At 74.6% G+C, this 52726-nt stretch carries 59 protein-coding genes, 1 tRNA gene and 4 pseudogenes (1 of these 64 only partly in view); 33 read left to right on the forward strand and 31 right to left on the reverse strand.

The window, feature by feature from the left end:
- The 3 genes in view from ACZ47G_RS25300 to ACZ47G_RS25310 are tightly spaced (at most 19 nt apart) and all read left to right on the forward strand, a layout consistent with a single transcriptional unit that may run on beyond the window.
- Positions 1-12 carry the 3' end of a helix-turn-helix domain-containing protein gene (locus ACZ47G_RS25300; RefSeq protein WP_465746254.1) on the forward strand. Its footprint begins 837 nt before the window's first position, so 12 of the gene's 849 nt are visible here — the last part of the coding sequence; its start codon lies beyond the left edge, outside the window; the stop codon is at positions 10-12.
- On the forward strand, positions 5-205 hold the full coding sequence (locus ACZ47G_RS25305; RefSeq protein ID WP_465746256.1) for a DUF397 domain-containing protein: 201 nt from the start codon (positions 5-7) through the stop codon (positions 203-205). The genes ACZ47G_RS25300 and ACZ47G_RS25305 overlap by 8 nt, the downstream gene beginning before the upstream one ends.
- Positions 206-224: 19 nt before the next feature.
- Positions 225-416, forward strand: coding sequence for a DUF397 domain-containing protein (locus ACZ47G_RS25310; RefSeq protein ID WP_465746258.1), 192 nt, complete (start codon positions 225-227; stop codon positions 414-416).
- A gap of 68 nt (positions 417-484) precedes the next feature.
- On the opposite strand, the gene ACZ47G_RS25315 is transcribed toward ACZ47G_RS25310, so the two are convergent.
- A complete protein-coding gene (locus tag ACZ47G_RS25315) occupies positions 485-895 on the reverse strand; it encodes a winged helix-turn-helix transcriptional regulator (protein ID WP_465746260.1) in 411 nt (136 codons plus the stop codon).
- A gap of 100 nt (positions 896-995) precedes the next feature.
- Between ACZ47G_RS25315 and ACZ47G_RS25320 the strand changes: the two genes are divergently transcribed.
- Positions 996-1853, forward strand: a complete 858-nt coding sequence (locus ACZ47G_RS25320) for an alpha/beta fold hydrolase (protein ID WP_465746262.1) — start codon at positions 996-998, stop codon at positions 1851-1853.
- A gap of 70 nt (positions 1854-1923) precedes the next feature.
- Here ACZ47G_RS25320 and ypfJ read toward each other — a convergent pair whose 3' ends face one another.
- Both ypfJ and ACZ47G_RS25330 read right to left on the reverse strand, forming a co-directional pair.
- Positions 1924-2823 (reverse strand): KPN_02809 family neutral zinc metallopeptidase, encoded by a 900-nt coding sequence (gene ypfJ / locus ACZ47G_RS25325; protein ID WP_465746264.1) that lies wholly within the window; start codon positions 2821-2823, stop codon positions 1924-1926.
- 190 nt (positions 2824-3013) lie between these two features.
- Positions 3014-3859, reverse strand: coding sequence for a helix-turn-helix transcriptional regulator (locus ACZ47G_RS25330; RefSeq protein ID WP_465746368.1), 846 nt, complete (start codon positions 3857-3859; stop codon positions 3014-3016).
- A gap of 464 nt (positions 3860-4323) precedes the next feature.
- Here ACZ47G_RS25330 and ACZ47G_RS25335 point away from each other — a divergent pair, with 464 nt between their 5' ends.
- Positions 4324-4962 carry a class I SAM-dependent methyltransferase gene (locus ACZ47G_RS25335; protein WP_465746266.1) on the forward strand — a complete coding sequence of 213 codons (639 nt, stop codon included), beginning with the start codon at positions 4324-4326 and terminating at the stop codon, positions 4960-4962.
- A 467-nt stretch (positions 4963-5429) separates the two neighbouring features.
- Here ACZ47G_RS25335 and ACZ47G_RS25340 read toward each other — a convergent pair whose 3' ends face one another.
- Complete coding sequence (locus ACZ47G_RS25340) at positions 5430-6359, reverse strand: phosphotransferase family protein (RefSeq protein WP_465746268.1); 930 nt, start codon at positions 6357-6359, stop codon at positions 5430-5432.
- A gap of 197 nt (positions 6360-6556) precedes the next feature.
- Here ACZ47G_RS25340 and ACZ47G_RS25345 point away from each other — a divergent pair, with 197 nt between their 5' ends.
- From ACZ47G_RS25345 to ACZ47G_RS25355, 3 genes are all read left to right on the forward strand, one after another.
- The gene (locus ACZ47G_RS25345) at positions 6557-7138 is read left to right on the forward strand and encodes a hypothetical protein (protein ID WP_465746270.1); all 582 of its coding nucleotides are present in this window, start codon (positions 6557-6559) and stop codon (positions 7136-7138) included.
- A gap of 63 nt (positions 7139-7201) precedes the next feature.
- On the forward strand, positions 7202-7705 hold the full coding sequence (locus ACZ47G_RS25350) for a P-loop nucleotide/nucleoside kinase family protein (protein ID WP_465746272.1): 504 nt from the start codon (positions 7202-7204) through the stop codon (positions 7703-7705).
- A gap of 121 nt (positions 7706-7826) precedes the next feature.
- Complete coding sequence (locus tag ACZ47G_RS25355) at positions 7827-8690, forward strand: NAD-dependent epimerase/dehydratase family protein (RefSeq protein WP_465746274.1); 864 nt, start codon at positions 7827-7829, stop codon at positions 8688-8690.
- Between the two features lie 70 nt (positions 8691-8760).
- Here the strand turns inward: ACZ47G_RS25355 and fusA are convergent, their stop codons facing one another.
- The 3 genes from fusA to ACZ47G_RS25370 form a co-directional block, all read right to left on the reverse strand.
- Positions 8761-10869, reverse strand: a complete 2109-nt coding sequence (fusA, locus tag ACZ47G_RS25360) for an elongation factor G (protein ID WP_465746276.1) — start codon at positions 10867-10869, stop codon at positions 8761-8763.
- Positions 10870-11220: 351 nt separating this feature from the next.
- Entirely contained in the window at positions 11221-11826 is a 606-nt protein-coding gene (locus tag ACZ47G_RS25365) for a hemerythrin domain-containing protein (RefSeq protein WP_465746278.1), read from the reverse strand.
- A gap of 79 nt (positions 11827-11905) precedes the next feature.
- Entirely contained in the window at positions 11906-12820 is a 915-nt protein-coding gene (locus tag ACZ47G_RS25370) for a DMT family transporter (protein ID WP_465746280.1), read from the reverse strand.
- 47 nt (positions 12821-12867) lie between these two features.
- Between ACZ47G_RS25370 and ACZ47G_RS25375 the strand changes: the two genes are divergently transcribed.
- The 3 genes from ACZ47G_RS25375 (at position 12868) to ACZ47G_RS25385 (ending at position 14732) form a co-directional block, all read left to right on the forward strand.
- On the forward strand, positions 12868-13398 hold the full coding sequence (locus ACZ47G_RS25375; RefSeq protein WP_465746282.1) for a MarR family winged helix-turn-helix transcriptional regulator: 531 nt from the start codon (positions 12868-12870) through the stop codon (positions 13396-13398).
- Complete coding sequence (locus ACZ47G_RS25380; RefSeq protein WP_465746284.1) at positions 13395-13931, forward strand: DUF6328 family protein; 537 nt, start codon at positions 13395-13397, stop codon at positions 13929-13931. The genes ACZ47G_RS25375 and ACZ47G_RS25380 overlap by 4 nt, the downstream gene beginning before the upstream one ends.
- 195 nt (positions 13932-14126) lie before the next feature.
- Entirely contained in the window at positions 14127-14732 is a 606-nt protein-coding gene (locus ACZ47G_RS25385) for an AAA family ATPase (RefSeq protein WP_465746286.1), read from the forward strand.
- Between the two features lie 33 nt (positions 14733-14765).
- Here the strand turns inward: ACZ47G_RS25385 and ACZ47G_RS25390 are convergent, their stop codons facing one another.
- Positions 14766-15152: a hypothetical protein gene (locus tag ACZ47G_RS25390; protein WP_465746288.1), complete on the reverse strand. Its 387-nt coding sequence runs from the start codon at positions 15150-15152 to the stop codon at positions 14766-14768.
- Positions 15153-15308: 156 nt separating this feature from the next.
- Between ACZ47G_RS25390 and ACZ47G_RS25395 the strand changes: the two genes are divergently transcribed.
- Positions 15309-15830 (forward strand): P-loop nucleotide/nucleoside kinase family protein, encoded by a 522-nt coding sequence (locus tag ACZ47G_RS25395; RefSeq protein ID WP_465746290.1) that lies wholly within the window; start codon positions 15309-15311, stop codon positions 15828-15830.
- Positions 15831-16458: 628 nt separating this feature from the next.
- Here the strand turns inward: ACZ47G_RS25395 and ACZ47G_RS25400 are convergent.
- From ACZ47G_RS25400 to ACZ47G_RS25410, 3 genes are all read right to left on the reverse strand, one after another.
- Complete coding sequence (locus ACZ47G_RS25400) at positions 16459-17220, reverse strand: 2-phosphosulfolactate phosphatase (protein WP_465746292.1); 762 nt, start codon at positions 17218-17220, stop codon at positions 16459-16461.
- Positions 17221-17767: 547 nt separating this feature from the next.
- Positions 17768-18418 (reverse strand): hypothetical protein, encoded by a 651-nt coding sequence (locus ACZ47G_RS25405; RefSeq protein ID WP_465746294.1) that lies wholly within the window; start codon positions 18416-18418, stop codon positions 17768-17770.
- Between the two features lie 86 nt (positions 18419-18504).
- A complete protein-coding gene (locus tag ACZ47G_RS25410; RefSeq protein ID WP_465746296.1) occupies positions 18505-20085 on the reverse strand; it encodes an AMP-binding protein in 1581 nt (526 codons plus the stop codon).
- Positions 20086-20211: 126 nt separating this feature from the next.
- On the opposite strand from ACZ47G_RS25410, the gene ACZ47G_RS25415 reads away from it, so the two are divergent.
- Complete coding sequence (locus tag ACZ47G_RS25415) at positions 20212-20874, forward strand: GNAT family N-acetyltransferase (protein WP_465746298.1); 663 nt, start codon at positions 20212-20214, stop codon at positions 20872-20874.
- 630 nt (positions 20875-21504) lie between these two features.
- Here ACZ47G_RS25415 and ACZ47G_RS25420 read toward each other — a convergent pair.
- From ACZ47G_RS25420 to ACZ47G_RS25430, 3 genes are all read right to left on the reverse strand, one after another.
- A complete protein-coding gene (locus ACZ47G_RS25420; protein WP_465746300.1) occupies positions 21505-21798 on the reverse strand; it encodes an HAD hydrolase-like protein in 294 nt (97 codons plus the stop codon).
- 74 nt (positions 21799-21872) lie between these two features.
- Positions 21873-22613 (reverse strand): HAD family hydrolase, encoded by a 741-nt coding sequence (locus ACZ47G_RS25425; RefSeq protein WP_465746302.1) that lies wholly within the window; start codon positions 22611-22613, stop codon positions 21873-21875.
- A gap of 45 nt (positions 22614-22658) precedes the next feature.
- Positions 22659-23729, reverse strand: coding sequence for a helix-turn-helix transcriptional regulator (locus tag ACZ47G_RS25430; RefSeq protein ID WP_465746304.1), 1071 nt, complete (start codon positions 23727-23729; stop codon positions 22659-22661).
- Positions 23730-23898: 169 nt separating this feature from the next.
- On the opposite strand from ACZ47G_RS25430, the gene ACZ47G_RS25435 reads away from it, so the two are divergent.
- Positions 23899-24297 carry a VOC family protein gene (locus ACZ47G_RS25435; protein ID WP_465746306.1) on the forward strand — a complete coding sequence of 133 codons (399 nt, stop codon included), beginning with the start codon at positions 23899-23901 and terminating at the stop codon, positions 24295-24297.
- Between the two features lie 13 nt (positions 24298-24310).
- Here ACZ47G_RS25435 and ACZ47G_RS25440 read toward each other — a convergent pair whose 3' ends face one another.
- Positions 24311-24652 (reverse strand): ArsR/SmtB family transcription factor, encoded by a 342-nt coding sequence (locus tag ACZ47G_RS25440; RefSeq protein ID WP_465746308.1) that lies wholly within the window; start codon positions 24650-24652, stop codon positions 24311-24313.
- A gap of 140 nt (positions 24653-24792) precedes the next feature.
- Between ACZ47G_RS25440 and ACZ47G_RS25445 the strand changes: the two genes are divergently transcribed.
- On the forward strand, positions 24793-25971 hold the full coding sequence (locus tag ACZ47G_RS25445) for an MFS transporter (protein ID WP_465746310.1): 1179 nt from the start codon (positions 24793-24795) through the stop codon (positions 25969-25971).
- Between the two features lie 234 nt (positions 25972-26205).
- On the opposite strand, the gene pgm is transcribed toward ACZ47G_RS25445, so the two are convergent.
- The 4 genes from pgm to ACZ47G_RS25465 form a co-directional block, all read right to left on the reverse strand.
- Entirely contained in the window at positions 26206-27846 is a 1641-nt protein-coding gene (gene pgm / locus ACZ47G_RS25450) for a phosphoglucomutase (alpha-D-glucose-1,6-bisphosphate-dependent) (RefSeq protein WP_465746312.1), read from the reverse strand.
- A gap of 225 nt (positions 27847-28071) precedes the next feature.
- Complete coding sequence (locus ACZ47G_RS25455; RefSeq protein ID WP_380463353.1) at positions 28072-28371, reverse strand: YciI family protein; 300 nt, start codon at positions 28369-28371, stop codon at positions 28072-28074.
- Positions 28372-28467: 96 nt separating this feature from the next.
- Complete coding sequence (locus tag ACZ47G_RS25460; RefSeq protein WP_465746315.1) at positions 28468-29250, reverse strand: GNAT family N-acetyltransferase; 783 nt, start codon at positions 29248-29250, stop codon at positions 28468-28470.
- Between the two features lie 126 nt (positions 29251-29376).
- A tRNA-Tyr gene (locus ACZ47G_RS25465) sits at positions 29377-29456 on the reverse strand.
- A gap of 494 nt (positions 29457-29950) precedes the next feature.
- Here ACZ47G_RS25465 and ACZ47G_RS25470 point away from each other — a divergent pair.
- The 4 genes from ACZ47G_RS25470 (at position 29951) to ACZ47G_RS25485 (ending at position 32527) form a co-directional block, all read left to right on the forward strand.
- The gene (locus tag ACZ47G_RS25470) at positions 29951-30292 is read left to right on the forward strand and encodes a hypothetical protein (RefSeq protein WP_465746317.1); all 342 of its coding nucleotides are present in this window, start codon (positions 29951-29953) and stop codon (positions 30290-30292) included.
- Entirely contained in the window at positions 30289-30660 is a 372-nt protein-coding gene (locus tag ACZ47G_RS25475) for a hypothetical protein (protein ID WP_465746319.1), read from the forward strand. Before ACZ47G_RS25470 ends, ACZ47G_RS25475 begins: the two co-directional genes overlap by 4 nt.
- 64 nt (positions 30661-30724) lie before the next feature.
- Entirely contained in the window at positions 30725-32221 is a 1497-nt protein-coding gene (locus ACZ47G_RS25480) for an FAD-binding protein (protein ID WP_465746321.1), read from the forward strand.
- 84 nt (positions 32222-32305) lie between these two features.
- On the forward strand, positions 32306-32527 hold the full coding sequence (locus ACZ47G_RS25485; RefSeq protein WP_465746370.1) for a hypothetical protein: 222 nt from the start codon (positions 32306-32308) through the stop codon (positions 32525-32527).
- Positions 32528-32763: 236 nt separating this feature from the next.
- Here ACZ47G_RS25485 and ACZ47G_RS25490 read toward each other — a convergent pair whose 3' ends face one another.
- From ACZ47G_RS25490 to ACZ47G_RS25515, 6 genes and pseudogenes are all read right to left on the reverse strand, one after another.
- Positions 32764-33045: a hypothetical protein gene (locus ACZ47G_RS25490; protein ID WP_465746323.1), complete on the reverse strand. Its 282-nt coding sequence runs from the start codon at positions 33043-33045 to the stop codon at positions 32764-32766.
- Positions 33029-34546, reverse strand: a complete 1518-nt coding sequence (locus ACZ47G_RS25495; protein WP_465746325.1) for a WXG100-like domain-containing protein — start codon at positions 34544-34546, stop codon at positions 33029-33031. Before ACZ47G_RS25495 ends, ACZ47G_RS25490 begins: the two co-directional genes overlap by 17 nt.
- A gap of 30 nt (positions 34547-34576) precedes the next feature.
- Positions 34577-34906, reverse strand: a complete 330-nt coding sequence (locus ACZ47G_RS25500) for a WXG100 family type VII secretion target (RefSeq protein WP_465746327.1) — start codon at positions 34904-34906, stop codon at positions 34577-34579.
- A 128-nt stretch (positions 34907-35034) separates the two neighbouring features.
- Positions 35035-35913, reverse strand: a pseudogene (locus ACZ47G_RS25505) (ABC transporter permease); the annotation flags it as partial.
- 136 nt (positions 35914-36049) lie between these two features.
- The gene (locus ACZ47G_RS25510; protein ID WP_465746329.1) at positions 36050-36976 is read right to left on the reverse strand and encodes an ATP-binding cassette domain-containing protein; all 927 of its coding nucleotides are present in this window, start codon (positions 36974-36976) and stop codon (positions 36050-36052) included.
- On the reverse strand, positions 36973-37452 hold the full coding sequence (locus tag ACZ47G_RS25515; RefSeq protein ID WP_465746331.1) for a MarR family winged helix-turn-helix transcriptional regulator: 480 nt from the start codon (positions 37450-37452) through the stop codon (positions 36973-36975). The genes ACZ47G_RS25510 and ACZ47G_RS25515 overlap by 4 nt, the downstream gene beginning before the upstream one ends.
- 472 nt (positions 37453-37924) lie before the next feature.
- Between ACZ47G_RS25515 and ACZ47G_RS25520 the strand changes: the two genes are divergently transcribed.
- Positions 37925-39502: a glycosyl hydrolase family 18 protein gene (locus ACZ47G_RS25520; RefSeq protein ID WP_465746333.1), complete on the forward strand. Its 1578-nt coding sequence runs from the start codon at positions 37925-37927 to the stop codon at positions 39500-39502.
- Positions 39503-39707: 205 nt separating this feature from the next.
- On the opposite strand, the gene ACZ47G_RS25525 is transcribed toward ACZ47G_RS25520, so the two are convergent.
- From ACZ47G_RS25525 to ACZ47G_RS25540, 4 genes are all read right to left on the reverse strand, one after another.
- Positions 39708-40076: a hypothetical protein gene (locus ACZ47G_RS25525; protein ID WP_465746335.1), complete on the reverse strand. Its 369-nt coding sequence runs from the start codon at positions 40074-40076 to the stop codon at positions 39708-39710.
- Between the two features lie 158 nt (positions 40077-40234).
- The gene (locus ACZ47G_RS25530; RefSeq protein ID WP_465746337.1) at positions 40235-40702 is read right to left on the reverse strand and encodes an NUDIX domain-containing protein; all 468 of its coding nucleotides are present in this window, start codon (positions 40700-40702) and stop codon (positions 40235-40237) included.
- 74 nt (positions 40703-40776) lie between these two features.
- Complete coding sequence (locus ACZ47G_RS25535) at positions 40777-41001, reverse strand: hypothetical protein (RefSeq protein ID WP_465746339.1); 225 nt, start codon at positions 40999-41001, stop codon at positions 40777-40779.
- Positions 41002-41012: 11 nt separating this feature from the next.
- Positions 41013-41213 carry a hypothetical protein gene (locus ACZ47G_RS25540; RefSeq protein ID WP_465746340.1) on the reverse strand — a complete coding sequence of 67 codons (201 nt, stop codon included), beginning with the start codon at positions 41211-41213 and terminating at the stop codon, positions 41013-41015.
- 196 nt (positions 41214-41409) lie between these two features.
- Between ACZ47G_RS25540 and ACZ47G_RS25545 the strand changes: the two genes are divergently transcribed.
- The 7 genes and pseudogenes from ACZ47G_RS25545 to ACZ47G_RS25575 all read left to right on the forward strand — a co-directional run.
- The gene (locus tag ACZ47G_RS25545; protein ID WP_465746372.1) at positions 41410-42177 is read left to right on the forward strand and encodes a helix-turn-helix domain-containing protein; all 768 of its coding nucleotides are present in this window, start codon (positions 41410-41412) and stop codon (positions 42175-42177) included.
- 113 nt (positions 42178-42290) lie between these two features.
- Complete coding sequence (locus ACZ47G_RS25550) at positions 42291-42941, forward strand: DUF5919 domain-containing protein (RefSeq protein ID WP_465746342.1); 651 nt, start codon at positions 42291-42293, stop codon at positions 42939-42941.
- Positions 42938-43144 (forward strand): DUF397 domain-containing protein, encoded by a 207-nt coding sequence (locus ACZ47G_RS25555; RefSeq protein ID WP_465746344.1) that lies wholly within the window; start codon positions 42938-42940, stop codon positions 43142-43144. Before ACZ47G_RS25550 ends, ACZ47G_RS25555 begins: the two co-directional genes overlap by 4 nt.
- Positions 43145-43242: 98 nt before the next feature.
- The gene (locus ACZ47G_RS25560; protein ID WP_465746346.1) at positions 43243-43443 is read left to right on the forward strand and encodes a DUF397 domain-containing protein; all 201 of its coding nucleotides are present in this window, start codon (positions 43243-43245) and stop codon (positions 43441-43443) included.
- 204 nt (positions 43444-43647) lie between these two features.
- Positions 43648-44037, forward strand: coding sequence for a hypothetical protein (locus ACZ47G_RS25565; RefSeq protein WP_465746348.1), 390 nt, complete (start codon positions 43648-43650; stop codon positions 44035-44037).
- A 425-nt stretch (positions 44038-44462) separates the two neighbouring features.
- Entirely contained in the window at positions 44463-45161 is a 699-nt protein-coding gene (locus ACZ47G_RS25570) for an SDR family oxidoreductase (RefSeq protein ID WP_465746350.1), read from the forward strand.
- Between the two features lie 893 nt (positions 45162-46054).
- Positions 46055-46657 (forward strand): annotated as a pseudogene (locus ACZ47G_RS25575) (SDR family NAD(P)-dependent oxidoreductase); the annotation flags it as partial.
- A gap of 154 nt (positions 46658-46811) precedes the next feature.
- On the opposite strand, the gene ACZ47G_RS25580 reads toward ACZ47G_RS25575, so the two are convergent.
- Entirely contained in the window at positions 46812-47300 is a 489-nt protein-coding gene (locus ACZ47G_RS25580; RefSeq protein ID WP_465746352.1) for a GNAT family N-acetyltransferase, read from the reverse strand.
- A 501-nt stretch (positions 47301-47801) separates the two neighbouring features.
- On the opposite strand from ACZ47G_RS25580, the gene ACZ47G_RS25585 reads away from it, so the two are divergent.
- Complete coding sequence (locus ACZ47G_RS25585; RefSeq protein ID WP_465746354.1) at positions 47802-48020, forward strand: hypothetical protein; 219 nt, start codon at positions 47802-47804, stop codon at positions 48018-48020.
- A gap of 49 nt (positions 48021-48069) precedes the next feature.
- Here ACZ47G_RS25585 and ACZ47G_RS25590 read toward each other — a convergent pair.
- Positions 48070-48522 (reverse strand): annotated as a pseudogene (locus tag ACZ47G_RS25590) (DUF1062 domain-containing protein); the annotation flags it as partial.
- A gap of 194 nt (positions 48523-48716) precedes the next feature.
- Between ACZ47G_RS25590 and ACZ47G_RS25595 the strand changes: the two are divergent.
- The 5 genes and pseudogenes from ACZ47G_RS25595 (at position 48717) to ACZ47G_RS25615 (ending at position 52627) form a co-directional block, all read left to right on the forward strand.
- On the forward strand, positions 48717-49073 hold the full coding sequence (locus ACZ47G_RS25595; protein ID WP_465746356.1) for an ArsR/SmtB family transcription factor: 357 nt from the start codon (positions 48717-48719) through the stop codon (positions 49071-49073).
- A 134-nt stretch (positions 49074-49207) separates the two neighbouring features.
- Positions 49208-50278, forward strand: coding sequence for a phosphotransferase family protein (locus tag ACZ47G_RS25600; protein ID WP_465746358.1), 1071 nt, complete (start codon positions 49208-49210; stop codon positions 50276-50278).
- Between the two features lie 44 nt (positions 50279-50322).
- A pseudogene (locus tag ACZ47G_RS25605) lies at positions 50323-51195 on the forward strand (IS5 family transposase); the annotation flags it as partial.
- 128 nt (positions 51196-51323) lie between these two features.
- The gene (locus ACZ47G_RS25610; RefSeq protein ID WP_465746360.1) at positions 51324-51893 is read left to right on the forward strand and encodes a hypothetical protein; all 570 of its coding nucleotides are present in this window, start codon (positions 51324-51326) and stop codon (positions 51891-51893) included.
- A gap of 263 nt (positions 51894-52156) precedes the next feature.
- Positions 52157-52627, forward strand: a complete 471-nt coding sequence (locus ACZ47G_RS25615; protein ID WP_465746362.1) for an ASCH domain-containing protein — start codon at positions 52157-52159, stop codon at positions 52625-52627.
- Positions 52628-52726: the final 99 nt, after the last annotated feature.

Raw genomic sequence — 52726 nt, forward strand, 5'->3', positions numbered from 1 at the left:
GATCATGGATGACCTGCGCAGCGCCGCATGGCGAAAGAGCTCCTACAGCGCGCAGCAGGGGCAATGCGTCGAGGTGGCGATCGGCCCCCTCAGCCAAGTGCCGGTCCGTGACTCCAAGGACCCCCAGGGCCCGGCTTTGGTCTTCCCGGCCGCCGCTTGGGAAGCATTCGTAGCAGCCGTCCGCGAGGGCGACTTCCCGGCATAGCACTCCGAAAGGGCTGCCCGTGTTGATCTGGCGCAAGAGCAGCTACAGCGGTCCGAACGGGGGCGACTGCGTCGAGGTGGCCCCCGGATTCCCTGACCTCGTCCCCGTCCGTGACTCCAAGGACCCCCAGGGCCCCGCCCTGGCCTTCCCGGCCGAGGCCTGGTCGTCGTTCGTCGCCGCCGTCCGCTCCGGCGAGTTCGGCGACGTCTGAACCGGGGCGTCGACCGTTCTGCCCTGCCGCCCCGTCCTCCACGGGGCGGCAGGGCGGAACCTGCCCGCCTACCGCCCGTCGGCCTCCTGGTCGACGGCTTCGTTGGCGCGGTCGATCTCGGCCATGTGCTCCTCCGCCCAGGTCCGCAGCCCGGCGAGCGCGGCTTCCAGGGACAGCCCGAGTCCGGTGAGCCGGTAGAAGACCCGTGGCGGCACGGTCGGTTCGACCCGGCGCGACACCAGCCCGTCGCGGGTCAGGCTCCGCAGCGTCACGGACAGCATCTTCTGCGAGACGCCGGGCATCCGGCGCCTCAGCTCCGCGAAGCCCACCTCGCCCGGTGCGGCGTCGGCGAGCGTCTTGACGGCCATGGACGTCCACTTGGTGCCGATGCGGTCCAGCAACTGCCGCGTCGGGCAGCGGGGATCGAACAGGTCGCCGCGTACCCCGCGTCCGGCGGCCCGGGTTCCTCGGGTGGTCACCCGTGGCTCACCACCTTCCCTGAAAGTGCCGTCTGGGAAGCGGCCGGACGGTTACTTATCGTTCTGTGGTCACCAATGGTAACCACCCGGAGGAGCCGCCGTGCCCGTCACCACCGCACACCGACTGCACCGCATCACGACCAACGGCGTCCGACTCAACGTCGCGATCGCCGGGGACGGACCGGCGGTGCTCCTGCTGCACGGCTTCCCCCACACCTGGCAGCTCTGGCGCGGCATCATGGGCCGACTGGCCGACCGGTACCGGGTCATCGCCCCGGACCTGCGAGGCTTCGGTGCCAGTGAACGTGCCGTCGGGGGCTACGACGCGGCCACCCTGGCCGCCGACGCCGAAGGGCTGCTCGACGCACTCGGCGAGCCCTCGGCAGCGGTGGTCGGCATCGACGCGGGCACCGCCCCCGCCGTCCTGCTCGCGCTGCAACGGCCCGGCCTCGTCCGGCGCCTGGTCGTGATGGAGGCCCTGCTCGGCCGCCTGCCCGGAGCCGAACACGTCGTCGCGGGCGGCGCCCCGTGGTGGTTCGGCTTCCACGCCGTCCCCGGCCTCGCCGAGACCGTCCTGGCCGGCAACGAGGGCCCGTACATCGACTGGTTCCTCGACGCGGGGACGCTCGGGCGAGGAGTGCCCGACGACATCCGCGCCGCCTTCGTCCACGCGTACACCGGGAGCGAGGCCCTTCGCTGCGCGTTCTCCTACTACCGGGCCCTGCCCACCAGCGCGCAGCAGCTCCAGGACGCCGTCGCGACGGCCCGGCTGACGATGCCCACCATGGCCATCGGCTCCCACCCCGTCGGCACCGGGCTCGAACGCCAACTCCGTCCCGTCGCCGATGACCTGGTCGGACACCAACTCCGGGACTGCGGCCACATCATCCCCCTCGACCGCCCCGACGCGTTGTTCGCGCTCCTTGCCCCCTTCCTGGCCGCCGATCCGCCGAAGTGAGCGGAGCGGGGCCCACGGACCGCGGCCGGCGGCCCGGGCGTGCACGGGGTCGGTCAAGCAGGAGGGTGCGTCAGATCTTCCCGGAGAAGGTGTCGCACTGGGCCAGGTCGCCGCTGCGGTAGCCGGTGGTGAACCAGGCCTTGCGCTGGTCGGCGGAGCCGTGCGTCCACGCCTCCGGGTTGATCTTCCCGGTGGCCTGCTTCTGGATCCGGTCGTCGCCGACGGCGGCGGCCGCGTCCAGGCCCTGGGCGATGTCCTGGTCGGTGAGCGCGGCGATCAGCGGACGGCCGGTGGAGGCCTGCGGGGTGGTGGTGGCGTGGTGGGCCCACACCCCGGCGTAGCAGTCGGCCTGCAGTTCCAGGCGCACCGAGGCGCTGGTGGCGCCCTGGCGGTCGCCGCCGACCTTCTGCATGGTGCCCAGCAGGGTCTGGAGGTGGTGGCCGTACTCGTGGGCGACGACGTAGGACTCCGCGAACGGGCCGCCCTTGGCGCCGAATCGGGTCGACAGTTCGCTGAAGAAGCCGAGGTCGAAGTAGGCCTTCTGGTCGCCGGGGCAGTAGAACGGGCCCACCGCCGAGGTCGCCGGGCCGCAGGCGGTGGAGACCCGGTCGGTGAACAGCACGGTCTGGGCCGGCTTGTACGCCACCTTGGTGCGGCGCGGCAGTTCGGCGCTCCAGAACTCCTGGAGGCTGTTGGTGACGGCGGTGATCCGGCAGTCCTGGCGCTTGTTGGCGTCCGCGCCCTTCTTGCAGGCCTGCTGCACCTCGCCGTCGGTGCGCGCCCCGGAGGAGGACGTGCCGCCACCGCCGCCGGACAGGCCCAGCAGCTGGGGGTCGACGCCCAGGATGACCGCGAACAGCACCGCGAGCAGGCCCACCGCCCCGCCCCCGATGGCGACCTTCCCGCCCGGGATGCCGCGCCGGTCGTCCACCTGTGAGGTGTCGAGGTCGCCCTGGTCGTCGAACTGCATGCCCGTGCCTGCCCGTTTCTCGTCGATCCGTCGATGTGCCGCTGTGTCGCTGTGTTGCTGTGTTGCTGTGCCGGCTGTGTTGCTGTGTCCCTGTACAGGTGCGCAGCTTCGTCGCTTTGGTGGCGTTCTGTGCCGCCCGCGGCCCGCTCAGCCTACGGGCAGCGGGCCCCGAGCCGCCGCAGCAGGGGCGTCACACCGAGGAGTCCACGGCGCCGGCGCCGACCACGCGCAGCAGCTCCAGGCGGGAGGCGGCCTCGCTGCCGGGGGCGGCGCTGTGCACCAGCAGCAGCTGGTCCTGCCCGCCCGCGGCCAGCACCTCGCACTCCAACTCCAGCTCCCCCACCACCGGATGCAGCACCCGCTTGCGGCCGCTGCGCCGCAGCGCCACCTCGTGCCGCTCCCAGTGCGCCGTGAACTCCTGCCCGGTGGCGAGGAGTTCGGCCAGCAGCTCGGTGGCGCGGCGGTCGCCGGGGCGGGCCGCGTGGGCGGCGCGCAGGCCCGCCACGTGGGCGCGGGCCAGCGCCTCGTGGTCCTCGGGCGGGAACAGCGCGCGGCTCGCCGGGTCGGTGAACCAGCGCAGCAGCAGGTTGCGCCGCCCCGGCGCCAGGGCGGTGGCGTCCCCGAACACGGCGGTGGCCATCGCGTTCTGCGCCAGCACGTCCCCCAGGTCGGAGACCACCTGGGCGGGCGTGTCGTGCAGGCGGTCCAGGATCAGCAGCAGCCCGGGGCGCACATGGGTGAGCGGGCCGTGGCGGCGCGGCGGCTCGTGCCCGGCCAGGTGGAACAGGTGGTCCCGCTCGTCCTCGCTGAGCCGCAGCGCCCGCCCCAGCGCGGCCAGCAGCTGCGGCGAGGGCTGGGGCCCGCGCCGCTGCTCCAGCCGGGCGTAGTAGTCCACCGACAGCCCCGCCAGCTGCGCCACCTCCTCCCGGCGCAGCCCGGGGGTGCGGCGCCGGGCCCCGGGCGCGAGTGCGACGTCGGCGGGCGTCAGGCGGGCGCGGGCGCGGCTGAGGAAGTCGGCGAGGGCCTCACGGTCGATCATGGTGCCCAGCATGGCGCGGAACGGCGGGCGGTAGCCAGGGATTACCGGTCCCGGGGTTGGGTCCGGGGCCCGCTGCGGCGACCCCTCGGGTCCGGGCCGTCCCCGTCGACGAGGGAAGGGGCCGTGGCGCCGTCAGGCCGTGCGGATCCGGTCGCCGATCTGCGGCGGCCTCGCCTCGAACCCGGCCGCCTGCAGCTGCGTCGGCGCCGCGTTGTACTGCCACTGCCGCAGCGCCCATGGCCTCGCGCAACCCGCCCGCCGTCGGCGTTCCCAGCACCATCGTCATGCCGGGATCCGACACCCCGTCCCGAATCCCCGCAACCCGTTCACCGGCTCACGGGGGTCTCCCGGTACGGACCGCCCGGGCTCCGTGGCCCCGGCTCGTACCACGGCCGCAGTCCGTAGTCGGCGGGTCGTGGTCCAGGTTCGTGGTCCAGGTCCGTGGTCTAGGGTCGTGGCCCGTGCCCGATACCTCGTCATACCTGACCGCCACCGCCGACGCCTACGACGCCCTGGCCGTGCGCTACGCCGACCTCGTCAAGGACGGCCTGGCCCAGCTGCCGCTGGACCGCTCGTTCGTCACCGCCTTCGCCGACCTGGTGCGCGCCACCGGCCCCGCCCGGGTGGCGGACCTGGGCTGCGGGCCGGGCTACCTGAGCGCGGCCCTGCACGCGGCGGGCCTGGACCCCTACGGCATCGACCTCTCCCCCGCGCTCATCGCCATCGCCCGCCGCCGGTACCCGCGGCTGAGCTTCGAGGTCGGCTCGATGGACGCCCTCGCGGCGGGGGACGCGACGCTGGGCGGCGTCGCCTCCTGGTACTCGCTGATCCACACCCCGCCGGAGCAACTGCCCGCCTACCTGGCCGAGTTCCGCCGGGTCCTGGCCCCGGGCGGGTACGCGCTGCTGGCCTTCTTCGAATCCGAGGGCGAGCCGGTCACCCCCTTCGACCACAAGGTGACCACCGCCTACCGCTGGCCCATCGACACCCTGGCCGAGATCGCGGGCGCGGCCGGCTTCACCGAGACCGCCCGCCTGCTCCGCGCGCCCGGCGACGGCGAACGCTTCCGCCGCGGCCACCTGATACTGCGCGCCGCCTAGCCCGCCGTTGGACCGCCCGTAGCGGCTCGGCGCGGCTTGGCGCCTTTCCTGCGATGGGCGGGCCGAGCGATCACGCGAAGGCCGCTCCAGCGTCCGGCGGATCCCCGTGCGGGTGACACGCCCGCGGCTCGGAGTCGCGGGCGGCCGTGGCCGCAGCGAACGCCCCACTGACCGGCCGGGGAGAAGGCCTCGCCGCTTGCCCGTGTCACCGTGAGGTTCGCCCTCATGCCGTCGAACAGGATCCGGTCGCCCGGCGCAAGGAACAGCGGGCTGGTGAGCTCGCAGAAGTAGCCGTCGTCCTTTCCGAGGTGATCGGCCATCACGAGCCGCGGGACCGGGGTGACTCCATCCGTGACCAGGCGCGTGCCGTGGATCGTTCCACGCAGGTGGCAGACGCCGCGACCGGTTTCGAAGCAGCGGCCCTGCGGCTGAACGACAATCCAGGTGTGCGTCGGTGGCGGCGCGGGTCACCGTCCCAGGAGCAGCGCCTGGAGCTGCGGAAGTCGGCCGAACAGGTCGGGGAGTCCGCGCAGGCCGTTGCGCGCGGACTCGTGCGAGAGCGCGAGGTCGGGGCCGGTGCTCGCCTCGGTACCGGCGAGGCAGCGGAGGATGTTCCACCTCGTGTGCCCCAGCCAGCCGCCGATCATGAACACGAACCAGCTCGGGCCCGGCGGCGGCAGCGCTGCGCCGCGCGCGGCGTAGCCGTCGAGGACCGCGCGGAAGACGGCGGGCTCGATGGTGTCGAAGCCCGGTCCCTTGGCGAGGCTCAGCGCGGTCGAGCCGAGCTCGCCGGACAGGTCGAGCATCCCGGAGAGCTCCCAGTCGAGCAGCACCGGCCGGCCTTCTCGGGCGAGCAGGTTCCACGGCTGGATGTCCTGGTGGGTCAGTACGAGGGGGCCCGGCCGTTCGCAGGTGTCGACGAGGTGGGCGATCGCCAGGAACGTCTCGACGTGGGAGGCGAGTTCGTCGGCCCACGGCTGTCCGGTGGCCGCCGCCCGCGCGGCGAGCTCGGGCCAGTCCCGTGGCGTCGGTTCCTCGCTCGGCCCGGGGGTCCACGCGAGGTCGAGGGTGTGGATGCGCGCGAGGATCTCACCGATCTCGAACGCGTACGCCTCCGATACCGGTTCCTCCGGCACCTCTTCGCCCTCGACCCATCGGTGGACGAGCGTGTCGTGGCCGGCCGAGATCGGCTCCGGCATCGGGATGCCGGCGGCGAAGGCCGCCCGCTCGAACCTGAACACGTCCTCGACGCGGTAGGTCGAGCGGCGGTCGGCGAGGTTCAACTCCTTGACCGCGAAGGACCCTTGGTCGGTGTCGAGCCGGTACATCCGGTTGGCGAATCCGCCGTGGACGCGGGTCATCGGCCCGGTCGGCACTCCGAGGTGCGAAAGGTTCACCCCCGCAGGCTAGGCACCGGCCTTCATCGACGCACCGGACTTTCCCGCGCCGGACGTTCCCCCCGCCGGGCATGCCCCCCGCCCGGCCCCGCTCCCCCGCCAACCGGGCGAGGCGGCGCGGTGGGCGGCATGGCGTCGGAGGCCGCGGGGTGCCGGGGCCGGAGACTGGTGCGCCCCGGACGCAGGCAGGAGAGACCATGGACGAGCGCAGCCGCCCGAGTACCCCGAGCCGGCCTCCCGGCGGCCAGGCCGGGGTGCTGGGCACCGCGCTCGCCGGTGTGCTGGCGGCCGCGCTCGCCTCGGGCTCGTGGCAGTGGTTCTCCACCTACCTGGGTCTGACGCTGCTCGCGGTGGTGTTCTCCTTCGCCGGGCCGCCGGCCCCCACGCCCGGCGCGGGCTCGGTCCACCTGCGGAGCCTGACGGCCTACGCGCTGGTCGTCGGCCTGTGCGCGGCTCTCGTCCTGGCCCCGGCGATGCAGCGCTGGGCCTGGCTGTTCCCGATGCCGGGCACCCGCGCCGAGTGCGCCCGCCTGGGCGAGTACGCGGCGGTGAAGGCGCAGGCCGCCCTCGGCGGTCTCGCCGACCAGGGCGGCGCCGCGCTGGCGGCGGCGAGGGGCGACCAGAGCCGGCAGGCCGTGAACGACTGCCTGGCGGCCACCACGACGCAGTGGCTGCCGGCGTACGCCCTCGGGGCCGCGCTCCTGACGGCGCTCACCGTCCGGCTGGCGGGCCGCTCCCGCGCGGCCCGCACAGCGGCGCGGGCGGCCGGGGAGCGGTGACGGGGGCACGCCCCGGCCCGGGGAGCGGTGACCGCGGGGCGCCGGCGGCCCTAACCTGGGCCGATGACACAGCGATTGGGCACCGTGGTGCTGATGTGCGGTCCTCCGGGCGCGGGCAAGACCACCTACGCGATGGGGCTGGTGCGGCGCGGCTACGTCCGGCTCTCGATCGACGAGGTGGTCTGGCAGCGGCTCGGGCGGCGTGACGCCGGCCTGGTGCTGGCGGCCGGGGCGTACGACCGGCTCAAGGAGGAGGTCCGCGGCGAGCAGCGGCGGGAGCTGGTCGAGCTGATGCGGGCCGGGCGCGATGTGGTGGTGGACTACAGCTTCTGGAGCCGCGCCGCCCGCGATGACTACAAGGCGCTGGTCGAGGGCCACGGCTGCCGCTGGGAGCTGGTCCATCTCAAGGCCGACCGGGCGACGTTGGAGCGCCGCCTGGACCGGCGCAACGACGAGGACGGCGCCGACTGCGTCACCGTGGACCGGGCGCTGCTGGACCGCTACCTGGCCCACTTCGAGGAGCCGGAGGGAGAGGGCGAGCAGGTCGTCGTGCAGCCCTCGCGGTGAGAGCGCCGCCCCAGCCAGGGATCGGGAATCCCTGGTTCGGCGGGTCTCTGCCGCCATCGTCCTGACACGGGCAGGGTGGTGGGTGTCGGAGAGAGCGGAACTCCCGGAAGGCGATGGGGACATGGCGAGGATCCTGGTGACGGGGACGACCGGTTCGGTGGGGCGGCGGCTGGTGCCGCGGCTGGTGCGCTGGGCCGGGGCCCAGGGCGGCACGGTGCGGGTGCTGGTGCGGGACGCGGCGAAGGCGCGGCAGGTGGGCCTGGACGGGGTGGAGGTGGTGGTCGGCGACCTGTGCGAACCGGCCGACCGGGCACGGGCGTTGGAGGGCGCCGAGGTGGTGGTGAACGTGGCGGCGGCGCTGCGCGGGGTGCCGGACGAGCAGGCGTGGGCGGTGAACCGGGACGCGGCCGTCGCGCTGGGGCGGGAGGCGGCGAAGGCCGGGGTGGCCAGGTTCGTGCACACCAGCACCAACCTGGTGTACGGCCGGGGGCTGGGCCGCCCGGCCGTGGAGCGGGACGAGCCGGCGCCGCACCCGGCCTGGGGCGTGTACGCGCGGTCCAAGGCGCAGGCCGAGGCGGGGCTGCGCGAGCTGGGAAGTGAACTGCCGCTGGTGGTGGCCAGGTTGGCGTTCGTGTACGGGCAGGGCGATCCGCACCTGGCGCAGTCGCTGCACTGGGCGGCGTCCTGGCCGGCCCACCAGCGGCTGGCGGTGGTGCACCACGCGGACGTGGCGCAGGCGCTGTGGCGGACGGTGGTGACCCCGGGCATCGAGGGCCGCACTTACAACGTCTGCGACGACGCCCCGCTGACGGCCTGGGACCTGCACCTGCTCAACGGCTGCACCCACCCGGGTGGTTCGGGCCAGGGGGTGGAGGGGTTCGACCCGTGGGAGGGCCAGGTGTCGACCGCGGCCGCCCGCCGGGACCTGGGCTGGCGCCCGCTGTACCCCTCGGCGTGGGCGGCGGCGGAGGCCGGTGCGCTGTGACCGGCCCGCCGCGCGCGGGGCGTGCCGGGGGCCCGGCCCTCCCCGCTCTCGGGAAGGGCCGGGCCGTACCTCAGCGGGCCGTCACGCCGGCCGCCGTCGTGGCCGCCGTCGCCGTCCCCGGGCCCGTCGCCGTCCCCGGGCCCGTCGCCGGGGCCGGGGCGTAGCCGGCCGGGCGGGTGGTGAAGGTGCCGCGGCCCTGGGTGCGGCTGCGCAGGCGGGCCGCGTAGCCGAAGAGTTCGGCCAGTGGCACCAGTGCGCTGACCTCGGCCGTGGCGCCCGAGCCCGTCCGGGTGCCCTGGACGGTGGCGCGGCGGGCGGCGAGGTCGCCCAGGACGGTGCCCAGCGCGTCCTCGGGCACGGTGACGCTCGTCTGCGCGAGCGGTTCCAGCAGCTGGAGCCGGGCCGCGCGCAGTGCCTGGCGCAGGCCCAGGCGGGCGGCGGTGCGGAAGGCGAGGTCGGAGGAGTCCTTGGGGTGGGTGAGGCCGTCGGTGAGGGTGACGGCGAGGCCGGTGACCGGGTGGCCGCCGAGCGGGCCCTCGGTGAGGGCGTCGCGGCAGCCGGCCTCCACGGCCTGGACGTACTCGCGCGGCACCCGTCCGCCGGTGACGGTGGAGGTGAACGCGAAGCCGTCCGGGGCGGGTGCCAGGTCGAGGACGATGTGGGCGAACTGGCCCGCGCCGCCGTCCTGTTTGACGTGCCGGTAGGTGAAGCCGGTGAGGCCCTCGACCAGGGCCTCGCGCAGCGCGACCTGGGGGCGGCCGACGACGGCCTGGATCCCGGCGTCGCGGCGGACCTTCTCCACCGCGACCTCCAGGTGGAGTTCGCCCAGGCCGGACAGGGTGCGCTGGCCGGTCTCGGGGTCGGTGGCCAGGCGCAGGGACGGGTCCTCCTCGGCGAGGCGGGCCAGGGCGGCGGTGAGCTTGTCGGTGTCCTCGGTGCGGCGGGCTTCGACGGCGACGGTGACGACGGGTTCGGCGCTCACGGGTGCCTCCAGGCGGATCGGGTGGTCGGGGTCGCACAGGGTGGCGCCGACGCGGGCGTTCTTGGGGCCGATGACGGCGACGATGTCGCCGGCCAGGGCGTGGTCGGTCTCGGTGCGGCGGTCGGCCTGCACGCGCAGGATGCGGGCGACGCGTTCGGTGCGTCCGGTGCCGGCGTCGAGCAGGGTGTCGCCCTTGCGCAGGGTGCCGGCATACAGGCGCAGGTAGGTGAGGCGGCCGGTGGGGGCCGCGGTCACCTTGAACGCGAGGGCGGTCAGGGGCTGTTCGGGGTCGGCGTGGCGCTGCTGGTGGTGGTCGGCGGCGGTCACGGGCGGGGTGTCCAGCGGTGAGGGCAGGTAGGCGACGGCGGCGTCCAGCAGGGGTTCGATGCCGCGGTTGCGGTAGGCGGAGCCGGCCAGCACCACCACCGCCTCGCCGGTGCGGGTGAGTTCGCGCAGGGCGGCGGTGAGGGTGGCGGGGCCGAGGGCGCCGTGGGTGCAGAACTCCTCCAGGGCTTCGGGGTTCAGTTCGGCCACCGCTTCGTCCAGGGCGTGGCGGCGCTCGGCGGCCTCGGCGGCGAGGTGCTCGGGGACCGGGCCTTGGGTGAGCGTGCCGTGGTGGTCCCAGGTCAGGGCGCGGCGGTGGACGAGGTCGACGACGCCGGTGAAGGCGTCCTCGGCGCCGATGGGCAGGTGGACGGCGAGCGGGTGGGGGTGCAGGCGTTCGCGGATGGAGGCGACGGCGGCGTCCAGGTCGGCGCCGGCGCGGTCGAGCTTGTTGACGAAGGCGATGCGGGGCACGCCGTGGCGCTCGGCCTGGCGCCACACCGACTCGCTCTGCGGCTCGACGCCGGCGACCGCGTCGAACACGGCGACGGCGCCGTCCAGGACGCGCAGACTGCGTTCGACCTCGTCGGCGAAGTCGACGTGGCCGGGGGTGTCGATGAGGTTGATCCGGTGTCCGTCCCAGGCGCAGCTGACGGCGGCGGCGAAGATGGTGATGCCTCGGTCGCGTTCCTGGGGGTCGAAGTCGGTGACGGTGGTGCCGTCGTGGACTTCGCCGCGCTTGTGGGTGGTGCCGGTGAGGTAGAGGATCCGTTCGGTGACGGTGGTCTTGCCGGCGTCGACGTGGGCGAGGATGCCGAGGTTGCGGACGGCGGCGATGGCGGCGGCGGTGCTGGTGGTGGTGTCGGTGCGCATGGCCCGGGTGCCTTTCGAGGCGGTTTCGGCGGGGTGGGCGCGCGATTGGCACAGTGCCGTCGCCGAGACCTGACGCATCGTCAGGTCAGTGGCGGAAGGGGGCCGTACGGGATTCCGTGCGGGCGTCTTCAGGAAGTGGCACTGCCCCGGTGCCGGCCGCGCAGCGGGCACCGGTAGGGCGGGGACACCAGGATCACCTCGTACCGCGAGGCGGGAGAGGGGGTGGCGGCACTGTGCTTCGGCATGGCCGCCGCACCCCCTCTCCCCTTGCCGTCGTCGTGGTCGGCCGCGCGCTCGGGGCGCGGCTGCGGGGCGAGTCTAGGGAGAGCGGGCGCGGGTCGGCGAGAGGTTTTACGGCGCCCGGAAGCGCAGCACCGCGTCGCGCCAGCCGTCCCGGGTGGGCGCGGCGGCGTCCGAGGCGGTATCCGGGGCGGTGTCCAGGGCGGCGCCGATGGCGCGTTCCTCGTAGCCGAAGTGGGACTCCACGATGGCGGCCAGGCCGTCGAGTTCGCGGCCGATCGCCGCCAGGTCGGTGCCGGGTTCGGCCGCGGCGCGTACGCCGTGTTCGGCCCGTACGGCGTGTTCGGCCCGTACGGCGTGTTCGGCCCGTACGGCGTGTTCGGCCCGTACGGCGTGTTCGGCCTGTTCGGCGAGTTCGCGGACCCGGGCGAGGATGCGGGTGATGAGGCCGTGGTCCTCGACGAGTTTGGCGACGGTCGGTGCCAGGTCGGGGCGTTCCCGTACGAGGGCGGTGAACAGGCCGGTGTCCTCGCCCTGGTGATGGTTGGTCAGGGCGGTGCAGAAGGCGAGGCAGTGGGTGAGCAGGGCGTCGTCGGGCAGGGTCCGGCGGCCCAGGCCGGCGCGGACGTTGGCCAGGCGGCGGCGCAGTTCGTGGTGGGCCTGGGAGAGTTGGAGGCTGAGGGCGGCGGTTCGGCCGCCGTCGACGGGGGAGGCCACGGGTGGGCGGTCCCTTCGGTTGCGCACCTCCATGCCTGGCGCGGTCCGCCACCGGCACGCGATGCTGCGCGTCATCCGATCACGTGCCGTGGCGCTGCGGCAAGCCGGCAGGGTCCTCGCCTGGTTCGGCGGGCTCCGGCGCCCGGGTGCGGGTGCGGGGCCGGCCGAGCAGGATCCCGGCGGCGACCAGGGCCAGTCCCGCTCCCTGGCGCACGCCCAGTTCGTCGCCGTCCAGCGCGGTGCCCAGCAGCACCCCGGCCAGCGGGTTGAGCAGCCCCAGCAGGCCGACGGTGCCGGCCGGCAGGTGGCGCAGCCCGGCGAACCAGCAGGCGAAGGCGAGGGCGGTGGCCACCAGGGTGACGTAGCCGAAGGCGAGCAGGGTGGGGCCGTGCGGCGGCGGGGGCGGGCCCTCGGCGACGGCGGCCAGTGGCAGCAGGAGCAGGCCGCCGGCGGTCAGCTGCCAGGCGGTGGCGGCCAGCGGGTCGGCGCCCTCGCGCCAGCGGGCGGCGAGGACGTAGCCGACGGAGGAGACCAGCATGGCGCCGGCCGAGGCGGCCAGTCCGGCCCAGCCGGGCGTGCCGGCGCCGCCGAGCACGGTGAGGGCCACTCCGGCCAGGCCCACCACCGCGCCGGCCAGGTGGGCGCGGTGCGGGTGCTGGCCGGCCAGGGCCCAGGCGGTGAGCAGCATGGCCAGTGGGGAGGCGGCCATGACGGTGGCGGCGGTGCTGGTGGGCAGGAGTTGGGAGGCGAGGTAGAGCAGGACGAAGAAGACGGCGGTGTTGAGGAGTCCGAGCAGGGCGCTGCGCCACCACCAGGGGCCGTGGGGGCGGCGGCGGGCGAGGGCGAGGAGGAGCAGTCCGGCGGGCAGGGCGCGCAGGGTGGCGCCCCACAGGGGGCGGTCGGCGGGCAGGTAGGCGTGGGTGACCCAGTAGTTGGCACCCCAGGCGAGTGGGGCGAGGGCGGTCAGCAGCACCCACCGGGCATTGGCTTCCATGGAAGACAATATAGCTTCCATGGAAGCGACCCGGGTAGGATGGGGCCATGGAGCACCAGGACGATGCGGACCACGTCGCGCTGATCCAGGCCCGGTGGCGCCGCGAGCGCCCCGACCTCGACGTCTCCCCGCTGGCCGTGATCGGGCGCCTGCACCGCCTCGCCGCGCGCCTGACCGCCGAACTCACCCTCGTCTTCGAGCGCTACGGCCTGAGCGAGGGCGAGTTCGACGTGCTCGCCGCCCTGCGCCGGGCCGGCGCCCCCTACGAGCGGGCCCCCGGCGAACTCGCCGCCCACACCATGGTCACCACCGGCGCGATGACCAAGCGCGTCGACCGCCTGGAGCGGGCCGGCCTGGTCACCCGCCGCCCCGCCGAGGACGACCGGCGCGGGCGCGTGGTCGCCCTCACCGAGGCCGGACTGCGCCTGATCGACGAGGCGTTCACCGCCCACATCCGCAACGAGCACCGCCTGCTCGCCCACCTGGACCCGAGCGAGGCCGCCGCCCTGCAGACCCTGCTCACCGCCTGGCAGCAGCGCCTGGACGGAGGCGGCGCGCGCGGACAATGTGACGCATGAGCAGCAGCCCCCCTCCCCCGCCTCCCCCGCCCGGCCCCGCCGACCGACCCGAGCCAGCGCCCCCGCCCCCGGGCTGGGAGAACCCGCAGGTGCGGGCCGACCGGCGCCTGGTGGAACTGCTGCAGGAACTGCGGGTGCTGCAGACCGGCGTGCAGATCGTCTTCGCGTTCCTGCTCGGCGTCGCCTTCACCCCTCGCTTCGCCGAACTCTCCGACCCCCAGCAGGACATCTACGTCACCACCCTGCTGCTGACCGTCATCGCCGCCGCCGTCCTGGCCACCCCCGTCGCCCTGCACCGCGGCCTCTACCGCCACCCCGGCAAGGCCCGCATCGTCCACGTCTCCGCCCGCATCGCCCAGTACGGCCTGCTGCTCCTGGCCTGCGCCCTGAGCGGTGCCGTCCTGCTGGTCCTCGACGTCGTCCTCGGCGCCGCGGTGGCCGTCGCGATCACCGGCGTCGTCGCCCTGATCTTCGCCGCCCTGTGGTTCGTCCTCCCCTGGGCCCTGCGCCGCCCCACCCGCGACCGGCCCTGACCGGCCCGCCCGCCTGCCCGCCCGCCCGCGGTCCGTGCCCGGTACGGGCGGGCGGCCGGGCGGGACCAGACCGTGGACCGGCTTCCGGCGCCGGGGGCCTGGCCGGCAGCCGCCGCTCCCAAGGCGCCTGCCCCACCCCACGGAGCCCCCGGCCCCCGCAACCGCTTACGTGCCCGCCTCCCCTAGGGTGACCGTATGCGCACCGACCACCGTTCCTGGGACGTCCTGCTGATCGGCGGCGCCTCCGGCGTCGGCAAGAGCCGCGCCGCCGCCCGCCTCGCCGAGCGGCACGGCGCGTTCGTGGTGGAGTTCGACGACGTCGTCGCCGCCCTCCAGGCCGCCACCACCGCGGCCACCCACCCCGGGCTGCACCACTTCGCCGGCCACCACGACCCGGAGCGGACCCTGGGCGCCGACCGCGTCCTGGACCTGCAGATCGCCACCGCCCACGCCCTGGACGAGGCCCTGCTCGGCGTCGTGCGCAACCGGCTGAGCGTGGAGGTGCCCGCCGTCGTCGAGGGCGACTACCTCAGCCCCCGGGCCGCCGCCCGCGCCGCCGCCGAGGCCGCCGCGCACGGCCGGCGCCTGCGCGCGGTGTTCCTGCACGAGGGCGACCCGGAGCGCATCGGCGCCAACTACGCCCACCGCGAGCCGGACTGCGGCCCCCAGCCGGCCCGCGCCGTCGTCAGCGCCCGCTACTCCCACTGGCTCGCCGCCCAGGCCCGCGCCCACCGCCTGCCCGTGGTCGACTGCCTGCCGTACGAGACCCTGCCGCAGCGCCTGGCCGCCGCCCTGGCCTGAACCCGGCCCGGGCGGCGCCCGCTCCCTCCCGCCCTACGCGGCGGGGGCGTCCTCGATGTCGGAGACCAGCTTGGTGCCCAGGTCGCTCTGCACCGCCAGCCGGGTGTGGCCGGCGTCGGGCCCGGTGCCCCAGGTCAGCGTGACCGTGGTGAACAGGTGCCCGGCGCCCGAGTCGTGGTAGCGCACCTCCCAGGCGGTCGGCACGTCCTGGGCGCGCAGCACGCCGTCGGCGTGGTTGGCCTCCTCCCAGGCCGCCAGCCGCCGGCGGAAGTCCTCGGTGAGGTAGTGGGCGCGCAGCTGGTCCGACAGGTCGTCGGTGCCGTCGGAGACGGCGTCGATGTAGGCGCCGTAGAAGTCGGCCACCCGGTCGACCGCCGAGTCCGGGCTGCCGGCGCGCACCGCGTCTCCAGGCTGGGTCATGATGGTCCCCTCCGTTCCGTACGGGCCCGTGCGGCAGCGCGCCGCCCGGGCCGACTGGTCCGTCCACCGGGCACAACGAACCCGGGGCACCGGAGGTTTCGGGCACGAAGTTGCCAACAGGCGTGGCCCCCGGGCGCGTTGGACGGGAGACGAGCGGTGCTGATCGTGGTGAGCGGCGGACCGGGCAGCGGCAAGACCACCCTGGCGCACACCCTGGCCCGGGCCATCGGCTGCCCGGCCGTCGTCCGGGACGAGCTGAAGCAGGGCCTGCTGCACGCCGGCACCCGCACACCCGCCCCCGACCGGGTGGTGCACGACGCGTTCTTCGCCGTGCTCGGCGTGCTGGTGGACGCCGGGGTGAGCGCGGTCGCCGAGGCCGCCTACCAGGACCGGCTCTGGCGCCCTGGCCTGGCCCCGCTGGCCGCCCGCACCCAACTGCGCGTCGTGCACTGCCGGGTGGACCCGGCCGTGGCCCGCCACCGGGTCGCCGCCCGCCTGGCCACCGACCGCCACCGCGCCGCCCACGCCGACCGCGACCTGCTCGCCGCCCCACCCGGACCGGGCAACCTGCTGGACGACTTCACCCCGCCCTCCCTGCCCGCCCCCCACCTGTCCGTCGACACCACCGACGGGTACGACCCGCCCCTGGCGGACATCCTCGCCTTCACCCGCCCCTGAGCACCCCCGCCCGACCCACCCACCGGCGCCCGACCGCCGCCCCCGCGCGGGAAGTCGGCCCCACCGACTTCCCGCGCACCGCCGACCGCCGCCCCGCAGCCTCAACACCGGCCCCGGGACGGACACGCCGAGCACCCCACCAGGGCTGCGCGCGCAGGAAGTCGGCCCCACCGACCTCCCGTACACCGCCGCCCGCCGCCCCGCAGTCTCAATACCGGCCCCGGGACGGACACGCCGAGCACCCCACCAGGCCTGCGCGCGCAGGAAGTCGGCCCCACCGACTTCCCGTGCACCAGCCCACCCACACCGGAAACCCGGCGCCCCCTCGGCCACCAGCCCCAACACCGGCCCCGGACCGGACACGCCGGGCGCCCCCATCAGGGCTGTGCGGTGAACGCCCCGCGCGGGAAGTCGGCCCCACCGACCTCCCGCGCACCGCCGACCGCCACCCCGCAGCCTCAACACCGGCCCCGGAACGGACACGCCGAGCACCCCACCAGGGCTGCGCGCGCGGGAAGTCGGCCCCGCCGACTTCCCGTGCACCGGCCCACCCACACCGGAAACCCGGCGCCCCCTCGGCCGCCAGCCCCAACACCGGCCCCGGACCCGGCACGCCGGGCGCCCCCGGTCAGGGCTGTGCGGTGAACGCCCCGTCGACGAGGACCGGCGCCAGCGCGCAGGTGTCCAGCTCGGTGGCCACCGCCACGTCCTCGGCGAAGCCGCCCTCCGTCAGCTCCCGGCCCGACGCGCTCCCCCGCACCTCCCCCGCCACGTCCGCGCACCCCGCGAACGCCGCGCCCGCCATCGCCGCCTCCGGTGACAGCGGCCCGCACCCCAGCTCCCGCAGGGCGGCGATCACCGCGCCCGCGCCGTACAGGTCCTCCAGCGCCGGGCGCAGCGTTCCGTCGGGCCAGCGCTCCCCGGCGGCGATCACGCCGACCGGGCGTTCGGGCGTGCCGTAGCCGTGCGCGGCGAGTCGGCGGGCCACGGCGGTGGGGTTGCGCAGGCAGGCGGCCAGGACCGTGGCGCCGGCCTGCCGGGCGGCGGCGGAGATGGCGGAGCCGTTGGGCGAGGGCAGGACCAGGCGCGCGGTGGCGGGGGCGCGGCGCAGGGCGGCGGGCGAGAGCGTCCAGGGTGTGTGCTCGCCGGCGGCGCGGCGGCCGACGGCCAGGCGGGCGTCGTGGCGCGCGGCGAAGGCCTCGGCCCTCGCGTCGCGCCAGGGGTGGGGGAAGACGCGGGTGCCGGCTTCGACGGCGACGGAGACGGAGGTGGTGAAGGAGAGCACGTCGACGACCACGAGGGCGGCGACTCGGGGGGCGAGGTGCCGGGCGCCGGTGGGGCCCCAGTCGAGGCGTACGCCGTGGCCCGCCTGGAGGAAGTAGTCGCGCATGGCCGGTGATCATGCCACGCGCCGGGCTTCCCGTCGTAGCGCCGGGCGAGCCTGGTCCAGGGCCTGGCGAGGGCGGCGTCCCGGTCCGGCCACCACTCGGCCGTCCGGTCTTCGACGCCCCACCGCGCGCCCCGGTCGGTGCCCCCGGTCGTGGCCGGGTGTTCACAGCGGGCGGGGGGTTCCCGGTCGGCGGGGCCTGAGGTGACCTGAGGTGACCGGCAGTTCGTCGCGGTGGGCGAGGTCGCTGTCGCGGCCGTCAGGACAGCAGCCCGCCGGGGTCGGGGAGGACGGGGTTGTGCCCGGCCCCGGAACTCGTCCTCGCCGTGGACCAGCTCGCAGGCGGCGTCCTCGCTCCTGGCGCGCCAGTCGGGGAGGCCGCAGGGCGCGCCGTCGCGGTCGGCGCGGAGCAGGGAGGTGACGCCCCACTCGCCATCGAGGTCGACCGCCCCGCGCAGGTCGCCGAACGCCCGGACATCCGAGGGGAGTCGGACGCCGAATCCGGGTGGGGGGCGAGGTCCCGGGGCACTGGGGCCGGGGTGCCGGCGGGTCAGGGGAAGGTGGACCAGGCCTGGTCGGTCAGGTGTGCGGCCTGGTCGATGTCGTGCTGCGGCTGCTGGGCGCCGGCGAAGCGCAGCCGTACCGTCAGGTGGGCCGAAGTGCGTTCGCACAGTTGGACGTCGGTCTTGTCCGGGGTGACCTGCTGGCCGGTCAGGATGGGCTGGTAGGAGACCAGGCAGGAGACCTGGCCGATGGTGACGACCTCGCTGTTGGGCTTGGCCTGGCCGAGCGGGGCCGGGTCGACGTAGGGGGTGTAGGGCTTGGGGCTGGCGGCGCGGACGGCCTCCAGGACGAGGAAGTCGCGCATCCCGTCGTCGGCGTACTGGCGCACGGTGGCCGCGGCGCCGCCGTAGGCCTGGGAGAGGGTGCGGGTGCCACCGGCCTCGTCGGCGGCGGCGTTCTTGGCGAGTTTCGCGTCGGCCCCGGCGGTGAGCGGGGTGAAGCCGCCGGGCAGGTGGTCGGGGGCGTGCAGGGTTTCGCCCAGGCCGCCGAAGGCTGCGGCGGTGGCGGGGTCGGCGCCGCCGCTGCCGGTGCCGGTGAGCAGCAGGGGTATGCCGGCGAGGAGGAGGCCGGCGACCAGTCCGGCGGCGGCTGCGGCCGCGGTTCTGCCGCGCGGGGCGTGGGCGGGCTGGTCGGGCACGGGGCTTCCTCTCGATCGGGTGCGGTGACCGGGTTCAGCGGGCGGGTGCGGTGGGCGGGTGCGGTGGGCGGGTGCGGTGGGCGGGTTCAGCGGGTGAGGGTCTCGCGCAGGCGCTTCTTGTCGGGCTTGCCGACGGCGGTCAGCGGGATGGCGTCGAGGAGGTGGAGGGCTTCGGGGGCGTAGATGCGGCCCTTGTGGGCGGTGACGAAGGCGCGCACGTCGTCCAGGGTCGGCCGCTGCCCGGGGGCGGGGACGACGGCGGCGTGGACGTGTTCGGCCTGCTGGTCGTCGCGCACGCCGTAGACGGCGCACTGGGCGATGGCGGGGTGGGTGAGCAGGAGTTCCTCGACCTCGGTGGGGTGGACGTGGCCGCCGACGACGATGATGAGGTCCTTGAGGCGGTCGGCGAGGTAGAGGTAGCCGTCGGCGTCGAGGTAGCCGATGTCGCCGGTGTCGAGCCAGCCGTCGCGCAGGACCTGGGCGGTGAGGTCGGGGCGCTTCCAGTAGCCGGCCATGATCGTCGCCGAGCGGACGTGGATCCCGCCCTGTGCGCCGGCGGGCAGCACGGTGCCGTCGGCGGCGCGGATCTGCACCTCGACGCCGGGCAGGGGGCGGCCCACCGAGATCTGGCCGCCGTGGCCGGTGCGGTCGTGCTCGTGCGGGCCCAGGATCGCGATGTTCTGGGCCTCGGACATGCCGTAGCCGCTGACCAGGACGGGCCCGAAGGTCTTGAGGGCCTCGCGGATGCGGCTCGGGGAGGAGGCGCAGCCGCCGTAGGAGACGCGGCGCAGGCTGGACAGGTCGGTGCCGGCGAGGGCGGGGTGGTCGAGCAGCCGGTAGAGCAGCGGGGGCAGGACCCACAGGTCGGTGATGCGTTCGCGTTCGATGGCGGCGAGGACGTCGCCGGGGTCGAAGGAGCGCTGGAGGACGACGGATCCGCCGTGGTGGAGGGTCAGGTCGCTGAGGAGGCCGGCGAGGTGGGCGAGGGAGGTGGCGGCGAGGAAGCGGGCCTGTTCGCCGTCGGGGCGGGCCTCGCCGAAGGGGGTGTCGAAGACGCTGCGGTAGGGGCCGTGGAGGCTGAGGATGCCCTTGGGGATGCCGGTGGTGCCGCCGGTGTGGCGGATGCCGAGGTCGTCGCCGGGGCCGATGGGGACGGCGGGTTCCTCGGCGGGGCGGGTGGCGGAGGCGGCGATGACGTCCTCGCCGATGGTGCCGACGCTGCCGGTTCCGTCGGCGCCGGTGCCGTCGGTGCGGGGGCCGGGGCCGAGGGTGAGGACGGCGGGGACGTCGATCAGCGGCAGCAACGCGGCGGCGTCCGCGTGCCGTTCGGCGTCCACGAGCAGGGCGGTGGTGTCCACGCTGGCGACGATCTCGGCCAGGACCGGGGCGCCCATCCCGTCGTAGAGGTTGACCACCCGGGCGCCGGCCAGGCCCGCGGCGTAGCGGGCGCTGAGGGCCTCGGCGGTGTTGCCGGTGAGCAGGGTGACGGTCGAGCCGCGGGTGATGCCGCGGGCGAGCAGCTCGTGGGCGAGGCGGTAGGTGGCGGCGGCGAAGTCGCCGGCGGTGATCTCGACCCGGTCGGCGGTGGTGATGGCACGCCGGTGCGGGTCGCGGGTGAGGGAGCGCAGGATCAGGGCGGGGGCGCTGACGAACTCCCGGTCGGACATGGCCACTTCCTCACTGTCGGGGGCACCCGTGCCCCCACCCTAGCGCCGCACCCACCGGCCCGAGCGGTGCTCACCGGCCCGGAAACCCGGGTGCGGGCCGGGGGGCGGCTTCGGCACACTGTCCGGATGATCGCCGACCACTGGCCACTGATGGGCCTGCGCGTCACCACGCCGCGCCTGGAGCTGCGCCTGCCCACCGAGGACGAGCTCTGCGCGGTCGCGGACCTCGCCGCGCGCGGCGTCCACCCGCCGGGCGAACGCCCCTTCCTCACCCCGTGGGGCGAACTGCCGCCCGCCGAACGGGCCCGGCACGTGCTGCAGATGCACTGGCGGCGGCTGGGGCGCTGGACGGCGCGGCACTGGGCGCTGGACCTGGTGGCCTTCCACCGGGGGAGCCCGGTGGGCGTGCAGGACATGCGGGCGCAGGAGTTCGCCGTACGGCGGGAGATCGCCTCCGGCTCGTGGATCGGCCTGGAGCACCAGGGCCGGGGGCTGGGCACCGAGATGCGCGCCGCGATGCTCCATCTCGCGTTCGCGGAGCTGGGCGCGGTCTCGGCGACCTCGGTGTCCTTCGCCGACAACCACTCCTCCCTCGCGGTCTCCCGCAAGCTCGGCTACCGCCCCGACGGCATCGACCGCGACACCCTGGACGGCTGGGTCGTGGAGTCCCAGCGCCTGCGCCTGTCCCGCGCCGACTGGCCGGGCCCGCCCGTCCCGGTGACGGTCACCGGCCTGACCCCCGCCTGCCGCGACCTCTTCGCCGCCCCGGCCCCCGCCCCGGCGGCGTAGCAGGCCGGGCCGGGCCTCAGGCCAACGCCAGCGCGCACGCACGCAGGAAGTCGACCCGGCCGACTTCCCGCACCCCCCGAGGCGGACAACTCCCCGCACGCCCGAGCCGGCCCCGCCGCCACCGCACCAAAAGTCGACCGAGCCGACTCCCCACGCGCGACCCTCCCGACCGAACCCACCAACTCCCCCACGACACCCAACACCAACGGCCCACCCCAGGCCAACGCCCCCACACAGGAAGTCGACCCGGCCGACTTCCCACGCCCCCGAGGCAGACAACTCCCCGCACGCCCGAGCCGACCCCGGCCACCGCACCAAAAGTCGACCGGACCGACTTCCCACGCGCGGCCCTGCCGACCGAACCCACCAACTCCCCCACGACACAGGAAGTCCAACCGGCCGACTTCCCGCACCCCCGACGGGCCGGGCGCCAGAACAGGCCACTCCCCGCACGCCCGGGCCGGCCCCCGCCGCCGCACCAAAAGTCGACCGGGCCGACTTCCCACGCGCGGGCAGCGCACGCGAGCCCGCCAAGGCAGACCCCCGAACCCGCCAACTCCCCACACCCCCACGCCAACCACGCCCCGCACCGGAAGTCGGCGGGAGCGACTTCCGGTGCGGGACCGCAGGTCAGCGGGCCTGCGGCAGGGCGGTCAGGGCGGTCAGGGCCTGGGGCAGGGTGGTGAGGGTGTGGAGGACGTGGATGCCCTCGGTGGGTGGGGTGCCGGTGGCGGCGCGGTCGAGCCAGAAGGCGTGGAGGCCTGCGTCGCGGGCGCCTTCGGCGTCGTGGGTGTACTTGTCGCCGACGTAGGCGGCTTCGTGCGGGGGCAGGCCCAGGGCGGTGCACCAGAAGTCGACCGGGTCGACTTCCCGCGCGCGGGCAGCGCACGCGAGCGCGCCATGGCAGAACCCCGAACCCGCCAACTCCCCACACCCCCAAGCCAACCACGCCCCGCACCGGAAGTCGGCGGGAGCGACTTCCGGTGCGGGAGCGCAGGTCAGCGGGCCTGCGGCAGGGCGGTCAGGGCGGTCAGGGCCTGGGGCAGGGTGGTGAGGGTGTGGAGGACGTGGATGCCCTCGGTGGGTGGGGTGCCGGTGGCGGCGCGGTCGAGCCAGAAGGAGTGGAGGCCTGCGTCGCGGGCGCCTTCGGCGTCGTGGGTGTACTTGTCGCCGACGTAGGCGACTTCGTGCGGGGGCAGGCCCAGGGCGGTGCAACCGGCGTGGAAGATGCTGGGGGCGGGTTTGGCCTCGCCGTGCTGGTCGGAGCAGATGAGGACGTCGCCGACGTGGTCGAGCAGGCCGATGGTGCGCAGTTTGCGGCGCTGGTGGTCGGTGTCGGAGTTGGAGACGATGCCGAGCCGGTAGTGGGGGGCGAGGGCGAGGAGGGTCGGCTCGGCGTCGGGGAAGGCGGTCCAGGCGGCGTCGCGGTGGGCGGCGTAGCCGGCGAACCAGGCGGCGGCCTGGTCGTCGGTGAGGTCTTCGGCGCCGTCCTGGCCGAGTTCGGCGAGGAACTGGCGGGTGCGCGCGTACTGCTGGCCCTGCAGGGTGAGTTCCCGGGCGAGGTAGCGGGCGTACTGGTACTCCATGACGGAGCGCCACAGGGTGAGTGCGTCCTGCGGGGTGGGGAAGCGGTCGAGCAGGCCGACGTCCCGCAGGTGGGCGAGGATGCCCGCCTCCTCCGAGCGCGTGTAGTCGAACAAGGTGTCGTCGACGTCGAAGAGCACGCCCCTGATCGGCATGGACCGTCCTTCCGGTGATCGCTGCGGTGTCCTGTGGTAGGGACCCTACGCGTCGGCGTCGCGGGCGCCGGCGGCGAGGCGGTCGGCGAGGGCGGTGACGAGGGCGCGCAGTTCCTCGGGGCGCTCGATGGCGAACGGGCGGTCGAGTGCGGCCAGGACCGGGGGCAGCCAGTCGAGCCGCTGCGCCCGCAGGTCGACGCGCAGCCAGCCCCCGTCCGGGCCGTCCGGGCCGTCCGTCTCCTTAGGGCCGTCCGGGTCCGTGGCGGGTCGGAGTTCCCGCAACTCGGCGACGGAGGCGGGCAGATGGGCGCGGACGTGTGCGGCGTCGGCCCGGATGCGCAGGGTGACGTGGTGGCGGTAGTCGGCGGTGGCGAAGCCCGTCAGGACGCGCTGGGCGGGGTCGGGGCCGGCGGGTTCGTCGAAGGTGCCGGGCAGGGTGCGGGCGTCGGTGACGCGGTCGAGCCGCAGGGTGCGGTCCTGGTCGATGCGGGTGTCGCGGCCGGTGAGGTACCAGCGGCCGCCGTGGGCGACGATGCCGTGGGCGTGCAGGGTGCGTTCGCTGGGGCGCCCTTCGCGGTCGGTGTAGCGCAGGGCGAGCGGGCGGCGGTGGCGTACCGCGTCGGCGACGGTGAGCAGCAGGGCGGCGTCGGGGGTCTCGGGCTCGCCGGGCGCCTCGCCGGCCGCCTCGCCGGCCGCCTCGCCGGGCGCCTTGCCGGGCGGGTCGGTGAAGGCGAGGGCGTCCTGGAGGGCGTCGAGCCGGTGGGCGAGGTGGCGGGGCAGGACGCGCCGGATCTTCGCCGTCGCGGTCTCGTTGGCGGTGCGCTGGGTGGTGGTGAGTGCGGTGCGGCGGCCGGCGAGCAGGCCCAGGAGTACGGCCAGTGCCTCGTCGTCGCCGAGCATGAGCGGGGGCAGGCGGTAGCCGGGGGCCAGGCGGTAGCCGCCGTAGCGGCCGCGCACCGATTCCACGGGCACGTCCAGTTCGGCGAGTTGCCGCACGTAGCGCCGTACGGTGCGGCCCTGGACGCCGAGCCGGTCGGCGAGTTCGGCGACGGTGCGGGTGCCGCCGGACTGCAGGAGTTCCAGGAGGGTCAGCACGCGGGCGGTGGGTCGGGGCACGGGGAGAAACCTACTTCCGATAGGGGACCGGTTCTGTCCCCTATCGCTCCTAGTCTGCGGGACGCGGGGGCTTCGGCCCTTCGCTGCGGCCCTTCGCTGCGGCCCTTCGCTGCGGCTTTTCAACTACGGCTTTCAACTACGGCTTTTCAACCACGGTCTGGGAGATTCCATGGACTTCGTCTCGATCCGCGTCATCACCGGCGACGTCGCGCGCCTCGTCGGCTTCTACGAGCGGGCCACGGGGGCGCGGGCGGTGTGGGCCACCGAGGAGTTCGCCGAGCTCAGGACGGCGGGGGCGACCCTGGCGATCGCCGGCGCCGGTACGGTCGCGCTGTTCGCCCCGGGGTCGGCCCGGGCGGCGGACAACCGCAGTGTGATCACCGAGTTCCTGGTCGCCGACGTGGACCGGCTGTCTGAGGACCTGGCGGGCGTGGTCACCGAGGTCGTCGCCGGGCCCGCCACGATGCCGTGGGGCAACCGGTCGCTGCTGGTGCGCGACCCGGACGGCAACCTCGTCAACTTCTTCACGCCCGTCACCCCGGAGGCCGTCGCGAAGTACGCGCGCTGAGCCCCCGGGCCGTTCAGGGGGTCGGGACGGGTGCCGGGAGGGCGACGGTGAGGAGGGCGTCCAGCAGGCCGGGGAAGCGGGCGTCCAGGTCGGTGCGGCGCAGGCTGACGAAGCGGTTGCGGCCGGCGACGCGGGTGGTGGTGACGCCGGCCTCGCGCAGGACCCGCATGTGGTGGGAGACGGTCGACTTGTGGAGGTGGTCCAGGCCCAGGTCGCGGGGGGAGCAGGAGTGTTCGGCGCCGTCGGCGTAGCTGAGCAGCAGGCGCATGCGCACGGGGTCGCCGAGGGCGTGCAGGACGGTGACGAGGTCGATGTCGGCGGTGGGGGGCTGGGGAAGCCGTTCGTCGTCGGTCATGGGGTCGGCTCCGGTCCTCGGGTCCCGTGGGGGACGGCCAGCGGCGGGGATGGTTTGACAATCATCCACCAATCCCCGATTGTTTGGCGAGCATCAAACCGTTGCATGCTTGTCCAACAATTACTCCGGGGGGCTTCTCCGTGCCCGTACGCCTGCTCCTGCTCGCCCTCGGCACCTTCGCCATGGGCACCGACTCGATGGTGGTGGCCGGCATCCTCGGCCCGGTCTCCGACGACCTGGGCGTGTCGGTGGGCGCCGCCGGCCAGCTGGTCACCGTCTTCGCCCTCGGCTACGCCCTGCTCGCCCCGCCCCTGGCCGCCGCCACCGCCCGCTGGCCGCGCCGGCGCCTGCTGCTGACCGCGCTCACCGTCTTCAGCGCCGCCAACGCCCTCAGCGCCCTCGCCCCCAGCTACGAACTGCTGCTCGCCACCCGGGTGCTGGCCGCCGCCGGCGCCGCCCTCTACACCCCCACCGCCAACGCCGTCGCCACCACCCTGGTCGCCCCCGAACGGCGCGGACGGGCCCTGGCCACCGTGCTCGGCGGCATGACGGTGGCCACCGCGCTGGGCGTCCCGCTGGGCACCTGGGTCGGACGCACCGACTGGCGGCTGACGATGTGGCTGGTCACCGCGCTCGGCCTGGCCGCGCTCGCCGGACTCGCCGCCCTGCTGCGCGACCTGCCCGCACCCGCCGCCGCCCCCACCCTCGCCGCCCGCCTCGCCCCGCTGGGCCGGCGCCGGGTGCTGGGCGCCGCCGCCACCACGCTCGCCTTCTTCCTGGCCTTCCAGAGCGTCTACATCTACCTCGCCACCGCCGTCCACGGCGCCACCGGCGGCGACGCCGACAAGCTCAGCCTCGTCCTGCTCACCACCGGCGTGATGTCGGTGGCCGGCAGCTGGCTGGGCGGACGCCTGGTCGACCGCACCGGGGTGCGCACCGTCCTGCTGGCCGGCTCCGCCGTCGCCGCGTGCGCCTTCGCCGCCCTGCCCTGGCTGGGGCGCGGCATGCCGGGGGCGCTGGCGTACGCGGTGGTGGTGCCGCTGGCGGGCTGGGCGGTGTCGGTCGCGCTGCCGCACCGGCTGGCCTCGCTCGACCCGGCGAACGCGCCGCTGCTGATCTCCCTCAACAGCAGCGCCCTCTACCTCGGCACGGCGGGCGGCGGTGTCGCGGGCTCGGCGGCCATCGCCCTGCTGGGCACCCGCTGGTTCCCCCTCGCCGCGGCGGCCCTGGCCCTGGTGGCCTGCGCCACGGCGGCGGCCACCACCCGCGACCAGCGCGCCCCCGCCCGGCCGGGGGCGGCCGCTGCCGCCCGGACCTGAGCGCCGGGCCCGAGCACCGGGCCTGAGCGCCGGGCCCGAGCACCGGGCCGTTCCCCGGCGCCGGACCCCGGATCCGGGGCCGGGGAACGGCGTGTTCCCCGGCCCCGCCCCCCGAGCCGCTCCCCCGGCCCTGCGGTCCGGCCCCGCTCCCCCGGCCCTGCGGTCCGGCCCCGTCCCCCAAGGCCTGGGGTCCGGGGGACGGGCCCGGGGTCCGGGGCCGGACGGGCGTGCGCGTCAGGCGCCGAGGACGTCGCCGACCAGGGCGCGGGCCTCCCGCTGGACCTGGGCCAGGTGGTCGGTGCCCAGGAAGGACTCGGCGTAGATCTTGTACACGTCCTCGGTGCCCGAGGGCCGGGCGGCGAACCAGGCGTTGTCGGTGCAGACCTTCAGGCCGCCGATGGCCGCCCCGTTGCCGGGGGCGTGCGAGAGCACCGCGGTGATCTTCTCGCCGGCGAGCTGCCCGGCGGTGACCTGCTCGGGGGCCAGGCGGGCCAGGCGGGCCTTCTGCTCGCGGTCGGCGGGGGCGTCGACGCGGGCGTAGGCGGGGGCGCCGTGACGCTCGGTCAGTTCGCGGTAGCGGGCGCTGGGGGTGGCGCCGGTGACGGCGGTGATCTCGGCGGCGAGCAGGGCCAGCAGGATGCCGTCCTTGTCGGTGGTCCACACCCCGCCGTCGCGGCGCAGGAAGGAGGCGCCGGCGCTCTCCTCGCCGCCGAAGGCGATCGAGCCCTCCAGCAGGCCGTCGACGAACCACTTGAAGCCGACCGGGACCTCCACCAGGGCGCGGCCCAGGCCCGCGGCGACGCGGTCGAGCATGGAGGAGGAGACCAGGGTCTTGCCGACGGCGGCGTCCGCGGGCCAGTCGGCGCGGTGGCGGTAGAGGTAGTCGACGGCCACCGCCAGGTAGTGGTTGGGGTTCATCAGGCCGCCGTCGGGGGTGACGATGCCGTGCCGGTCGGCGTCGGCGTCGTTGCCGGTGGCGATGGCGTACTCGTCCTTGCGGCCGATGAGGGAGGCCATCGCGGCCGGGGAGGAGCAGTCCATGCGGATCTTGCCGTCCCAGTCCAGCGTCATGAACCGCCAGGTCGGGTCGGTGACCGGGTTGACCACGGTCAGGTCCAGGCGGTGGGTCTCGGCGATGCGCCCCCAGTAGGCCACCGAGGCGCCGCCCAGCGGGTCGGCGCCGATGCGCAGGCCCGCCGAGCGCACCGCGTCCAGGTCCAGCACCGAGGGCAGGTCCTCGACGTAGGCGCCCAGGAAGTCGTGACGCCCGGTGGTGGCCGCGGCCAGCGCCCGCGCGTACGGGACCTTCTTGACCCCGCGCAGGCCCTCGCGGATCAGCTCGTTGGCGCGGTCCTGGATCCAGCCGGTGGCCTGGGAGCCGGCCGGGCCGCCGCTGGGCGGGTTGTACTTGAAGCCGCCGTCGCGCGGCGGGTTGTGCGAGGGGGTGACCACGATGCCGTCGGCCAGCGCCCGCGGGCTGCGCCGGTTGTGGGCCAGGATCGCGTGCGAGACCGCCGGGGTGGGGGTGTAGCCGTCGGCGGCGTCGATCAGCACCTGCACGCCGTTGGCCGCCAGCACCTCCAGGGCCGTGGCCTTGGCCGGCTCGGACAGGGCGTGGGTGTCCGCACCCAGGAACAGCGGGCCCGCGACGCCCTGTTCGGCCCGGTACTCGCAGATCGCCTGCGTGGTCGCGGCGATGTGGTCCTCGTTGAACGCCGCGTCCAGCGAGGAGCCCCGGTGCCCGGAGGTCCCGAACGCGACCCGCTGCGCCACCTCCTGCGGATCCGGGCGCAGCGCGTAGTAGGCCGTCACCAGCCGTGCCACGTCCACCAGGTCCCCGGGCTGCGCCGGCTGCCCGGCCCGTGCGTGTGCCATCCGTCTTCTCCCGCCGAAATCCACGAAAACTCGCGTTACGTCCTCGCCCCGCGCTCACCGATCGTAGCCAGAACGCGACCGTGCCCCGAACCGCGCGGGGGCGTTCGGGGCACGTGGGGCGGCCCGGGCCGGACGGGGCCCCCGGGTTCGGCCGGGCGGGCCGGGTTCAGGCGGGCGTTTCTCAGGCGGACGGGGCCGGCGGGGCCGCCGGCTTCAGGAGGCGTTTCAGGCGGGCAGCTGCTGGCGGTAGCCGTCCAGTGCGGGGGCGGTGACGGTGGCCAGGAACTCCGTCACCCGGTACTCGGTCAGGCCCCGTCGCACGAACGGGTCGGTGGCCACCAGCGCCTCGATCGCGGCGCGGTCCTGCCCGGCCGCCAGGATCACCCCGCCGTCGCGCGGCACCTTGCGCCCGGAGGCGAGGAAGGTGCCCGCCGCGTAGTGGCCGTCGAGCCACCGCACGTGCTCCGCCAGCGCCTCGTCGATCCGCTCCATCGGGGCGGTGTACGTCAACTCCAGTACGAACATGCCGTCAGGCTAGCCGCCCGGCCGAACGGCGGGGCGGCGGGGTTCACCGTGCGGGCGGGGTTCACCGGGAGGCGGGGTTCACCGTGCGGGCGGGGTTCACCGGGAGGCCCACCAGGTCGAGGGCGCCACGGCGGTGTAGCCCAGCGACTCGTACAGCGGCCGGCCCAGCTTCGAGGCGGTGAGGGTGAGCGGCAGGTGTGCCAGGGCGGTGAGGGAGCCGAGCATGACGGCCCGGCCCACGCCGCGCGAGCGGAAGTCCGGGGAGGTGGCGACCCAGTAGTGGCTGCCGACGCCCTCGTGGACGACGCTGACGCAGGCTCCGGCGGGCACGCCGTCGCGCGTGGCGAGGAAGACGTCCACGCCCGGCTGCCCGATCAGCGCCGCCGGGAACAGCTCGCCGGGGCGGTGGGGTTGGAAGCCGGTCAGCTCGAAGCCCTCGATCACGACCCGCTCGGCCGCCTGGAGGTCCTCGGGGCGCCGTACCCGGATCACGCCGGGCGCCGGTTCGCCTTCGAGCCCGAGGGGCCCGGGCGGGCGCAGCATGACGGGCATCTGCCAGTTGCGCAGGCCCAGGTGGCTCAGGTCGGTGGCGCTGAAGGGGTCCTCGGCGTTGACCGGGCCCGGGGCGCGGCGGGTCAGGGCGCTCAGTTCGGCGAGTTCGTCCGGGTCGAGGCCGGGTTCCTGGATCAGGATCCGCAGGCCGGCGCGCTGGTCGCCGTCGACGGCGACGAATCCGCGGCGCCGGATCACCTCGTGGCCGCGGCTGAGGCCGGTGGCGGCCCAGAAGGCGGCGGAGTTGCGGGCCTGGAGCGTCAGCGCCCGGGCCGGGGAGGCGTTCTGGCCGGTCGCGGTGGGCGCTGCGGTGGGTGCGGTGGTCATGGTGCCTACGGTAGTGCCGAATTGACCCGTTGCCTGGGCCAATTCCGGTACGGGCCCGCTGGGCCACCCGTGGGCAAGCACGGGTGTGCGGCTCGGTGGGGTGCGGTGGGGTGCGGTGGGGTGCGGTGGGCGAGGGCGGATTCGAACCGCCACAGCCGGAGCGGGGGCTTTACAGGCCCTTGGGCTCTCCAGTGCCCAGCTCGCCCGGGGGTGCGTCGACGCCCTCGCCCGCGGCGCGGGCAGGACGGGACGCTCAGCGCGCCGGGTGATAGCCGAACGCGCGCGGGCGGGGGCGATGGCGATTGCCGCTGGTGGTCATCGGCGCGCTCCCCTCTCTCCCCGCACTGCGTCGGTGTGCACTGCGTCGGTGTGTTCCGCGACCAGCGTGCCGTGTGGGGATCCCGGGGCGCAACCGGTTTTCCGGCCCCGGCCCCGGGAGGGTGCCGACCCCGATCCTGCCAGGTCAGGCAAGGGTTGCGGTAGGACGCAGCACACCCTTTTCCCGTCTTGCCGCCGCCCCCGCGCACCGCGCACACTCGTGCGACACCCCACTCCCCCTCCGCGGCCCACGTGCCGACGCCCGCTTGCCCGGGCGGCCGGTGCGCGGTCCGGCGTGCCCCGGCGTGCCCTGGCGTGCCCTGGCGCGGCGCGAGAGGGGGTGGGGTACCGGAAGACGCGATGACGAAGGGGGACACGGCGGATGAGCGTGCACACGGACCTGGTGCTGGCGGCGCGGGTGCGGCTGATGGGCCACAACGAGCGGATCCTGGAGGGCGAGGAGGGGCTGCGGGTCTACCGGATCCTGTTCGCCGCCACCCCGCACGTCTACGCCTACAAACTCGCCTACGTGCTGCGGGACTTGAGCGAGGTCAGCCCGCGGGCGGCCCGGATGCCGGGGGCCCGGCAGGCGCTGCTGGCGCAGGCGCGGGCCGCGTCCGCCCGCATCCCCGCGGACGCGCCCGCCCACCAGCGGCGGATGTGGGAGTACTCGGTGGCCGAACTCAGGGACATCGAGCGCCGGCTGGGCCAGGTGAGCCGGTGACGGGCCGTCCGCACGAGGACCTGGTGCTGGCGGCGCGGGTGCGGCTGCTGGGCTCCAACCGGTGGGTCCTGGACGGGCAGGAGGGCCTGTGGGTGTACCGGACGCTGTTCGCCGTCACCCCGCACGTCCACGCCTTCAAGCTCACCCGGGTCCTGCTGGAGCTCAGCCGCGATCCGCGGCTTGACGGCGTGCCCGGGGCGCGGCGCGCGCTGCTGCGGGAGGCGGTGGAGGCGGCGGCGCACATCCCCCCGGACGGGCCCCGCCACCAGGGCCGGTACGGGGAGTTCGCGCTGAACGCGCTGCGGCGGCTGGACGAACAGGAGCAACGACCGGCGCGGGAGCGCCCCGGGGGGCGTGCGGTGCGGTAGGTGGGCGCGGGATGGTTGCGGTACAACGATCCCCCTGTGTGACGACTGATCGGAGAAACCTTAGATGAGCAGGTCAGGCCTGTCCCGCCGCGCCCTGATCGCCGGCGCCGGCGCCGGCGCCGTCGTCGTCGGCTGGAACACCGCCGCCCGTGCCTGGGCCGCCGAGCCGGGCGCGGATGTCGCCGAACTGCCCGCCCTGGAGGGCGGCGTGACCCTCGCGGGCGAGGGCCTGGAACGCTTCTGCGGCGACTTCGGGCACCTGGTCAGCGCCGCTCCCCGCGCGGTGCTGCGCCCCGCCTCGGTGCGCGACGTGCAGCGGACGGTGGCCTTCGCCGCCCGCCACCGCATCCCGGTGGCCGTCAACGGGCAGAGCGGGGACGCCGCGGCCCTGGGCACGGCCGGGCTGGAGTCGCACTCCAGCTACGGCCAGGCCAACCCCCGCGGCGGCATCGCGATCGACGCCCGGGGCCTGGCCCGGATCGTCTCCCTCACGCCCGGCCTGGCCGTGGTGGAGGCCGGCGCCACCTGGGCGCGGTTGGTGGACGCGGGGCTGGCGATCGGCTGGGTGCCGCCGGTGCTGACGGACTACCTGCACCTGTCGGTGGGCGGGACGCTGAGCGTGGGCGGCATCGGCGGCGCGGTGCAGCACCACGGCCTGCAGACGGACACGGTGCGGGAGGTGGAGGTGGTGACCGGCACCGGTGAGCTGGTGACGGCCTCGCGCGAGCGCAACCGCGAGCTGTTCGAGGCGGTGCTGGGCGGCGGCGGGCAGGCGGGCGTCATCGTGCGGGCCACGCTGGCGCTGGTGCCGGCGCGCGAGCGCGCCACGGTGTTCACCCTGGCCTACGACGACCTGGACGCCTACCTGGCGGACCAGCACAAGGTCCTGGCCGGCGGCCGGTTCGACCTGCAGGTCGGCAACGTGGTGCGCAGCGCGGACGGCGGGCGGTGGCGGTACACGGCGGAGCTGGTGGCGTACGGGGACGCGGGGCGGGCGGTGGACCGGGAGGCGCTGCTGGCGGGGCTGTCGCCGGTGGCGGGCGAGACGCGGGTGGTGGAGCAGGGCTGGCGCGAGTACGCGTTCCGGGTGGACGCCTTCGCCGGGTACCTGCGCTCGGCCGGGTTGTGGGGGCTGCCCAAGCCGTGGCTGAGCCTGTTCCTGCCGGCGTCCGCGGCGGGGGTGTTCATGCGGGAGGCGGCCGCCGAGCTGACGGCCGAGGACCTGGGGGCGGGGCTGCTGCTGTTCTACCCGTACGCGCGGGAGAGGGTGCGCACCCCGCTGGCGGTGCTGCCGGACGCTCCGGTGGGCTGGCACTTCGACCTGCTGGCCTTCCCGGCGCCGGGGGCGGACGTGGCGCGGATGCTGGAGCGCAACCGGCGGCTGTACGAGCGGGCGGTTCAGCTGGGCGGCAAGCGGTACCTGATCGGGGCGGTGCCGGGGATGACGGGCGCGGACTGGGCGCGGCACTACGGGGGGCTGTGGGAGCGGGTGCGCCGGGCCAAGCGGCGCTTCGACCCGGCGGGGATCCTGGCCCCGGGCCAGGGCATCCACGGCTCCTGAGGCCGCTCCTGGGGCCCTGCCCCTCGCGGCAGGGCCCCGCGCGGGCCGGCCGGCCTCCGGCTGGGCCGCCATGCCCACCGCGACCTGGGCCGCCGCGGCCCCGTCTGCCCCTACACCCAGCCCTCGCCGCGCCGCGGCCGCGGGAGGAGTCGAAGCCTGCGGGCGCGCGCTCTCGCCGGGCAGCGGGCGCACGGTGACCGTGAGGCCGGACCCCTCGGGGCCGGGGGGCCTCGCCGTCGCCGGCCGGGACGCGGAACCGCACCAGGGGCAGGTGGAGGTGGTCCGGGGTGTCCTTGTTGCCGTTGACGACGGTCCGGATCTCCGAGGTACCGAAGGCCGCCGCCGCGTCCACCCGGTCGGGGTCGTAGACCGTGCCGTCGACGGTGCCGCCCCGCTTCGCCCCCAGGTCCCAGCCCGCATCCGCGACCAGCTCGTCACCGGCCGCACCACCCGGCCCCCACCGCCCGCCTGACCGCCCCCTGACCGCCCCACCCGCGCGCGGAGCCCGCCCGGCGCCCGTGCTCCGCGCGCCGGCGGCCGTGCTAGTGGCCCGCGTTGCGCTCCCGCGTCTTGCGCTGCATCTCGTCCAGGATGGCCATGGTCTCGGGGTAGATCGGGGCCGTACTCTCCTCCACGTCCTGCGGATTCTGCCGTGCCTGCGGGAGGAGTTCGTCGTAGCGGGGGTCCCCCGGCACGAACTTGTGCCACCCGTCGTAGAAGTACCCCTCCGGGGCCCTTCCGCCGTACCGCTGCCAGATGGTGACGCCATTCGCGTCGAGCATCGGGTTCCCGGTGACGTGGTAGCTCTCAGAATGCTCGCTCAAAGTACTCCTCCAGGATCTGCGCCGCCTCGCGGTCGCCGTACGTGAATTTGTCCAGCGTCTTGGCGGTCCAGTGATTGAACGCCTCAGCGAAGTACTCGTGCGGCTGGCGGAGGTACGCATCCAAGTTTGGATTGCTGCCGATCCGGTCCAGGACCTGCTGTCGCGCATGCAGCCACTCCGGCTGGCGGCTCAGGTTGCCATAGGCCTCGTCGACCGCGTGCCCGAACTCATGGACAGCAACACTACTGGGCGTCTCGGCAGTTGAATTGACCAGGAGTCTACGCTGGCCAGGTATGTAAATACCCGGTATGTAGTCTGCCGGTGCAGTTCCTCCCACCGGGCTGACGCCGGCGAGGTGGTAGCCGCCTGGAAGCTGCGTGACGGGCCTGGGGCCGATGCTGACGCCGCCGCCCGGCACTTCTTTCAGATGAGCCCAGACCTTGTTGAAGACGTCGTCCGGAACGCGGGCCAGCTCCGATTTCACCTTCGCGATGCTCGGATGGTCCTCGACGTACTCGAGCGGCAATTTGCCGGGCATCGGCAGCTCGACAGGTTTGGCATGCTTCGGGCCGCGTGGAGCGTAGTCGCCGGACCGTCCGCGTGGTCCTGTCGCGCCGCCGGCAGCGCCGACGACGACGTCGAGGGGCATGACGGGGCCGGTCTTGAACTCGGCGTCGTAGCCTACGGAGAGGCCCGCTCCGGTGATCATGCGGCCGGGCAGGGTGTCGGCGGCGCCCGCGACCTTGGCCAGGCCGGCGAGGGCGACGGAGGCGTTCTCGGCGCGTTCGGCGGCGTTGGTGACGACGCGGGCGCCGGCGCCGAGGCCGCCGCCGGCGCCGCCCATGATGCCGCCCGTCTCGGCGGAGTCGACGGCCTCGGTGAGGCTGTAGCCGCCGTCGTCGAAGAACTCGACGCGGATGGGCTGGGCGACGGCGAGGTCCACGGTGATGGCCTCGACGGCGCCGAAGGCGGCGCCGACAAGAACCGTGGCGGCGATGGTGGCGATGGCCTCGGAGACGGTCACGCCCAGGCCGGCCGCGGTGGCGACGATGGCGGCGGCGGCGCCTCCGGCGGCGGCTTCGGAGATGCCGGCGGTGAAGAAGGCCAGGGCGGTGCCGACGACCAGGGTGCCGCCGACGATCGCGGCCTCCTCCTCCAGCTTCTTGATCGCCTTGTCCACCTCGTGGGCGAAGTCGCGCAGCGCCTTGGCCAGGGCGCGGCAGGCGTCGGCGGTTTCGGGGAGCCAGCCCTTGCCCTTGCCCGCACTGTCCTTGCCGCCGTAGTACCGGCCCCAGAACGTGCCGAAGGCGTCGATGGCGGGGCCGTGGTTGTTGGCGACGATGGCGGCGGCGGCCTGGTTGGTGGGGGCGGTGACGTTGTCGAGGGCGGTGGCCATCGCGTCCCAGGCGTCGGCGACCGTACGGAGCTTGTCGGGGTCGGCATCGGGCCACCACATGCCGGTGAGCTTCTGGACGGCCTTGGCGACCGTGGACTCACCCACCGGCCGACCCTTCGTCGGAGCTGCGGCGGGTCACGGCAGCAGGTTCTTGGCGTGGCTGTCGGCGCCGGTGTGGTTGTCGGCGTGGGCCTTCAGCCCCCCGCCGATGCTGCCGAGGCCCTTGACCAGGACGTCGAGCGCGGAGAGCACATGGTCGTGCGGGGTGTTGTAGGCCGCCGCGAACTCGTTGCCCTGTTTGTCGCCGCCCCAGGGGCTGCCGGCTGCGGTGAGGCTCTGCTCGAGCTTGTCGAGCGCCTCCTCGAGGGCCTTGCTCTGGTTCTCGAAGGTCGGTGCGGCGTCCTTCAGTTCACCCGGCCGGATCTTGAACTCCGGACCGCCGGCCTTCGCGGCGTCATCACCCACGGCATCCCCCGTACTGTCCGTCGACCAACCATTCTTGTGGTCAGACCAGTCAACGAGCTGACGAGGCTTCAGTTTTGGTACGTGATAACGGTCACGTCCGCCCCGGCCCGGACGGGGGGGTGCCGCGGTCAGCGGGCCAGGCGGCCCAGGAGGGCGGAGGCCGCGGCGATGCCCGCCAGGGTGGCGGCGGCCAGGACGGCGAAGTCCAGGGGCAGGTGGGAGGGGGTGCCGATGAGCAGGCCGCGCAGGGCGTCGACCTGGTAGCTGAGCGGGTTGGCCTTGCTGACGGCCTGCAGCCAGCCCGGCATGAGGTCCACCGGGTAGAGGGCGTTGGAGCCGAAGAACAGCGGCATGGTGATCGCCTGGCCGATGCCCATCAGGCGGTCGCGGGTGAGGACGATCCCGGCGATGGCCATCGAGAGGCAGGAGAAGAACGCCGAGCCGAGCAGCACCGCGACCACCACCCCGAGCAGGCGCAGCGGGTTCCAGGTCATCGCGACGCCCAGTACGGCGGCGATCAGCACCACGACGACGGCCTGCAGGACGGCCTTGACGCCGGCGGCGAAGGCCTTGCCGGTGACCAGGGCGGCGCGCGGGGTGGGGGTGACCAGGAGTTTGGTGAGGACTCCGGAGTCCCGCTCCCAGATGATCATGATGCCGTAGAAGATCGCGATGAACATCGCGGACTGGGCGATGATGCCCGGTGCCAGGTAGTCCAGGTAGGGGATGCCGCCGGTGGGTATCGCCTTGAGCCGGGTGAAGGTCTCGCCGAAGATCAGCAGCCACAGGGCGGGCTGGACGGCGCGGGTGTACAGCTCGGTGCGGTCGTGGCGCAGCTTCTGCAGTTCCACCGCGCACATCGCGCCGACCCGGGCGGGTACCAGGCGCCAGCCGGTGCGGGCGCGCGGGGGCACCAGCAGCAGGTCGAGGCCGGGGGCGCTCGCGGGCGCTTTCCCGTTCGCGGTCGCGTTCGCGTTCGCGCTCGCGGTCGCGGTCGTGTCGGCGGTCCCGTTCGTGTTCGCGGTCGTGTTCGTGTTCGCGCTCGCGGTCGTGTCGGCGGTCCCGTTCGTGTTCGCGGTCGTGTTCGTGTCGGCGGTCGTGTTCGTGTCGGCGTTCGCGTTCGCGGTGGCGTTCGCGGGGGGCTCAGCCGACGCGGTTGGCCGTGCGGCGGGTACGGCGGACATCGCCGAAGTCTCCTTCCGTGGCGTCGGCCAGGTCGCGGCCGGCGAAGTGGCGGAACACGTCGTCCAGGGTGGGTTCGTCCTGGCCTTCCCGGCGTACCCGGTCCTTGAGTTCGGCGGGGGTGCCCAGGGCCCGGATGCGGCCACGGTCCATCAGGGCGATGCGGTCGCAGTGGCGGTCGGCCTCGTCCATGTAGTGGGTGGTGACCAGGACGGTCATGCCGGTGGCCCGGCGCACGGCGTCCACGCGCTCCCACACCCCGGTGCGGGCGATCGGGTCCAGGCCGATGGTGGGTTCGTCCAGGACCAGCAGGCGCGGGGCGCTGACCAGGGCCTGGGCGAGTTCGAGGCGGCGCACCATGCCGCCGGAGTAGGTGGCGGCCATCCGGTCGGCGGCGTCGGTGAGGTCGACGGCGGCCAGCGCCTGGGCGACGCGGCGGGCGCGTTCGGCGCGCGGCACGTCGAAGACCCGGGCGAACAGGGCGACGTTCTCGCGCCCGGTCAGCCCGGCGTCGGCGGACAGCTGCTGGGGCACGTAGCCGAGCAGGCGGCGCACCTCCATGGGGCGGCGGGCGGCGTCGTGGCCGAAGACGCGCACCATGCCCGCGCCGGCCGGCAGCAGGGTGGTGATCGCGCGGATCGTGGTGGTCTTGCCCGCGCCGTTGGGCCCGAGCAGGCCGAACACCTCGCCGGTACGCACGGTCAGGTCGATGCCGTCCACGGCCCGGGTGGTCTTGCCGCGGCCGTGGGTGAAGCTGTACTCCAGGCCCTGGCACACCACGGCCTGCTCCTCGCCGGCCACGCCACCGGCCACGCCACCGGTCGCACCACCGGCCACGCCGCCGGTCGCACCGCCGGTCATGCCGCTCGCCGCAACACCGCTGGTCACGCTTCCTCCTCGGGCAGGGTGCGCAGGCCCTCGGCGACCTTCCGCAGGGCGGGCAGGGCGGCGGCCAGCGCGGCCCGGTCCCCCTCGGGCAGGCCCGCGACCAGCTCGCCCATCAGGGCGCGGCGCTGCGAGCGCCAGGCCTCGATGCGCTGCTCGGCGGCCTCGGTCGCGTACAGCAGGGCGGCGCGCCGGTCGGCGGGGTCCGGCTCGCGGCGCAGCAGGTCCTGCGCGACGAGCTGGTTGACCAGGGTGGAGACCGAGTTGCCGGCCAGGCACAGTTCCTCGGCAGCCGCGGAGACCCGCAGGCCGGGGGTGTCGGTCACCAGGCGCAGCAGTTCCACCTGGGCGCCGCGCAGGCGGGGCTGTTCCAGTCGGCGGCGCAGGCGGCGGCGCAGCAGGCGCTGGATGCCGACGAGGAGGGCGGAGAAGTCGTCGGCGAGGGCGGTGCCGGGGTGGTCGGGGGCTCGCGTGGTCACCTCCTCATTTTAGCTCTCAGTGAGAGGTATGTGTCGAGGGGGCGGGCGGATGGGGTCGGACGGGGGCGGACGGGGGCGGGGGCCAACTCGGTTCGTGCTCGGCGGACTTGGGTGCCGTCGGGGGGCGTATCCGCACCGGCCGCGGCCGTGGTGACCCCGGTGGGTGGGATCGTCACGGTCAGCGACTCGCCCCGCCCCGTCCCGCCCCGCCCCGCCTGGTCGCGGACGCGCTGCCGGTCGCGGGCGAACGGTGGGACGCGCCGCGGCCTCACCCGTTCGAGTGAAGATCGGGTGCCGTCCCGCCGATCCGACCGGCCGCCACCGAGGATGCGTCCGGAACACGCCGTTCGGGCCGCACGGCGGCCCGCGGGCGGGACGCCCTCCGTACGAGGCGTCCCTGGGCCCCGGCCGGTGGCCGACGGACAACGACACCGACATGCGTCACCGACATGCGTCACCGAGGGGATTCGTCATGAGCGATCTGGTCAACGCCTCCGACCCGGGTATCGAGGTCGGGAAGGGCGAGGTCCGGGGCAAGGACGCGGCCGAGAAGACCTACCAGGCGAACGGCTTCGACCCGGCGAAGGAGGACACCAGGCTCTCCTGGACCCCGCACCGGGTCGCCAAGCGGGTCTTCAACACCTACCAGGGCGGCGGCGGCCTGACCCTGTCCGGGTACGTGGACGCGGCCGCCGCCTACGACTCCCGCTACGGCGACCACGCCGGCGACACCAATGTCGACTACCGCGAGGGCGGGCGGGGCGGGGACATCGCGCGGATGCCCGCCGACGCGTTCGACGAGCTCGTCGTCGGCGCCGTCGGGATCATCGGCGACCGGGGCGAGTGGAAGGACGCCATCAACCGCGCGGCCGTCGACTTCAAGATCGCCTCGCACGAGGGCGACCTGCCCGGCCAGCGCGGCAAGGCGACCTTCACCGACGCGTGGGGCGACCTCTCCGCCTACACCGGCTTCGGTTTCGACGGCTGGGTCGACCTGGACACGGCCGCCGACTTCCAGCAGGACAGGGCCCACGGCCTGCTCGGCGCGGTGGCCGGCCTGGTGAAGAAGAACCCGAAGCTGAAGGTCGGCCTCAACGTCGGCGGCCGGGAGATGAGCCAGGCCTTCCACCACATCGCCAAGGAGCCCGGGAGCCGCGAGAAGCTCGCCGACTCCCTCGCCCGGATCCTCGGCGCGTTCCCGAGGTTCACCACCCTCCACCTCGACTGGCAGTGGCCCGGCAGCGAAGGCACGGCGCCCGGCAACGACTTCGGCCCCGAGGACCCCGAGAACTACGCCGCGCTCATCCGCGACATCCGCCGCAAGCTCCCCGACGCCCGCATCGCCATCACCGCGCCCGCCGGCATCGACAAGCTCCAGGCGATGAACATCCCCCTCCTCGTCGACGCCGGCGCCGAGCGCATCGACCTCCTCGCCTTCGACCTCTTCGCCACCCCCACCTCCCCCGCCACCCCCGCCTCCCCCACCCTGGGCCACCACACCCCGCTGCGCCGCGACCCCGACGCCGCCCAGCACCCCAGCCTGGACGACGCGGTGGGCTACCTGGTGAACGAACTCCACATCGACCCCAGGAAGATCCACCTCGCCTACGCCACCCACACCCGCAACGCCCGCCGGGCCAAGGTCCACAAGACCTCCCCGCTGACGGGCACCCACCAGGCGGGCGGGACGGCCACCACCGTCGGCACGTTCGAGTCCGGCAGCAGCACCCACGCCGACGTCCTGCGCAACTACCTCGACCTGGAAGCCGGCAAGGGCCGGGGCGGCTTCACCCTCCACACCGACACCACCGCGGACGCGGACTTCCTGTTCAACGCCGACAGCGGCGTGTTCATCTCCCTCGACACCCCGCGCACCGTCAGGGCCAAGGCCGAGTACGCGCGCGCCAACGGCCTCGGCGGCCTGTACGCCTACCGGGCCGACGCCGACTCCGGCCTGCTCGCCAACGCCGCCCGCGAGGGCCTCGGCCACACCGCCACCGCCACCGTCGTCGACATGAAGCCCCTCTACACCACCGGCAGGACCAGCTGACCGACCCCCGTGCCGTCCACGCGGCGACGCGGCGCGGACGAGCAGCGGAAAAGGGCCCGGCCGGTGCGGCCGGGCCCTTCCCGCCCCCGCTCCGGGCCGGGCGCCAGGCGCCTGGCGCCCGGCCCGGGGTCAGCCCCCGGGCCAGACCCCGGGCCACACCCGTATCAGGTCCCGGATCGGGTCCCGGGTCGGGTCGGACCCGGGCTCAGGCGTCGGCGCAGATGACGAACACGCTGATGCCCACGCTGTTCTCGCCGGGCTGGTGGCCGACGCCGATCCAGCCCCTGCCGTCGTCGCTCGGGAAGCTGCCGTTGAGGACCGAGTTGTTGCCCCTCGCCTCCGCGCCGCCGCCCAGGGCCCGCTTCCCGTTCGGGCAGTTGACGGTGCGGCGCTGGAAGTTGCCCACGTTGGCGTTGTCCAGCCTGACGAGCTGGTAGCCGGCGACGGCCCGGGCGGAGGCGGGCTGCGCGTCCTGCCGCGCGTCGGCGGTGTCGGCCTGCGCCGTCCAGCCCACGCCGGCCGCCAGGGCCATCGTGATCGCACAGGCCCCGAGGACGAGCTTGCTTCGCGTCATCTGCGTCGTCTCCTGACGGATGCGGCGAACCCCGCCAGTGGGGTGTCGCTCCGTACCGATCATCGACCGGGCGAGGGCGGGGAGTTGAGCCCACAGAGCCCAAACCGCACCTTCGATGGAATGCGAAGCATCCGCCCCGGGAACGGGCGCCCCCTGCCTCAGTCGGGGCGCTGGCCGTGCAGGAGCAGGGGCAGGGCGCGGCCGGTGAGGGCTTCGGCGACGCGGGCCGCCTGGGAGGGCGCCATGTGCCGGGGGAGTTCACACACGGGCACGAAGCGGGCGCCGAGCAGTCGGCCGCGCTTGTGCGGGGGGACGGTGAGGGGGGTGGTGTCGCGCACGGTGCCGCCGTCGAAGACCAGGCTGAAACGCTCCAGGAAACGGTCGGACGGGGTGTAGTCGAGGGCCACGGCATGGGTCAGGCGCAGGATGATGCCGGTCTGGGCGTGCAGGTGGCGGGCGGCGGCCCGGTGCGGGGGCTCGTTCACCTTGCCCGCCCCGCCCGGCAGGATCATGCCGTCCAGGTAGTCCGGGTCCACGAGCAGGACGTCACCGGCCTGGTTACGGACGAGAACGAGGCAGCCGAGCCGGCAGATGGGGGGCTTGGCGAGCAGACGCGGGTCGTGCATGGGGGGTTCACTTCCTGAGGGTGCAGAACAGCAGGAGGGCGAAACAGGCCCACCACAGGAGGCGGGCGAGGAGTTCAGCCGTCATAGGTGAGGCGCTCGTAGCGCAGCCCCTTGCGGAGCAGGTCCACGATGCGCAGCAGGTCGAGCGGGCGGGCCGTGAGGTGGAGCAGGTACTCGCAGGTGGAGCGGCCGGTGTCCCAGTCCACCTCGATGGTCGGCAAGTTGACCCGGCCCAGAGCCAGGACGGTGGTCAGGTCGTCCAGCACGCAGGCGGCCTGCCGGCGCTGCTCGGCGGTCACGCGGGAGAGGGTCACCGCTCCCCCGCACGCTTGTGGACCTCGAAGAGGCGCCAGGCGGAGAACGCTTCGGTGAAGGAGGAGAAGCCGCTGCGCTCACCGTCGGGCTTGCACAGCCACGCCCCGGTGCACTCGTTGCGAACCCGGTAGCACCGGGCCTCGGTGTCCCAACGGACGCCGTAGCCGTGGAGGCGGGGGACTTGGGCATGGGTCATGGCAATAACCTTCCGCAGTCGAACTTCGGCCATTCGATCGGACAAGCGGCACGCAATCCCGTGCCGCAGGTGCAAACCGATCGTGCCTGCTGATGCGGAACCATCGCGACGGCGGGAAGGCGTCCCTTCGGCGCACTGACAAGACGTCATTTAGACGTCACACAGCGGTGATTGGATCTAACCTGTTGGCGTGACGATGCCGAACGAGACCCTGCGGGCCGTGCGCCACGGCCTGCGTCTGAGCCAGGACGAGTTCGCGAAGCGCCTGCGGGCAGCGGGATTGCAACAGGGCGAGCCCAACGAGGCGAGCAAACGCCTGGTACAGCGCTGGGAATCCGGGGAGGTGCGCGCTCCCCGGCCGGTGTACGTTCGTGCTCTTGAGGCTGTCACGAATCTTCCTGTCGACCGCCTCGGATTCAAAACGCCGCAGCTACCTTCAGGGGTGACCCTGGATGGCTCAGGAGGGCACGACATGGCCAACGGCAAGCCGGGCATACCGGTGCAGGCGGTCGCCGCACCGACAGGCGACGATCACTCCGGAGTGTGGCTGAGCCGCTACGAGTTCTTCAGTAGCAGCCGCGACGGCACGTTCACCGGACTGCACCATGTCGTCCTCACCCAGCACGGTAACCGCATCACCGGACACTCGCTTCCGTCCGCGTCCTCCAACCCCGATTCCCCGCTCTCCTTCGACCTGACCATCGACCGGAACATCGTCACCGGCACCTGGGTCGAACAGACCGCGCAGGACGGCTATTACCAAGGCGCCCGTTACCACGGGGCCATTCAGCTGCTGGTCGATCCCACCGGCCGGCGCATGTCCGGCAAGTGGGTCGGATTCGGCAAGGAATTCGACGTGAACACCGGCCCCTGGGATCTCAGGCTCCTGGACAAGTCCAGGACAGATGAAACCCTGGCCCGGTTCAGCGCACCACCCGCAACAGAACCCGGCACCCGCAACTGACCGGTCGACCCACGCGCCGCTGCCCCGCATCCCGGGGCAGCGGCGCCTCCCCAACGCCTCGCCACAAGCGCCCGTCTCCCTCCTGCCCCGCCGAGAACTCGGGTTGATGAGCCGTGATCCTGCCGAACCTCCTCCAGGCGAACGTCAAGACCGGGCACGACCGGGAGGTGTTCGCCGTCTACCCGTACCGGTCGGCCTGCCCCCGATCGGTGTGGGCGCAGTTGATCGCCGAGGCGCGGTCCGAGGTCTTCCTCGCCGGGTACACCAACTACTTCGTCTGGCTGGAGCAGCCCTCGCTGCTCCAGAGCCTGCGCCGCAAGGCCGAGAGCGGCTGCCGGGTCCGCTTCCTCCTCGGCGATCCGGACTCCGACACGACGCGCCGGCGCGAGGAGATCGAGGACGTGGCCCTCACCGTGTCCACCCGGATCAGGGTCACGCTGGAGAACCTGGCCAAGCTCTCCGACGCCGAGGGCGTCGAGGCCCGCTTCAGTGCCCCGGAGGACGGCCCGAACCACGTCGGCCTCTCCGTCTTCCGCTTCGACGGGCACGCCCTGGTCACCCCGCACCTCGCCCGCACGGTCGGCCACGACTCACCCCTGCTGCACCTGCAACACGGCGGGGAGAACGGCATGTTCGACCGCTTCGCCGAACACACCGAGGAACTCTGGTCCCGGGGCCGCGACATCTACCCCGGCCCGGCCCGCGCACAGGAAGTCGGCGGGGCCGACTTCCCACTCCACCACCCACCCGGGGAGCAGCCATGATGAACCCCGACTCCCGTGCCACCTGGCGCAAGAGCACGTACAGCGGCGGCGGCGGCGAGTGCATCGAGGTCGCGGACGGCTTCACCGGCGTCGTCCCGGTCCGCGACTCCAAGGACCCCTCCGGCCCGGCCCTCGTCTTCCCCTCCGCCGCCTGGCAGTCCTTCGTCACCGCCGTCCGCACCGGCGAGTTCGACGCCCGCTGACGACGCCTGTGCCCCCAGCCAGGTTCAACTCCCCACCCGCGCACAGGAAGTCGGCTCCCCCGACTTCCCACTCCGATGCCCGTCCCGGAGGAACCGCGATGAACCCCATCTCCCGTGCCACCTGGCGCAAGAGCAGCCACAGCAACAACGACGGCGGCGCCTGTATCGAAGTGGTCGATGCACACCCAGACCGTGTCCGAGACAGCACGGATCCCGACGGCCCCCGCCTCGACTTCTTGCCTCCGGCTTGGCAGTCCTTCGTCACCGCCGTCCGCACCGGCGAGTTCGACGCCCGCTGACGACGCCTGTGCCCCGCCGCCCCGGCTCCCCGGGGCGGCGGGGCCATCTCCACCCCGCCTTAGGCTCAACTCCCCATTCGGGCGCAGGAAGCCGACTCTCCCGGGGTGGGCAGGGCCGGCCGGGTCACGGTGAACCCCCTTGGCCGATGCCCCCGTTGAGCGGGTCAGGACGCAGCGCGCGTCTCGATCGCCCGAAGGAGAGTCATGCGTACCAAGACCCGCACCATCCGGGCCGCCGGCCTACTGCTCGCCACCACCGGTCTTCTCGGCCTCACCGGCGTCACCGCCGCGCACGCGTCCGTACCCGGCGGCGGGGTGGGCCAGGCCCAGCAGGGCAACTTCGTCCTGTGCTCGGGCGGCACCTACTCCTCCTACGCCGTGTTCACCCAGCGCAACTCCGCGACGCACGAGGTCCCGCGCGGTGGCTGCACGTCCCTGTCGCTGAGCGGCATCGGCAACGAGCAGGTCGTGCTGTACGGCGTCCGGCCCGACGGCAGCACGTTCAAGATCGCCACGGACACCTTCGACGACGCCGACGGCGAGCGGATCCGCACGCTCGGCACCCCGGACAACAACGACTGGACCACGTTCTAGCACCCGGCCGCCAACCGCGACCTGACACCGCGTCATTCAGTGGGCGCGAGGCCGGTTCGGCGGGTGGAACAGCCGCCGAGCCCCGGGGACGGTCAGCGCGACCGTGCCGCACCCGACCACCGGGACCCGGCCGGGGCCAGGGGCATGGGACGGGACCAGGGGCCGGGGGCCGGGTGGGCCTCGGTCTCGGCCTCGGTCTCGGCCAGGCGCAACGTCCCGTCCGCGCGCGGACGAAGCCCGGCAAAAATCGGCCCCACCAGTGCGGGATCTACACTGTGGCGGCGCAGGCCGCCCCCGTGTTCACGTTGCGTCACAACACCGTGAACACAGGGGCGGCCCGCATGCGCCGCATCAGTGCTCACCGGCACTCGGCGCCCCGGCGCCCGGCGCGTCGCCGATACCGCTGTGAATGAGGAGGCCGTCCCATGGAGCCAGTCACGTTGATCACCGGCGGTTCGAGCGGGATCGGGGCGGCCACCGCCCGTGCCCTGCTCAAGCAAGGCCACCGAGTGGCCGTCACCGGCCGCGACGCCGACCGGCTCGCCGCGTTCGCCGCCTCCACCGCGGCACGGGAGCGGCTGCTGACCATCAGCGGTGACGCCGGTGACGAGAGCCATGTCTCCGCCGCCGTGAGTCAGGTCACGGGCCTGTGGGGCCGGTTGGACACGGTGATCGCCAACGCCGGCTTCTCGCTGCCCGGCACCCTGGAGGACCACGACCCCCAGTCCATGCGTGCCATGATCCTCACCAACGTCCTCGGCCCGGCCCTGCTGGTACGCGAGACACTGCCGCACCTGAGGGCGTCCAAGGGCCGGATCGTGATCGTCGGTTCGGTCGCGGGCACCAGGAACACGCCCGGCAACCTCTACTCCGTCACCAAGTGGGCCGCGCACGCCCTGGCCGAGAACGTCCGGCTCCTGGCGACCAAGGACGGCGTGGGCGTCACCCTCGTCGCCCCGGGGGTCGTGGACACCCCGTTCTGGGACGAGCGCGGTGGAAGCCCCCAGGCGGCACCCACGCTGAGCGCCGAGCAGATCGCCGAGGCGATCCTCTTCGCCGTCAACCAACCCGCGGGCGTGGACGTCAACCACCTCGTCGTGCGGCCGACCGGCCAGGTCGGCTGACCCCACCCCCCGGGCGAAAGCCCCCGCACCGAAAGCCCCCGCACCGGAAGTCGGCCCCGCCGACTTTCCGGTACGGGGCACCGCCCCGCCGACTTCCGGCGCGGGCACCGCCTCCCGTCAGGGCCGCACGCCCCCCGCAGACCCGGCTCACCCGCTGCGAGTCACGCCCGCCCCGCCGGTGGGAGGGGTTCCACAACCGGCCGGCCTCACCGCGCGCCAGGCGCTCCTCATGGACGCGCACCCTGGCCCGCATCACCTCCAAGGCCCCCTGCAGACGGCGCACCCGCCCCTCCACCCGCTCCTGGCGCAGGCGCGACACCTCCAGCCGCGCGGCCTCGTCGCCCTCGCCCGCCCGTACCGGGTCGACGTACCGGCGGAACGTCGCCGACGGCATGCCGCAGGCGCCCGGGCTGGTGCGGATCGCCGGCCACCGGACGCCCTCCTCGTGGTGGACCCGGCGGCCGTCGGACAGCCCGCGCACCGGGTCGGCGAACAGACCCTCCCGTTCGTGGAACCGCAGCGTGTACACGCTCAGTACGCCGCGCCACCTCGCCGATGCCCAGCTCCATGAACACCACTCCAGCCCCGGCCACGTGTCGAGCTGCACCCGAGTCCAGGACCCACCGTCGAGGCGCCGGCCGGTCGGCCCATCGACAACGGGAGTTGAGGGCATGAGTGGGAGGTTCGTCACCGGGGCGTCGCGGGGCCCGGGCGCGCAGACCACCCGGGGCGGCACTGGAGCACGGTCACCGCGCGATCGCCACCACCCGGCACGCCCGCGGTCCGCGCGGCCTTCCCCCACCCACCGGGCGAACTGCCGCCGACGCAGGCGGACATGACCGACCCCGCACAGCCGGCAGCCAGCGTCGAGACGGGGCCCGGCCCGGTCCGGGCACATCGACGCGGTCGCCGACAACGCCGACAACGCACTGGTCGGCGCGATCGAGGAGGTCGGGGACGAGGACGCCCGGGCGCGGTTCGACGTCAACGAGTCCGGGGCGCTCGACACGCTGCGGGCGACCCCGCCCACCCCGCCCACCCCGCGCGCCCAGCGCGCCCAGCGCGGCGGGCACGTGCTGGACATCGACTCGGTGGCCGGGTTCGCCACCGCCGCGGCCACCGGCCTCTACGGCGCCTCGAAGTTCGCCGCCGAGGGCATCCGCGAGGCCCCGCACGGCGAACCGGCGCCGCCGGGGAACCGCGTCACCGCCGTCGAGCCGGGCGGGCCGCGCACCGGCCTCCTGAGCGGCACCCGGCGCGCAGCGCGCCGGGCGATCGTCGCCGACCACACCGCCGGCGCGAGTCCGCTTCGACGGCCGCCCGCCGGGCGACCCGGTGCGGGCCGCGCGGGCGATCGTCGACGTCACGGAGGCCGAAGAGCCGCCGCTGCGCCTGCCGTCGGCGCGGACGCGGTGGAGCGCGTCGAGGAGAAGCCGGACCTGGTGCGGCGCGAACTCGACCGGTGGCGGGAGGTGGCGCTGTCCGTGTCCCTCTGACGGCCGGGCCGGCCGTCGCACGGGAAGTCGGCCACGGGAAGTCGGCCCCGCCGACGTCCCGCTCCGGCCGTGAAAGCCGCGAAGGCGGCGAAAGCCGCAGAGGCCGCAGCGGCCGCCGAGGCCGCCGGGTCCGCCGAGGCCGCCGGGTCCGGTGTCATGCCAGGTGTTTGCGCAGCAGTGTGCACATCGTCTCGTGGCGCCGCAGCGTGCCGTCCGCGTCCTCCACGTCCCAGGAGTCTGGTGCCCGGCCGTAGGCCCGGTAGCCCAGGCGTTCGTAGAGCGCGCGGGCGCGGGGGTTGTCCTCCTCGACGGCGAGTTCGGCGCGGCTCAGGCCCCGGGCGGCGATCCGCTGCTCGGCGGAGCGGATCAGCAGGGTCCCGATGCCGCAGGACCGCAGGGCCGGGTGGACGCCGAGCTGCCAGAGCGTGCCGGCCCCGGGTGTGTGCGGGTAGTCGATGCCGCCGAGCGCCACCGGGTGCCCGGCCGGGGTGCACACCGCCAGGTAGTCGATCTCCCCCGCCTCGGCGCGGCGGACCTGGTGGACGAGGTCGCGTACGTGCTTCGCGGAGCCGGACCAGCCGCAGGAGGGCAGGTCCGCGTCGGTGAGGTCGCGCACCGTCAGTGCCAGCCTGATCGCGGTCATCACCGCACCCCCTGCTTCTCCCGTTCCCGGCGGCGGCCGACCCTGCCATTCCAGCAGCCGGCCGCCTTGCCGTCCAAGGGGTTTCGCCCCCGCCCGCCGCCCAGGCCGTCCGTCCCGGGCGGACGCGGGGCGGGGCAGCGCAGGGCACAGCGGGGCAGGGCACGGCGGGGCAGGGCAGGGCAGGGCAGGGCAGGGCACAGCGGGGCAGGGCAGGGCACGGCGGGGCAGGGCAGGGCAGGGCACAGCGGGGCAGGGCAGGGCACGGCGGGGCAGGGCGGGGCAGGGCGGGGCAGGGCGGGGCACGGCGGGGCGGGGCACGGCGGGGCAGGGCACGGCGGGGCGGGGCGGGCTCAGGATTCGCTCAGATGCCGGCCGCCCGGAAGCGTTCCGTGCCAGGACCACCACCGCCCCCGCAGGGCGACGCCCAACCGGGGGCACGGGCGGCGCGGACACTGTGGCGCGCCGGAGCCGGGAAAGAAGAACCGAGCCAGGGGCACCGACGTGTTCCTGCTGGGCGCACTGGCCGCCGCCATCAGCGCCATCAGCGTCTTCCCGGCCCGCCGGGAGCGGGCCCGCGGCTCCCATGACGAGGACGCGGGCCCGCTGGTCGAGCTGGAACGCACCCGGCAGGCCGCCCACCTGCGCACGACCCACTCCAGCCGCGCCGCCCACCACGGCACCGGCCCGGCCCGCGACGACCCGCACAGGTACTACTCGTAGGGCCTGTCCGGCGGATCCCGCCGGACAGGCCCACGGCACCCCGGGGGGATCAGCGTTTGAGCGTGAAGGTGAAGTCGCCGCAGAGCCTGCCTCCCAGCCGCACCGCCGAAACGATCTCGCCCTCCGTGACCAGTCTCCCGGCCTCGGCCCGCGAAAGACCGCACCCTTCGGCGATCAGCCGCACCGGCCGCAGCGGGATCCGCGCCGCGAAGCGGACCCGGGCGTCGGTCCCCCCGCGGTCCGGGCGACCCGGTCCGCCGGTGTCCAGGCGCCAGGCCCCGTCCCAGTCCAGGGCGATGCGATTGCGGCGCCGCACGACGGGGTCCTGGAGCAACCCGGCCGCCAGGCCGGGGTCGTTGTCATGCATCCGCTCCAGCAGATCGGGCCGTACGCGGCGCACGTTCGTCCGCCCCAGGACCGTGAACTTCGCCGTGTCCCCGCACACGACGCAGAGCACGAGGAGCCAGGCGTCGAGGAGCTTGTGGTGGGCGTTGACGCGGACTCGGGCCGTCGGGCGGCACCGCGGCGCCCTCGGGGCCGCGCCGGGTGCGCAGTTCGTGTCGCGGAGGTGGTGCGTCGGGCGTGACGGGGCCCCGCCCCGTAGTAGCGTCGGGCGTGAAGTCGCGCGTGGTGCGCGGCGGTTGACACGGTGTTCGACGCAGGAACGGGGGCCAGGCTTGGGAAGGGGTGGTGGGTGTGGGACGGGCACGCGTTGCGGCGCGGATGATCGTGCACCCCGGTGTGGAGGACGTGAACGTCCAGCAGGTGCTGGAGGCCCTCGCCGACCCGGCGAGGCGCTCGGTGGTGCGCACCCTGGCACACTCGGGCGCTGACCTGAGCTGCGGCTCCTTCGACCTGCCGGTCGGGCGCTCCACCTCCAGCCACCACTTCTCGGTGCTGCGCGCGGCCGGGGTGCTGCGCCAGTACTACGTGGGCACCACGAAGATGAACACGCTGCGCGCCGAGGAACTGGAGGAGCGCTTCCCGGGACTGCTGTCGGCGGTGGTCGCGGCCGCCGACGCCGAGGCCCGCGACGCCACCGCCGTCCCCTGACACCCCTTTCACACCCGGTCACGCCCCAGGCCCGCCGCTGCCCCGCCCAGGCCCGCCGCTGCCCGCTGTTGCCCGCGGGGCCGGGGCGGCGGCGGGCGGCGGCGGGCGCCGGGGCGGGCGTAGGGTGGTCGTCCATGATCGACGACGACGGCCGGGAGTGGGCCGGCACGCACCGGTGGGTGGAGGGCGCCCTGGCACCCGGTGAGCGGATCGCGCGGGTCCGGGAGCTGCGGGGCGGGTGGACCTCCCGGATGCGCCGCCTGGACATCGCACCCGGCCCCGAAGGCGACGGCGAAGGCGATGCCGGCAGCGGCGAAGGCGATACCGGCGGCGCGGGCGACGGCGACGGCGATGCCGGCAGCGGCGGAGGCGATACCGGCGGCGCGGGCGGCGCGGGCGGCTACGCGCTGGTACTGCGTTCCTTCGTCAAACCGTTCTACCTGCGCCACGCGCCGGAGCTGCTGGAACGCGAGGCCGGGGTACTGGAGCTGCTGGCCGGCGGCGGCATCCCGGCGGCCCGACTGCGCGCGGTGGACGCCCGGGGCGAGCGGTGCGAGTACCCGTCGCTGCTGATGAGCCACCTGCCCGGGCGGGTGCGGCTCGAGGAGGACGGCGAGGTGGCGCACCGGACGGCGCTGCTCGCGCGGCAGCTGGCCGCCGTCCACGCCCTGGCCGTACCCGAAGGACTGCGCCCGCGCGCCTGGCAGGCATGGACCTCCCCCGACCGGGTACGGATCCCGGCCGCCACCACGCGCGCGCGACTGTGGGAACGGGCGGTGCGGGTGATCGACCGCACGCCGCCCGAGCACCGCGCCTGCTTCCTGCACCGCGACTTCCACCCCGGCAACGTACTGTTCACCGGCGAGGGCGCCTCACTGGCCGTCAGCGGCGTCGTCGACTGGGTGGAGACCTCCTGGGGCCCGCCCGACCTGGACGTCGCCCACTGCTCCACCGCCCTGGCCCTGCTGCACGGCATACCGGCGGGCATGGCCTTCGCCGACGCCTACCGACAAGCCGGCGCCACCCTGACCGCCACCGGCCCCGACCACCTGTACTGGCGGCTCCTGGACGCCCTGGCCTTCGCCCCGGACGCCGAGAAGGTCGCCGTACCCTGGCGCGAACTGGGCCGCACCGACCTGAACACGCCACTGCTGACCCACCGCCTGGAGGACTACCTCCAAGCCCTGTTCGAACGCTACGCGTAGAGTCTGTCGCGAAAGTGGATCTTGTTCGTTCATGATCACGCCTTGTGGGACGTGGGGAGCTGACGAACGGCCAGTGGGCCCGGCTCGAGCCGTTGCCGCCGTCGGGCATCAAGCCGGGCAGGCCGCAGGTGTGGACGCGGCGGCAGTTGATAGACGGCATACGGTGGCGAACCAGGACCGGTGCCCCCTGGCGTGACGTGCCCGAGCGTTACGGGCCCTGGGACCGGGCCTACGACCTGTTCCGGCGGTGGCAGCGGGACGGGACCTGGGCGAGGATCCTCACCCGGCTCCAGGCCGAGGCGCACGCCAAGGGCCTGATCACCTGGGACGTGAACGTCGACTCCACCGTCCGCCGGGCCCACCGGCATGCCGCCGGGGCGGTGAAAAAGGGGGACCTCCGGAAGGAGCCGCCCGGCGGCGTCTTCGCCGAGCCGGCCGATCACGGCCTCGGACGCTCCCGGGGCGGACTGACGACCAAGATCCACCTCGCCGTCGAGCAGGGGCCGGAAGCCGCTGTCCGTGGTGATCACGGCTGGCCAACGGGGCGATTCACCGCAGTTCGAGCCGGTCCTCGAAGCGACCCGGGTGCCCCGGACCGGGCTCGGCAGGCCGCGCAAGCGCCCGGACCGGGTACGGGCCGACAAGGCATACGACTCCCGCAGCAATCGCTCCTACCTGCGCAGACCCGGGATCAAGGCCACGATCCCGGTGCCTGCGGACCGGGTCCGCAACCGGCTCAAGCGCGGATCACGGGGCGGCGACCACCGAAGTTCGACAAGGACGACCACAAGCAGCGGCACGCGCTCGAGTGCGGGATCAACCGGCTCAAGCGCCACCGTGCCGTCGCCACGAGGTACGACGAACTCGCTGTTCGCCACGAAGCGCCAGCGCTGGTCGCAGCCATCAACGAATGGCTGCGACCAGCACTCTCACAACAGGCCCCAGCCGGCCCGCCACCCGAGGCAGCCCCCGGACACGGCGGCCGTGCCACCCCCCGGGTACAGCCAGGCAGGGCGGCTACAGCCCGGCGGGCACAGCCCGGCGGATGCGGGGAGGGAGCGAGCCGATAACGGTGGAGATCGCCTTCGAGACGCACGCCACGACCACCGACAACAAGGCGGCATCGCCACCGGCCACCTGCCCGGACGCCCGGGCCCACCGGGCCGGCGCCAGGGCGCCGAACCGGGCGAGCACCGGCGCGGCGAGGCACTGGCGGCGGTGTCCGGCTCCGACCCGCACCGCGCGGCGGCCACCGCCCACACCGCCTTCCCCGACGGACACCCGCCGCCGTACCAGGACCCGCGGCTACACGAATGCGACTACAGCACCCTCAACAGCGGCCCCCGCCCACCTGGCCGCCACCCTGCGCCCACACCACGCCAACCGGCCCCACCCCGGCGAGCACAACCACCACCAGGCCCCCACCCCCACCAGCGCCTTCCTGACCGACCCCACCACACACTCCGAGGACCGCCACGTCCTCCTGACCGCCCACTGCGCCAACCACCGGGCCCCGGACTACCTGCTCACCGGCACCCGCCCGGAAGACGTCCCGCACCAACCGCCCCCGTGGCGCCCGGGCCGGCACCACACCCCGCCCGCCCCCTGCCCCTGACCCCCACCCACCCGACCCCTGGCCCCCGCCCACCCGACCCCACCCACCCGATCCCACCCGTCTGCTCCCACCCGCCCGACCCCTGGCCCCCGCCCACCTGACCCCACCCACCCGATCCCACCCGCGTGCTCCCACCCGCCCGACCCCTGGCCCTGACCCCCACCCCCCTGTTCCCGCCCGCCTGTTCCCGCCCGCCTGTTCCCGCCCGCGGCGACCGGCCCCGGGGGTTGATCACCGCGGGCCGGGCTCCGTACGCTCGCCGAATGCGGCACGACGACGACCTTCCGACACTCGAACTCGCCTTCCCCGGACCGGAACGCGACCAGGGCGTAACGGCGATCCTGGACGGCCACAAGACCGCGCTCACCGGTCTGCTGGAGATCTACGAACACGCCCACGAGCCACTCCCCACCCCCGGCCGGCGCTACGCGGTACTCGACTCCACCGGCCGCACCGCCGTCACCATCGAACTGACCGAAGTGCGAGTGGTCGCCATGCGGGAGATCGACGACGCCTTCGCACACGCCGAGGGCCGCGGCTACACCGACGCCACCCAGTGGCGCACCGCCCACCAGGAGTTCTTCCACGGCCCGGGCGTGAGCGCCTTCCTCGGCCACACCCCGACCATCGACGACGACACCCTCATCGTCGCCCAGCGCTTCCGCACCCTCACCACCCCCCACACCCCCAACACCCCCAACGCCCCCAACACCCCGCCACCCAACACCCCCTGACCCACCAACCACCACCAACCACCACCACCCGCCACCACCCGCCACCCGCCACCACCACCGGCGGCACACAGAACCGGACCCGCCGACTACCCACACCCC

The organism is Kitasatospora sp. NPDC030952 (assembly GCF_055571335.1).

Bases quoted from the DNA above. Each gene is read 5' to 3' on its own strand.
- ACZ47G_RS25305 (WP_465746256.1), top strand. From the start codon at position 5: ATGGATGACCTGCGCAGCGCCGCATGGCGAAAGAGCTCCTACAGCGCG.
- ypfJ (WP_465746264.1), bottom strand. From the start codon at position 2,823: ATGCAGTTCGACGACCAGGGCGACCTCGACACCTCACAGGTGGACGAC.
- ACZ47G_RS25345 (WP_465746270.1), top strand. From the start codon at position 6,557: ATGGACGAGCGCAGCCGCCCGAGTACCCCGAGCCGGCCTCCCGGCGGC.
- ACZ47G_RS25350 (WP_465746272.1), top strand. From the start codon at position 7,202: ATGACACAGCGATTGGGCACCGTGGTGCTGATGTGCGGTCCTCCGGGC.
- ACZ47G_RS25355 (WP_465746274.1), top strand. From the start codon at position 7,827: ATGGCGAGGATCCTGGTGACGGGGACGACCGGTTCGGTGGGGCGGCGG.
- fusA (WP_465746276.1), bottom strand. From the start codon at position 10,869: ATGCGCACCGACACCACCACCAGCACCGCCGCCGCCATCGCCGCCGTC.
- ACZ47G_RS25370 (WP_465746280.1), bottom strand. From the start codon at position 12,820: ATGGAAGCCAATGCCCGGTGGGTGCTGCTGACCGCCCTCGCCCCACTC.
- ACZ47G_RS25375 (WP_465746282.1), top strand. From the start codon at position 12,868: ATGGAGCACCAGGACGATGCGGACCACGTCGCGCTGATCCAGGCCCGG.
- ACZ47G_RS25380 (WP_465746284.1), top strand. From the start codon at position 13,395: ATGAGCAGCAGCCCCCCTCCCCCGCCTCCCCCGCCCGGCCCCGCCGAC.
- ACZ47G_RS25385 (WP_465746286.1), top strand. From the start codon at position 14,127: ATGCGCACCGACCACCGTTCCTGGGACGTCCTGCTGATCGGCGGCGCC.
- ACZ47G_RS25390 (WP_465746288.1), bottom strand. From the start codon at position 15,152: ATGACCCAGCCTGGAGACGCGGTGCGCGCCGGCAGCCCGGACTCGGCG.
- ACZ47G_RS25400 (WP_465746292.1), bottom strand. From the start codon at position 17,220: ATGCGCGACTACTTCCTCCAGGCGGGCCACGGCGTACGCCTCGACTGG.
- ACZ47G_RS25410 (WP_465746296.1), bottom strand. From the start codon at position 20,085: ATGTCCGACCGGGAGTTCGTCAGCGCCCCCGCCCTGATCCTGCGCTCC.
- ACZ47G_RS25415 (WP_465746298.1), top strand. From the start codon at position 20,212: ATGATCGCCGACCACTGGCCACTGATGGGCCTGCGCGTCACCACGCCG.
- ACZ47G_RS25425 (WP_465746302.1), bottom strand. From the start codon at position 22,613: ATGCCGATCAGGGGCGTGCTCTTCGACGTCGACGACACCTTGTTCGAC.
- ACZ47G_RS25435 (WP_465746306.1), top strand. From the start codon at position 23,899: ATGGACTTCGTCTCGATCCGCGTCATCACCGGCGACGTCGCGCGCCTC.
- ACZ47G_RS25440 (WP_465746308.1), bottom strand. From the start codon at position 24,652: ATGACCGACGACGAACGGCTTCCCCAGCCCCCCACCGCCGACATCGAC.
- pgm (WP_465746312.1), bottom strand. From the start codon at position 27,846: ATGGCACACGCACGGGCCGGGCAGCCGGCGCAGCCCGGGGACCTGGTG.
- ACZ47G_RS25455 (WP_380463353.1), bottom strand. From the start codon at position 28,371: ATGTTCGTACTGGAGTTGACGTACACCGCCCCGATGGAGCGGATCGAC.
- ACZ47G_RS25460 (WP_465746315.1), bottom strand. From the start codon at position 29,250: ATGACCACCGCACCCACCGCAGCGCCCACCGCGACCGGCCAGAACGCC.
- ACZ47G_RS25470 (WP_465746317.1), top strand. From the start codon at position 29,951: ATGAGCGTGCACACGGACCTGGTGCTGGCGGCGCGGGTGCGGCTGATG.
- ACZ47G_RS25480 (WP_465746321.1), top strand. From the start codon at position 30,725: ATGAGCAGGTCAGGCCTGTCCCGCCGCGCCCTGATCGCCGGCGCCGGC.
- ACZ47G_RS25520 (WP_465746333.1), top strand. From the start codon at position 37,925: ATGAGCGATCTGGTCAACGCCTCCGACCCGGGTATCGAGGTCGGGAAG.
- ACZ47G_RS25525 (WP_465746335.1), bottom strand. From the start codon at position 40,076: ATGACGCGAAGCAAGCTCGTCCTCGGGGCCTGTGCGATCACGATGGCC.
- ACZ47G_RS25530 (WP_465746337.1), bottom strand. From the start codon at position 40,702: ATGCACGACCCGCGTCTGCTCGCCAAGCCCCCCATCTGCCGGCTCGGC.
- ACZ47G_RS25540 (WP_465746340.1), bottom strand. From the start codon at position 41,213: ATGACCCATGCCCAAGTCCCCCGCCTCCACGGCTACGGCGTCCGTTGG.
- ACZ47G_RS25545 (WP_465746372.1), top strand. From the start codon at position 41,410: ATGCCGAACGAGACCCTGCGGGCCGTGCGCCACGGCCTGCGTCTGAGC.
- ACZ47G_RS25555 (WP_465746344.1), top strand. From the start codon at position 42,938: ATGATGAACCCCGACTCCCGTGCCACCTGGCGCAAGAGCACGTACAGC.
- ACZ47G_RS25560 (WP_465746346.1), top strand. From the start codon at position 43,243: ATGAACCCCATCTCCCGTGCCACCTGGCGCAAGAGCAGCCACAGCAAC.
- ACZ47G_RS25565 (WP_465746348.1), top strand. From the start codon at position 43,648: ATGCGTACCAAGACCCGCACCATCCGGGCCGCCGGCCTACTGCTCGCC.
- ACZ47G_RS25570 (WP_465746350.1), top strand. From the start codon at position 44,463: ATGGAGCCAGTCACGTTGATCACCGGCGGTTCGAGCGGGATCGGGGCG.
- ACZ47G_RS25580 (WP_465746352.1), bottom strand. From the start codon at position 47,300: ATGACCGCGATCAGGCTGGCACTGACGGTGCGCGACCTCACCGACGCG.
- ACZ47G_RS25600 (WP_465746358.1), top strand. From the start codon at position 49,208: ATGATCGACGACGACGGCCGGGAGTGGGCCGGCACGCACCGGTGGGTG.
- ACZ47G_RS25610 (WP_465746360.1), top strand. From the start codon at position 51,324: ATGCGGGGAGGGAGCGAGCCGATAACGGTGGAGATCGCCTTCGAGACG.
- ACZ47G_RS25615 (WP_465746362.1), top strand. From the start codon at position 52,157: ATGCGGCACGACGACGACCTTCCGACACTCGAACTCGCCTTCCCCGGA.